This is a genomic window from Cohnella boryungensis, assembly GCF_042651945.1.
Lineage (GTDB): Bacteria > Bacillota > Bacilli > Paenibacillales > Paenibacillaceae > Cohnella > Cohnella boryungensis.
In genome coordinates this window covers 1-57,671 of the sequence record NZ_JBHSED010000068.1, presented here as the reverse complement: position 1 = coordinate 57,671, position 57,671 = coordinate 1, and the positions used below count along the sequence as shown (strand labels likewise).

45 protein-coding genes, 1 other RNA gene and 1 riboswitch (1 of these 47 running past the window's edge) are annotated in these 57,671 nt (G+C 56.3%); of the genes, 38 read left to right on the top strand and 8 right to left on the bottom strand.

What is annotated here, in order from left to right; all coding sequences use genetic code 11:
- The 3 genes from ACFO1S_RS26030 to ACFO1S_RS26020 form a co-directional block, all read left to right on the top strand.
- A protein-coding gene (locus ACFO1S_RS26030; protein WP_204605925.1) for a glycoside hydrolase family 35 protein crosses the window boundary here: on the top strand, positions 1–1,058 show its 3' portion. 706 nt of this gene lie to the left of the window's left edge; 1,058 of the gene's 1,764 nt are visible here — the last part of the coding sequence; the start codon falls outside the window, past its left edge; it ends in the stop codon at positions 1,056–1,058.
- Positions 1,059–1,131: 73 nt separating this feature from the next.
- Positions 1,132–2,562: an alpha-L-fucosidase gene (locus ACFO1S_RS26025; RefSeq protein ID WP_204605924.1), complete on the top strand. Its 1,431-nt coding sequence runs from the start codon at positions 1,132–1,134 to the stop codon at positions 2,560–2,562.
- Between the two features lie 332 nt (positions 2,563–2,894).
- On the top strand, positions 2,895–10,367 hold the full coding sequence (locus ACFO1S_RS26020) for a SpvB/TcaC N-terminal domain-containing protein (RefSeq protein WP_204605923.1): 7,473 nt from the start codon (positions 2,895–2,897) through the stop codon (positions 10,365–10,367).
- Between the two features lie 108 nt (positions 10,368–10,475).
- On the opposite strand, the gene ACFO1S_RS26015 is transcribed toward ACFO1S_RS26020, so the two are convergent.
- The 3 genes from ACFO1S_RS26015 to ACFO1S_RS26005 form a co-directional block, all read right to left on the bottom strand.
- Complete coding sequence (locus ACFO1S_RS26015; RefSeq protein ID WP_204605922.1) at positions 10,476–10,955, bottom strand: C40 family peptidase; 480 nt, start codon at positions 10,953–10,955, stop codon at positions 10,476–10,478.
- 4 nt (positions 10,956–10,959) lie between these two features.
- Positions 10,960–11,099: riboswitch (cyclic di-AMP (ydaO/yuaA leader) on the bottom strand.
- Between the two features lie 216 nt (positions 11,100–11,315).
- Positions 11,316–12,131, bottom strand: a complete 816-nt coding sequence (locus tag ACFO1S_RS26010; protein ID WP_204605921.1) for a hypothetical protein — start codon at positions 12,129–12,131, stop codon at positions 11,316–11,318.
- A gap of 9 nt (positions 12,132–12,140) precedes the next feature.
- Positions 12,141–14,138 carry a M1 family metallopeptidase gene (locus ACFO1S_RS26005; RefSeq protein WP_204605920.1) on the bottom strand — a complete coding sequence of 666 codons (1,998 nt, stop codon included), beginning with the start codon at positions 14,136–14,138 and terminating at the stop codon, positions 12,141–12,143.
- A gap of 234 nt (positions 14,139–14,372) precedes the next feature.
- Here ACFO1S_RS26005 and ACFO1S_RS26000 point away from each other — a divergent pair, with 234 nt between their 5' ends.
- The gene (locus tag ACFO1S_RS26000; RefSeq protein WP_204605919.1) at positions 14,373–15,746 is read left to right on the top strand and encodes a sugar phosphate nucleotidyltransferase; all 1,374 of its coding nucleotides are present in this window, start codon (positions 14,373–14,375) and stop codon (positions 15,744–15,746) included.
- Between the two features lie 100 nt (positions 15,747–15,846).
- On the opposite strand, the gene ACFO1S_RS25995 is transcribed toward ACFO1S_RS26000, so the two are convergent.
- Complete coding sequence (locus tag ACFO1S_RS25995; RefSeq protein ID WP_204605918.1) at positions 15,847–17,934, bottom strand: HelD family protein; 2,088 nt, start codon at positions 17,932–17,934, stop codon at positions 15,847–15,849.
- Between the two features lie 235 nt (positions 17,935–18,169).
- On the opposite strand from ACFO1S_RS25995, the gene ACFO1S_RS25990 reads away from it, so the two are divergent.
- From ACFO1S_RS25990 to ACFO1S_RS25935, 12 genes are all read left to right on the top strand, one after another.
- Complete coding sequence (locus ACFO1S_RS25990) at positions 18,170–18,673, top strand: YwhD family protein (protein WP_204605917.1); 504 nt, start codon at positions 18,170–18,172, stop codon at positions 18,671–18,673.
- A 381-nt stretch (positions 18,674–19,054) separates the two neighbouring features.
- Positions 19,055–19,834 (top strand): ABC transporter ATP-binding protein, encoded by a 780-nt coding sequence (locus ACFO1S_RS25985; protein ID WP_204605916.1) that lies wholly within the window; start codon positions 19,055–19,057, stop codon positions 19,832–19,834.
- 1 nt (position 19,835) lies between these two features.
- The gene (locus ACFO1S_RS25980) at positions 19,836–20,699 is read left to right on the top strand and encodes an ABC transporter permease (protein ID WP_204605915.1); all 864 of its coding nucleotides are present in this window, start codon (positions 19,836–19,838) and stop codon (positions 20,697–20,699) included.
- Positions 20,700–20,806: 107 nt separating this feature from the next.
- On the top strand, positions 20,807–21,958 hold the full coding sequence (locus tag ACFO1S_RS25975; RefSeq protein WP_204605914.1) for an ABC transporter substrate-binding protein: 1,152 nt from the start codon (positions 20,807–20,809) through the stop codon (positions 21,956–21,958).
- A 41-nt stretch (positions 21,959–21,999) separates the two neighbouring features.
- Entirely contained in the window at positions 22,000–23,061 is a 1,062-nt protein-coding gene (locus tag ACFO1S_RS25970; RefSeq protein ID WP_204605913.1) for an LLM class flavin-dependent oxidoreductase, read from the top strand.
- A gap of 20 nt (positions 23,062–23,081) precedes the next feature.
- Positions 23,082–23,717, top strand: a complete 636-nt coding sequence (locus tag ACFO1S_RS25965; protein WP_204605912.1) for a cysteine hydrolase family protein — start codon at positions 23,082–23,084, stop codon at positions 23,715–23,717.
- Between the two features lie 2 nt (positions 23,718–23,719).
- Positions 23,720–25,051, top strand: a complete 1,332-nt coding sequence (locus ACFO1S_RS25960) for a zinc-binding metallopeptidase family protein (RefSeq protein ID WP_204605911.1) — start codon at positions 23,720–23,722, stop codon at positions 25,049–25,051.
- A 36-nt stretch (positions 25,052–25,087) separates the two neighbouring features.
- Complete coding sequence (locus ACFO1S_RS25955) at positions 25,088–25,594, top strand: flavin reductase family protein (RefSeq protein ID WP_204605910.1); 507 nt, start codon at positions 25,088–25,090, stop codon at positions 25,592–25,594.
- Entirely contained in the window at positions 25,591–25,857 is a 267-nt protein-coding gene (locus tag ACFO1S_RS25950) for an NADPH-dependent FMN reductase (protein WP_204605909.1), read from the top strand. The genes ACFO1S_RS25955 and ACFO1S_RS25950 overlap by 4 nt, the downstream gene beginning before the upstream one ends.
- The gene (locus tag ACFO1S_RS25945; RefSeq protein ID WP_204605908.1) at positions 25,851–26,117 is read left to right on the top strand and encodes an NADPH-dependent FMN reductase; all 267 of its coding nucleotides are present in this window, start codon (positions 25,851–25,853) and stop codon (positions 26,115–26,117) included. The genes ACFO1S_RS25950 and ACFO1S_RS25945 overlap by 7 nt, the downstream gene beginning before the upstream one ends.
- 16 nt (positions 26,118–26,133) lie before the next feature.
- A complete protein-coding gene (locus ACFO1S_RS25940) occupies positions 26,134–27,234 on the top strand; it encodes a TetR/AcrR family transcriptional regulator (protein WP_204605907.1) in 1,101 nt (366 codons plus the stop codon).
- Positions 27,235–27,243: 9 nt separating this feature from the next.
- Entirely contained in the window at positions 27,244–28,791 is a 1,548-nt protein-coding gene (locus ACFO1S_RS25935; protein WP_204605906.1) for an MDR family MFS transporter, read from the top strand.
- A gap of 73 nt (positions 28,792–28,864) precedes the next feature.
- Here ACFO1S_RS25935 and ACFO1S_RS25930 read toward each other — a convergent pair whose 3' ends face one another.
- The 3 genes from ACFO1S_RS25930 to ACFO1S_RS25920 form a co-directional block, all read right to left on the bottom strand.
- On the bottom strand, positions 28,865–30,067 hold the full coding sequence (locus ACFO1S_RS25930) for an enolase C-terminal domain-like protein (protein WP_204605905.1): 1,203 nt from the start codon (positions 30,065–30,067) through the stop codon (positions 28,865–28,867).
- A gap of 134 nt (positions 30,068–30,201) precedes the next feature.
- A complete protein-coding gene (locus tag ACFO1S_RS25925) occupies positions 30,202–30,921 on the bottom strand; it encodes a FadR/GntR family transcriptional regulator (RefSeq protein WP_378127844.1) in 720 nt (239 codons plus the stop codon).
- Between the two features lie 864 nt (positions 30,922–31,785).
- On the bottom strand, positions 31,786–33,840 hold the full coding sequence (locus ACFO1S_RS25920) for a transglycosylase domain-containing protein (protein ID WP_204605903.1): 2,055 nt from the start codon (positions 33,838–33,840) through the stop codon (positions 31,786–31,788).
- Positions 33,841–34,056: 216 nt separating this feature from the next.
- Between ACFO1S_RS25920 and speE the strand changes: the two genes are divergently transcribed.
- The 5 genes from speE to argS all read left to right on the top strand — a co-directional run bounded on the left by speE (position 34,057) and on the right by argS (position 40,612).
- On the top strand, positions 34,057–34,884 hold the full coding sequence (speE, locus tag ACFO1S_RS25915; protein ID WP_204605902.1) for a polyamine aminopropyltransferase: 828 nt from the start codon (positions 34,057–34,059) through the stop codon (positions 34,882–34,884).
- Between the two features lie 86 nt (positions 34,885–34,970).
- Complete coding sequence (speB, locus tag ACFO1S_RS25910; RefSeq protein WP_204605901.1) at positions 34,971–35,843, top strand: agmatinase; 873 nt, start codon at positions 34,971–34,973, stop codon at positions 35,841–35,843.
- A 301-nt stretch (positions 35,844–36,144) separates the two neighbouring features.
- The gene (locus tag ACFO1S_RS25905) at positions 36,145–38,379 is read left to right on the top strand and encodes a methyl-accepting chemotaxis protein (RefSeq protein ID WP_204605900.1); all 2,235 of its coding nucleotides are present in this window, start codon (positions 36,145–36,147) and stop codon (positions 38,377–38,379) included.
- Between the two features lie 134 nt (positions 38,380–38,513).
- Positions 38,514–38,930 carry a YwiB family protein gene (locus ACFO1S_RS25900; protein ID WP_204605899.1) on the top strand — a complete coding sequence of 139 codons (417 nt, stop codon included), beginning with the start codon at positions 38,514–38,516 and terminating at the stop codon, positions 38,928–38,930.
- A gap of 5 nt (positions 38,931–38,935) precedes the next feature.
- Positions 38,936–40,612 (top strand): arginine--tRNA ligase, encoded by a 1,677-nt coding sequence (gene argS, locus ACFO1S_RS25895; protein WP_204605898.1) that lies wholly within the window; start codon positions 38,936–38,938, stop codon positions 40,610–40,612.
- A gap of 3 nt (positions 40,613–40,615) precedes the next feature.
- Here argS and ACFO1S_RS25890 read toward each other — a convergent pair whose 3' ends face one another.
- Positions 40,616–41,752, bottom strand: a complete 1,137-nt coding sequence (locus ACFO1S_RS25890; protein ID WP_378127842.1) for a S8 family peptidase — start codon at positions 41,750–41,752, stop codon at positions 40,616–40,618.
- A gap of 423 nt (positions 41,753–42,175) precedes the next feature.
- On the opposite strand from ACFO1S_RS25890, the gene rpoE reads away from it, so the two are divergent.
- The 17 genes from rpoE (at position 42,176) to ACFO1S_RS25805 (ending at position 57,370) form a co-directional block, all read left to right on the top strand.
- Entirely contained in the window at positions 42,176–42,763 is a 588-nt protein-coding gene (rpoE, locus tag ACFO1S_RS25885; RefSeq protein ID WP_204605896.1) for a DNA-directed RNA polymerase subunit delta, read from the top strand.
- 267 nt (positions 42,764–43,030) lie between these two features.
- Positions 43,031–44,635: a CTP synthase gene (locus ACFO1S_RS25880; RefSeq protein ID WP_204605895.1), complete on the top strand. Its 1,605-nt coding sequence runs from the start codon at positions 43,031–43,033 to the stop codon at positions 44,633–44,635.
- Positions 44,636–44,781: 146 nt separating this feature from the next.
- Positions 44,782–45,177 carry a response regulator gene (locus tag ACFO1S_RS25875; RefSeq protein WP_204605894.1) on the top strand — a complete coding sequence of 132 codons (396 nt, stop codon included), beginning with the start codon at positions 44,782–44,784 and terminating at the stop codon, positions 45,175–45,177.
- Positions 45,178–45,313: 136 nt separating this feature from the next.
- The gene (gene fba, locus ACFO1S_RS25870; RefSeq protein WP_204605893.1) at positions 45,314–46,168 is read left to right on the top strand and encodes a class II fructose-1,6-bisphosphate aldolase; all 855 of its coding nucleotides are present in this window, start codon (positions 45,314–45,316) and stop codon (positions 46,166–46,168) included.
- Between the two features lie 116 nt (positions 46,169–46,284).
- Positions 46,285–47,535: a UDP-N-acetylglucosamine 1-carboxyvinyltransferase gene (locus ACFO1S_RS25865; protein WP_204605892.1), complete on the top strand. Its 1,251-nt coding sequence runs from the start codon at positions 46,285–46,287 to the stop codon at positions 47,533–47,535.
- Positions 47,536–47,586: 51 nt separating this feature from the next.
- On the top strand, positions 47,587–48,891 hold the full coding sequence (gene rho, locus ACFO1S_RS25860) for a transcription termination factor Rho (RefSeq protein ID WP_204605938.1): 1,305 nt from the start codon (positions 47,587–47,589) through the stop codon (positions 48,889–48,891).
- 21 nt (positions 48,892–48,912) lie between these two features.
- Positions 48,913–50,163: a radical SAM family protein gene (locus tag ACFO1S_RS25855; RefSeq protein ID WP_204605891.1), complete on the top strand. Its 1,251-nt coding sequence runs from the start codon at positions 48,913–48,915 to the stop codon at positions 50,161–50,163.
- 197 nt (positions 50,164–50,360) lie between these two features.
- Entirely contained in the window at positions 50,361–51,371 is a 1,011-nt protein-coding gene (locus ACFO1S_RS25850) for a zinc-dependent alcohol dehydrogenase (protein WP_378127839.1), read from the top strand.
- A 105-nt stretch (positions 51,372–51,476) separates the two neighbouring features.
- A complete protein-coding gene (rpmE, locus tag ACFO1S_RS25845) occupies positions 51,477–51,674 on the top strand; it encodes a 50S ribosomal protein L31 (protein WP_204605889.1) in 198 nt (65 codons plus the stop codon).
- An 81-nt stretch (positions 51,675–51,755) separates the two neighbouring features.
- A complete protein-coding gene (locus tag ACFO1S_RS25840) occupies positions 51,756–52,163 on the top strand; it encodes a hypothetical protein (protein ID WP_204605888.1) in 408 nt (135 codons plus the stop codon).
- A gap of 71 nt (positions 52,164–52,234) precedes the next feature.
- Positions 52,235–52,500: signal recognition particle sRNA large type (ffs, locus tag ACFO1S_RS25835), an RNA gene on the top strand.
- 175 nt (positions 52,501–52,675) lie between these two features.
- Positions 52,676–53,803 (top strand): two-component system sensor histidine kinase NtrB, encoded by a 1,128-nt coding sequence (locus ACFO1S_RS25830; RefSeq protein ID WP_204605887.1) that lies wholly within the window; start codon positions 52,676–52,678, stop codon positions 53,801–53,803.
- Between the two features lie 77 nt (positions 53,804–53,880).
- Complete coding sequence (gene dnaX / locus ACFO1S_RS25825) at positions 53,881–55,671, top strand: DNA polymerase III subunit gamma/tau (protein WP_204605886.1); 1,791 nt, start codon at positions 53,881–53,883, stop codon at positions 55,669–55,671.
- A gap of 25 nt (positions 55,672–55,696) precedes the next feature.
- The gene (locus ACFO1S_RS25820; protein ID WP_204605885.1) at positions 55,697–56,008 is read left to right on the top strand and encodes a YbaB/EbfC family nucleoid-associated protein; all 312 of its coding nucleotides are present in this window, start codon (positions 55,697–55,699) and stop codon (positions 56,006–56,008) included.
- Positions 56,009–56,073: 65 nt separating this feature from the next.
- Complete coding sequence (gene recR, locus ACFO1S_RS25815; protein WP_204605884.1) at positions 56,074–56,673, top strand: recombination mediator RecR; 600 nt, start codon at positions 56,074–56,076, stop codon at positions 56,671–56,673.
- 170 nt (positions 56,674–56,843) lie between these two features.
- A complete protein-coding gene (locus ACFO1S_RS25810; protein WP_204605883.1) occupies positions 56,844–57,104 on the top strand; it encodes a DUF2508 family protein in 261 nt (86 codons plus the stop codon).
- Entirely contained in the window at positions 57,104–57,370 is a 267-nt protein-coding gene (locus ACFO1S_RS25805; protein WP_204605882.1) for a pro-sigmaK processing inhibitor BofA family protein, read from the top strand. Before ACFO1S_RS25810 ends, ACFO1S_RS25805 begins: the two co-directional genes overlap by 1 nt.
- Positions 57,371–57,671 lie beyond the last annotated feature (301 nt).

Below are 57,671 nucleotides of genomic sequence, written 5' to 3'. Positions count from 1 at the left end.
GGAACGGCTGGTTCGACCACTGGATGGAGGAGCACCAGACCCGTCCGGCCCTGGAGGTGGCGGAAGCGTTCGAGGAGATGCTGGCCGAGGGAGCGTCGGTCAATTTCTATATGTTCCATGGCGGCACCAACTTCGGCTTTCTCAACGGGGCCAATCATATCAAGCGATACGAGCCGACGGTGAACAGCTACGATTACGACACGCTGCTCAGCGAATGGGGAGAGCCGACGGAGAAATATTGGGCGGTGCGCAAGGTGCTGGAGCGGCACGCGAAGCTGCCCGAGCCGCAGCTGCCGGAACCGATCGCGAAGCGTGCTTACGGGGAAGTCCTGCTGACGGAAGCAGCCGAGCTGTTCGGACAGCTGGACGGGCTGACGGCGCCCGTTCAGAGGACATGCCCCGAGCCGATGGAGAAGGTCGGCCAAGCCTACGGCTTCATTGTATACTCAACGCGTATCAGCGGACCGCGGAGCGGCATGAGTCTAACGCTGCAGGACGTACGCGACCGGGCTCTCGTATTCGCCGACGGCAAATATATCGGAGCGGTGGAGCGGTGGAATCCGGTCGAGCTGCCGCTGGAGGTTCCTCCGGAGGGATTAAAGCTGGATATTCTGGTGGAAAACATGGGGCGCATCAATTACGGTCCGCTCATGCGGGATTCCAAAGGCATCACCGAGGGCGTGCGGCTCGGCAACCAGTTTCTGTACGGCTGGACGATCTACCCGCTGCCTCTCGAATCGCTGGAGCCGCTGAAGTTCAGCCCGCTGACCGGACGGGAGTCCGGCAGGGGAGCGGAGACGGCGCAGCCGGCGTTCTACCGGGGAACCTTAACCGTAACGGAGAAGGCCGATACCTTCCTCCGTCTGGACGGCTGGACGAAAGGCGCGGCATTCCTGAACGGCTTTAACCTTGGACGTTATTGGGAGGCCGGGCCGACCCGAACGCTGTACATCCCCGCTCCGCTGCTGCGCGAGGGGGATAATGAGCTGGTCGTGTTCGAGCTGCATGGAACGGAGAAGGCCGTCGTTCGCTTTACGGATCAGGCCCATTTGGGTTGAACATAAATGACAAAGCATCACAGGCGGCCGAGAGTCAGGGAGATTGGCTTGCTATTGAGAAGGGGGCATTCGCATGGCAGTATCGGTGCGGGAGGCGGCGGGAGTGTCCCCGTCTCCCAGACAGCTTGCATGGCAGGAGCTGGAGTTCTACGGTTTTATCCATTTTACGGTGAATACGTTCACTGACCGGGAATGGGGACTCGGCGACGAAAGCCCGGCGATATTCGATCCGTCGGAGCTGGATGCGGCGCAGTGGGTACAAGCCTGCGTCTCCTCGGGGATGAAAGGGCTGATCCTGACATGCAAGCATCATGACGGGTTCTGCCTATGGCCGAGCGCCTACACGGAGCATTCGGTGCGCAGCAGCCCTTGGCGGGACGGCCAGGGAGATCTGGTAAGAGAGGTAGCCGACGCTTGCCGCGAAGCGGGATTGAAGTTCGGCATATACGTCTCTCCCTGGGATCGACACGAGCCGAGCTACGGGGATTCCCCGGCGTATAACGCTTTCTTCCTCAACCAGTTGAGAGAGCTGCTTACCGGTTACGGAGAGCTGTTCTGCGTCTGGTTCGACGGAGCCTGCGGAGAAGGGCCGAACGGCAAGCGTCAGGTGTACGACTGGGACGCTTATTACGGACTCATTCGGGAATTGCAGCCAAATGCGGTGATCTCCGTCTGCGGTCCCGATGTGCGCTGGTGCGGCAATGAAGCGGGGCAGACGAGAACGTCGGAATGGAGCGTCGTTCCCGCGACAATGCGCGACAATGAGAAAATCCAGGAGAGCTCGCAGAAGGTCGACGACGGCGCATTCGCCAAACGCGTAGGTTCCCAGGATGAGGATCTGGGAAGTCGTGCGGTGCTGGCCGAGGCGGAGGAAGCGGTCTGGTACCCGGCCGAGGTGAATACCTCCATTCGTCCGGGCTGGTTCTATCATGCCTCCGAGGACGATGCCGTGAAGAGCTCTGAGGAATTGATGGATCTGTACGAGCGGATCGTAGGAGGGAATTCGACGTTCCTGCTCAACCTGCCGCCGGACAAGCGAGGCCTCCTTCATGAGAACGATGTCGCTGGCATGAAGGCGCTTGGCGACCGAATCCGGTCGACATACGGGAAGGATCTGGCGATCGGGGCCGAAGTTCTCGCCTCTTGCGCGAGGGATGCGGCTCACGGCGGCGACCGGCTGACGGACGGCGACCGCTTGACCTTCTGGCAGGCGCCGGAAGGCGTGGAGCAGGCCGAGCTCGTGATCGAGCTAGGGGCCGAGCGGAGGTTCGATCGCGTCGTTCTTGCGGAGCATATCCGCGAAGGGCAGCGCATCGAACGGTTCCGGCTGGAGGCGCAAGACGCCGGAGGCGGCTGGATTTCTCTATACGAGGGCACCGTGATTGGATACAAGAAAATCTGCAGATTTGAAGAGACGACCGCCAAGCGGCTGCGCCTGATTCTCTCCGAATCCCGCTGGAGTCCGACGCTGAGCGGCTTCGAGGTGTACCGAAGCCGGCAGTAGCAAGCATGTCATCTAACCCTTCTCAAGCATCGGGCTTGAGGAGGGTTTTTTGAATTATCTGAAAGTATAAGATGCAGACCTCCTTTATACCCATCCGATCGGGCGATAAAATGTGTGCCGTCTTACTAAAGGACGGCGAAGTCGTTTTTACTTGGCGCGGAGGGGATGCTTGTAGGAAGTCCTGCGGGAGCAGGCATAGCGGTCATGGGTTACAGGCACGTGACGGCAGTCACTAGTTCCCGGCGATCTTTCCCCCTATACTTCTGGTGTGAGGTTCCAATTATCAATCATTTTACTAATTAATGAGATTTCGTTCGAGAGGAGAGATGGGCATGGCAGCCGGAGAGAACGACTCCGCAAGCGTCAAGCTCCCGCAATTCGGCGCGGGCAAGGAGGCAATACCCGGAATTACGCTTCCCAAGGGAGGAGGGGCCGTAAGCGGTCTCGGAGAGCAGTTCGCCGTTCGCTCCTGGACCGGCACCTCGTCGACGTCGGTTCCGCTTGGCGTAACGCCGGGAAGATCGGGCCTTACGCCACCCCTGACGTTAAGCTACGACTCGGGTGCGGGCAACGGCCCCTTCGGATTAGGCTGGCGGCTTGACCTGCCTTCGGTGACCCGAAAGACGCAGAGATCGATTCCCCGCTATCGGGAGGAGCCGTCCGACGTCTTCCAATTGTCAGGCGCGGAGGATTTGGTCCCCTGCCCGGAGCAGGAAAGCCGGACGGAAGGCGATTACGTCGTCAGAAGATATCGGCCGAGAGTCGAGAAAGCGTGGTCGCGAATCGAGAAGTGGGAGCACAGGAGCAACGGCCAGTGCCATTGGCGGGTCGTTTCGCGGGACAACGTCGTCAGCGTATTTGGGGCGACGGCGGAGGGAAGGGTCTGCGACCCGGCGAATCCGGCTCATGTGTTTCAATGGTTGCTGGAGGAGACGGCGGATAACAAAGGCAATTTGATCCGATACGCCTACAAGAGGGAAGACGGAAGCAATATCGACCGGAGCCAGTCGCAGGAGAGCCATCGCAATACTTATGCAAGCCGTTACCTGAAGAGCATCGATTACGGGAACCGGAGGCCGTTCGAGAAGGAGGAATGGCATTTTACGGTTGTGCTGGATTACGGGGAGCATGCGGAGGATCAGCCGACTCCCGAGGAAATCCGGCCTTGGGCGTGCAGGAGAGACCCGTTCTCCAATTGCCGCGCCGGCTTTGAGATCCGCAGCTACCGGCTATGCCGCAGAGTGTTGATGTTCCATCGCTTTGAAGAGCTGGGAGAGGCTCCTTGTCTGATCCGATCCGATGATTTCAGCTATGAGGAGGGGGAAGCGCTCACCCTTCTGACGGGGATTGCAAGGAAGGGGTATATCCGGCTTTCCGACGGCTATGAGAAGCAAGCGATGCCTGCGTTATCCTTCGCGTACACGAAGCCCGGCAGCGATCTCTCCGTCCGAACGCTGGAAGACGAGGCGATACGCAATCTGCCTATCGGCCTGTTGGGAGACCGGGTCCGCTGGATGGACCTGTTCGGCGAGGGCGTATCCGGCATTGTGACGGAACAGGAGGACGCCTGGTACTACAAAAGGAATCTGGGAGGCGGTCGCTTAGGCGGCTTGCAGACTGTCCCAAGCAAGCCGGCTCAGGTTCGAATGGCCGGGGGCGAATGGCGAATGGCTGATCCCGATGGCAAGGGAGAGACTTGCGCCGTTCGTTACGATGGGGAGCTTCCGGGATATTACGTGCTTGAAGACGGCGGGCAATGGTCGTCGCACAAGCCTTTTCAAAGCCTACCGAACGTGGATTGGAACGATCCCCGCCTGCGCTTCATCGACGTAACCGGCGATGGAAGGCCTGATCTGCTGATGACGGAGCAGGACGCCTTTACGCTCTATTACTCTCTTGGAACCGAGGGCTTTGAAGCCGGAGAACGGTTGCCGGCCTGGGACGACGAAGAGGGGCCGATTCAGTTGCTCTCGGATTCCGAGCAAAGCGTGCATCTGGCCGACATGAGCGGCGACGGGCTTGCCGATCTCGTGCGAATCCGCAATGGAGAGGTCTGTTACTGGCCCAATCTCGGGTACGGGAGGTTCGGCGCCAAGATTACGATGGCTCGGCCGCCTTTGTTCGATCATCCGGAGCTGCTGGACAGTCGCCGGCTTAGATTGTTCGATCTGGACGGCTCGGGCCCGGCCGATCTCGTCTATATGGGGAGAAACGAAGTGACGTATTGGCGGAATCAGTCCGGGAACGGGTGGAGCGAGCCCTGCGTTCTGGCTTCATTGCGTTATTCGGCCATCGGCAAATCGATCGATGTCGTGGATCTGCTTGGCAACGGCACCGCCTGCCTCGTCTGGTCTTCGTCCTTGCCTGAGGACGAGGGAAGGCCGCTGCAGTATGTGGATTTAATGGGCGGCGTTAAGCCGCACTTGTTGAGCTCGATGATCAACAATAGAGGCGGAGAGGTGTACATCCGCTATGAGCCCTCTACCCGCTATTATTTGAAGCATATGGCCGAAGGAGAGCCGTGGGCGACAAAGCTGCCCTTCCCCGTGCACGTCGTCGATCGCGTCGAAACCGTTGATCGAATCAGCCGCAGCCGTATGGTGACCCGTTATGAGTACCGACATGGCTATTACGACCGGGAAGAGCGGGAGTTCCGCGGCTTCGGCCGGGTAGACCAGAGGGACGCGGAGAGCGGCATGGCCCTTGCGGCTGGGGAGGAGACGATCCTCTTGCCGCCGGCGCTAACGAAGACCTGGTATCGCACAGGAGCTTCATTCGAACAACCGGAGCTTGTTCGCGAATACTTGAAGGAGTATTGGCATGCGGCGGGGACGGATGGAGCGGGGTTCAGCGAGCCGCTGACGGAGGGGGCAAAGCTTGCCCTTGACGGAACGGCCGCGGCTGCGGAGAGAAGGGAAGCTTGCCGCGCATTGCAGGGCTCGATCCTGCGGCAAGAGGTCTATGCGGAAGACGGATCGGAGAAAAGCGGTCTGCCTTACGCGGTTACGGAATCCAATTCCCGGGCGCGCGTCCTGCAGCCTTCCGGCAATGGCCGTTCCGCAGTATTTCAGGTGTTGGACATGGAGTCCGCTACGTATCATTACGAGAGGAATACGGCCGATCCAAGGGTGACGCACCGGATGGTTCTGGAAACGGATGAATGGGGCCATGTCGTGCAAAGCGCGGAAATCGGGTATGGCCGCCGATGGGCAGACCCGATGCTGTCGCCGGAGGATGTCCGAAAGCAGACGAAGACGTATGTCGTTCTGACCGAGAACAGGTATACGAATGCAATAGATGATCCGGCCTGTTGGCGGATGCCGCTGCTGTTCGAAACGTCAAGCCGCGAGCTCATCGGTGCCGTTCCTGCAAGAGGGGGTCGATTCGAGCTGGAGGAATTGCGCGGTATGGCGCAAGCCGCCGAGGAGATTCCTTATGTGCGAGACCCGGATAACGGGCTCCAGAAACGGCTGCTGTCAGCGTCGCGAGTGCTGTTCCGTCGCGACGATCTGACGGGCCCGCTGGATGCGGGAGTCATCGAGGCGTTGGCATTGCCCTTCGAAAGCTACGAGCTTGCGTATACACCGGGGCTGCTGGAGGAGGTGGGTGGGACCCTGCCGGATGTAGGGAATTTTCCTGAGGAAGGGGGCTACGTCCAGCTTCGGAACGACTCCCGGTGGTGGATTCCCGGAGGGAAGACGCTTATCTCCGAAGCGGCAAGGAGCAAATTTTACCTTCCGGACGGCTACGAGGATTCGGCAGGCAACAAGTACGTTGTGGAGTATGACGATTACGGCTTGTTGGTTGTGAGAACCGTCGACCCGCTAGGCAATACGATGGACTGCAGCAACGATTACCGTTGCATGCAGCCCAGTCAGCTGAGAGAACCGAACGGCAACCGTGCCTCTGTATGCTTTAACGCGCTTGGACTTGTTACGGGCACCGCAACGCTGGGCAAGAGAGGAGAGTCCGTCGGCGATTCGCTGGAGGGCTTCATGCCCGACTTGAACGAGGAGGAGCGAACGAAGCTGCAGGAGCTGTCGCTTGACGACGCCCGGCGGTGGCTTGGAGCGGCCACCTCCCGGACGATCTATGATCTGGAGGCTTATGCCCGAACAAGCGAGTCCGACCGGCCGCAGCCTGTGGCCGTCTATTCGATCAGCCGGAGCACGCATGAGGCGGAGCTGCCGGCGGGACAGCTTGCGAAGGTCGCGATGCAAGTCGCGTATCTGGACGGCTTAGGGAGGCAGGCACAGACGAGGAGCCTGGCGAGAGCTGCCGGCTCTGATGGGGAGGCCGGAGTCCTGCGATGGAATGTATCCGGCTGGACGGTCTATAACAACAAAGGCAAGCCCTTCAAGACTTATGAGCCGTTCTTCAGCGAGACGCACCGATTCGAGGAGCGTCATGAAGGTGTCTGCACTCTTATGCTGTATGATCCAATCGGAAGAGCGGTAATTACGCTCCGTCCGAACCGCACCTACGAGAAGGTCGTCATCGATCCGTGGCGTAATATGATGTGGGATGTCAACGATACCCTTCATCCGACCTTTCGCTACGACCCTCGCCATCCTCAGCAATTGCCCGATCCTTCGTTTAATCCGATTGACGATCCGGACGCGGGGGAATATTTTCGGGGACTGCCCGTGAGCGCTTATTGGCCGACGTGGTATAACGAACGCATGGACGAGGAATCGGCCTTGTTGCGATGGCCGGATCTCGACCCGATAACGGGACGCCGGATCGAGCGCCATCGGCGCGTCAGAGCCGAGCAACAATCATGCGCCCGGAAGGCGGCGAAGCACGCAGCAACGCCGACGGCAGCTTACCTGGATGCGCGGGGCTCCGTATTCCTGACCGTAGCCGACAATGGCAGAGATGCCGAAGGGAACGACCGGCCTCATGCGGCGTGGAACGATGTCGACGCGCTAGGGCGTTCGGTTCGCGTGAAGGATGCAGCCGGCCGGATCGTACGGACAGTCAAATACGATCTGGCCGGAAGAATCGTGAGCGATGAAGGAATGGACGACGGCTTGCGCATCGCGTTGCCGTACGCGGACGGCAAGGTGCTGTATGCGTACAATGGGCGGGGGTTTCGCTATCGCCATGCGTACGATTCGCTAAGGCGGCTTCTGGCGCGGTACGTTCGGCAGCACGGGGGAGAGGAAAAGCTGGTTGAGCGTACGGTCTACGGCGAGGCTCACCCGGATTCGCGATCCTCGTATCCGGATGAGCCGGGCAAGGGACGCTTGAACCTGAGAGGGAAAGTGTGGCTTCAGTTCGACAGTGCGGGAATGATCGAGCACATTGCCCCGGGTCCGGCCGGAGAAGACGTCGCTTACGATTTCAAGGGAAATGAGCTGGCACTTGCCCGCAGATTGGCGAGGAATTACAAATCCGATCCCGATTGGCGAACGGTGGAGCCGATTCTGCTAGAGCTCGAAGACGGGAACGACAGGCGGGAACGGTTGCTGGATGCGCTGAGTCCGTTGCTAGAGGAAGAAAAGCATACCACATGGATTCAGTTCGATGCCCGGAATCGCCCCATCCGGATCAAGAAGCCCGATGGCAGCGTAGCAAGTCCCGCGTATGACGATCTGGGACAGCTGAAGCGGCTTTCGCTGCGGCTGCGCGGAGAGAACAGTCCGGAGACGATATTCGTCGACCGATTGGAGTACGATGCCAAAGGACAGAGAATGCAGATCGTTTACGGCAACGGAACGCGGACATTCTACGCTTACGAATCTGAAACTTTCCGATTGTCCCGTGTCGTGACGAAGCGAGCATCGGAGGCGCTGCAGCGGTTGGAATACGGGTATGACCCGGTCGGCAATGTGGCGGTTGTTCATGACGGGGCCAATCAGGCTTTATTTTACAACAATCAGGTCGTCTCCGCGGACAACGAATATGAGTACGATGCGCTCTACCGGTTGTCCGAAGCGCGGGGGCGGGAGCACATTGGATCGGGACAGCGAGGATGGACGGATGAGGACGATAGTCCGCGTATGAATCAGCCGCAGCCATCGGATGGAGCGGCGATGCGGAGCTATCAGCAGCTATACGCCTACGACAAGGCGGGCAATCTTACGCTGCTGCAGCATCGGGCAGGTACCGGCGGCACCTGGCATCGAGCGTTCCGTTACGAGGAACAGAGTCTAATCGAGGAGGAACGCTACAGCAATCGGCTGTCGGGCACGACTGTCGGCGGTCTGGAGGAAGTCTACGGGTACGACCCGCACGGGAACATGACCGTACTCCCTCATTTGGCGTCGCTCGCCTGGAATCATGGGGACAAATTGCGCGAGGCGGATCTGGGCGGCGGAGGAACGGTCTACTACGTATATGACTTCTCCGGCCGGCGTGTTCGCAAGGTCATCGAGCGGCTGAACGGGACCAGACAGAAGGAGCGGCTCTACCTTTCGGGCTATGAAATCTACCGCGAATACGGAGGGGACGGCCGAAGCCTCGCGCTGGAGAGAGAAACGCTGCACGTCATGGACAACGAGCGCAGGATCGCTTCGGTCGACATTCGAACGACGGGCGAGGACGGCTCCCCGGAACGTCTGATTCGTTATGAGGCGGGAAGCAGGCTGGAGTCGTCCGCTCTGGAGCTGGACGAACAGGGGAATGTCATGGTGTACGAGGAGTATTATCCGTTCGGCGGCACCTCTTATCAAGCGACGAGCTCCCGGGTCGAGGCTCCCCGCCGAAGGTTCAGATATTCCCTGAAGGAGAGGGACGAGGAGACGGGCCTGTATGATTACGGAGCGAGGTGCTACGCCCCCTGGCTGGCGCGGTGGCTAAGCTGCGATCCCGCAGGCTATGCCGACGGACCGAACAAATACGCCTACGTTCGCAACAATCCGATCACCTTCAAGGATAAAACCGGGATGTGGGGGGAAGCGGGTCATTACTATACGGTTTATTATGTGTCGCTTGCCGCCGGCTTCGACGAGAAAACGGCCTATCGCAACGCCTTCTACGCGCAAATGCCGGACGAGGTGGAGGAGCTGGATGCGAAGCATCTGCTGATTCAGAGCGAGCTAACCAAAATCGTCACTCTTTCCAATCTGCCGGCTGCTTCTTTCCATCTGTACGAGAGCGTCAAGCAAGGGGTATCGCAGGCTTTTATCGACACGTTTAACGGCATACAATCCGCCTATGGACAGTCGGCCGTTACGGCCGCTCCCCCGCTTACCTCTTACCAGCGAATGGAGAAGCAGCTTAATGACGTCCATAACGGCATCCATGTCTTGACGGCCGGAAGGGCGCTGGCAGAGCGCACTTACCGGGCGGACAACTTGCAGAAGTTGGAGCCCGGGACGCCGGAATTCGGCATAAATCTTCATGCGTTCGGGGACAGCTACGCCCATACCCAGATGGACAATGCAAACCGCTTGTATCATCCCGGGTGGGGGCACGCCAGGCACACGACAACGCCGGACGAGATCGAGCATAGACAGGGCACTTATTTGCAGTACGTCGCTCAGCTTTACCGCAATCTGGCCGATATTGCCAAGCGGCAGGGCCTTCCATCGCTGCTTCCGGAAAATGAAGTTTTGCTTATCGCCCGCGAGGTAAGCCTTCAGAAGGATAGCAATGCTCAAATCGCGCTCATCCGGAAGATGACGGCAGGGATGATGGGGGTTACAATGAGCGCCCGCCAGCCGGAAAAAGAGGGGCTGTTCAGTATGGAGCAGTACGGCGAGCGTTATCCGCATGAAATCGAGGATCCGGACAAACTGCTGCAGGAGTCGCGTAATCAAGCCAATCTGTACTATTGGCAGGGAAGCCACGGGAAATAGCAGCCGCTTAGCACGAAGAGGTATTTACTACGTTCCGACTATCCGGTATAACAACAGCAAAAGGCCCGCAGATGCGGGCCTTTTGCTGTTGTTATACGCTTGATCGGATTAATCAGCTTCATTCTCCGTAGCGATCTTCTTGTACGTCTCGTCGCCGAGAAAGCGGCGAGCGCCCAGATAACGCTTGGCATAGTAGCTTTCGTCGAGCGAGGTAATGGTCACGCCCTTGGAAGCGGCATGGGCAAACTTGTTATCGCCGATGTAGATGCCGACATGAGACACGCCGCTGCCGCTCGTATTGAAAAATACGAGATCGCCGGCGCGAAGCTCTTCATCGTCGATTTTCTTGCTTTTCTCCCAGCTGTACAAGTCTCTTGAGGAACGGGGAAGATCGATGCCAAGCTCATTGAACACGTATCCGGTAAATCCGGAGCAGTCAAATCCCTTGGGAGTCGTACCGCCGTACTTGTACTCCGATCCGATGAGCGGGGAGATTGCCTTGTCAAGCTTGGAGTCTGCGAACGCGCTGCCGACTTGAAAAACTAAAAGAAGGGCAAGGCCAAACAATAAGACTGAAACTTTGCGCAAAACGACTGACTCCTTCCAACGCCTACGAGGTTAGCTGAAGGGTTCGGTAGAAGGTCCCCTATGGCTCCTGAGAATCGAAGCCAATTCACCCGTAAAGATGGTTCCCCCGTTTTCCGATCGACGGAAATTCGGCATTTTATGAATTCTTTAGGTTTATATATTCGGACATTTTGACGAATTTCCTGCATCTTCTAAATGAGAATTCCTTAATCTAGGGAAAAGAAACTAGGATGAAAGCCCCCCCTTTCGCACCGAATGATTCTCGCCGATAAGAACGCCAAACCCCGGTTGCAGCCGGATAAGGGCGCAACCGGGGAATGTCCCGGGTCAAATATTGTCGAAGGTTGGGACGTGATAAGCTTACGCTTCCGAATCGCGCCACACCTGATATTGGGCCGCGGAGGTCCATATTTTCAGGAGACTGCGAACGAAATGAAAAGCTTGATGCAGCGTCACGGCGAGAAAGCCCGACCAGAGCAAGGAGATAGCCCAGGCTGCGGCGGACACGGCCAAACCGATGCCGAGCAGTGCGAAGGTGACTCCCAGCAAGGGGAAAGCTCGGCGAAGCGCCAATCCCAGGCTTTTTGGAATTCCCTCCCGCGATACCGCCCCGAATTGCATGAACTGGAAGGCCAGATGGACGATCAGTCCGTATAGCAGCCAAGCGGCGGCATAAGGAAGAAGGCCTTGAAGCCAATTTGTCAGGGAAGGCTCGGTGAAGAAGCGCTCTTTGGCCATCGGCAGCAGCCATGCGGCGGGAAGCAGAAGAAATCCGCTTTCCAGCCAGTAGAGCAGCACGACGGGCTTCCATGCTCCCCTGATTCCGTTCAATACCTGAGTTCCCTCTCCCTCCGAGCTATGATGGAAGGAGTAGAAGACTCCGGCATTGAGCAAAGGGGTCAGCACCATCCGCAAGAGCAGCATTCCGCCCAGCATCCATAGAAACTCGTGGAGAAGATCGGTCTTGAGCAGACGGAACTGCGCTTCGATGAGGAACAGATGGGCTGCGTCGGAGTTCGGGTGTTCGTTCGGATAACGCGCGAGTACGGGCGTTACGACCGAATCGATGAACCGGTAGATGAAAAATCCCCACAGCAAGCGATACAGAAACAGGATAACCACTACATGTTTATGTCGGGCGGTTATGTCCCATCCCTCTTTTAATCGTTGACGCATACGGTCACCTCACCATACCCATGATCCAATCAGGCCTTCCAGCAGCTGCGCGATGCCGATCGAGAAGCGGGAGCGCTGCTCGGAGGGCACTTCCGCCTTGAGATAGTTGTTGTATTTGCGGTTGTCGAGCACGATGTTGTAGCTGGGATCGAGTACGGCGTATTGAAGCGGCGATGCCGATTCGACCTTCAACTGGACGTTGGACTGCATGCCGTCCCAGCGCTTGCGGATGGACTGGCCGTTCTGGAATTGCAGCCATAACGTCACAGGCTCTGGACTTCCGCCATTACGGCGAAGGAGGACGCGGCTCTCATAGCCGGAGTCCGTGCGCCGCGATTGGATGCTTTCCACGGAGAAATCGGCCATCTCGCCCTGCCGGACATAGGCATGGAAGAAGGAATCCCATTTCTCCTTCGTTACCGTCTCTACCACCCTCTGAAAGTCGGAGAAGGAAGGGTGCTTGAAGCGATATTTCTGAAAGTAGGCGCGCATAATCTTGCTCATGGTTTTATCGCCGACTTGAAGTTCCAGCGCCGAGAGAACCAGCTTGCCGCGCATGTAGACATTCTCGGCGTACTGGTCGGAGGAGCTGAATTTCCAGGAAGCCTGATTAAGCGGCTCGGGATGGGTCAGATAGCTGGATTCGACCGCCAGGTTGGGAAGAACGCCGTAAATGCTGGCCATGAGCTTATCTTCCGTATACGAGGTGAAGCCTTCGTCGAGCCAAGCTTCTTCGAATTCGTTGGAGGCTACCAGTCCGTACCAGTATTGATGAGCGATCTCGTGAACGAGGGTACGCTCCAGCTCGTAGCCGGGATTATCGTTCCGGGCTGCCGCAGCGGTGACGAGCGTAGGGTATTCCATTCCGCCTGCGCCGTTGGCGTCGGCCGGAGGCACGATGATGGATAAGGTGGAATAGGGATATTCCCCATACCATTGCCCGAGCTTGGCCAAAGCGGACTTGGCCGCATGCATGTAGCGGTCCTGCAAATTTTTGTGCAGGGGATCCAGGTACAGCTTGATTCGCACGCCGGGGATTCCGGGGGAGGAGAAGGAATCTTCGACATATGCGAATTTCGGAGATGCGGACCAGGCGAAGTCGTGCACGTCGTCCGCGTAGAACTGAAAGCTTTTCCTCCCGGCGTTAACGGTCGGCGATCGAGTCAGGAATCCTGTCGCCGCGACTTTATAAGCTTCCGGCACTTCGATCTTTACGCTGTAAATGCCGAAGTCGGCGTAAAATTCGGAGTCTCCGTGATATTGGTGCAGGTTCCAGCCTTCCGTCGAACGTCCGCGCATGCCGATCGTCTCGTATACCGGAACCTTCGGAAACCATTGGCCGGCCATAATGAACTCCCCGGCTTGACCCATGCGAGCGAAGACTTCAGGCAGCTTAACCGTAAACTTCATATGCAGGGTTACGGAGGTCCCCGGCTTGACCGGCTCGGGAAGACGGAAGGTGACCAGCGTGCGGTCGTTCTTATTGCCGTCGTCGGGCTGAACGTAGTGCACGCGCGGCAGAAGCGTCTCTCCCTCCTCCGTCGTCAGGGAGGTAAGGCTCATGCTCCCGTATCCGCCGTTTTTCATTTTGTCGCCGCGCAATTGGCCGCCGGACTCCTCCATGAACGTGCTGCCCGGAGCGAAGGCGTTCGGATACAGATGCAAATACAACTCGGAGACCGATTTGCGTCCCGGGTTTTTCCACGTGACGGTTTGCTCTCCCGCTAAAGTTCCCGCGCGTTCGTCGAGGGCGACGGAAATGTGATATTCCGTGATGCGATTGCTTAGAATGGCGGCTTGCGGCTTCTGATGAGGAATATCGGCGTCGGGCTCGGACTTGGCCTCCATCGCGGAAGGCGAGACGGACGCGGGAAGCTCGCGCAGAGAGGCGGCAGGCATAGCATATTGGTTCACCCAAGCGTCGGCAAACCCGAATCGGACAGACAGAACCAGCACAGTGGCGGCGGCGACGAATAGCAATATTCGCAGCGAGCGGCGCTCAGGCATACGGACAACCTCCCGTTGACAAGCATCTACGAGATATATATGTAGGTTGTCCGTGGATTATATCTAGGGATTGCCGCGAAAAGACGGGGCGTCGGGAGGGAGACGGATTACAAGAAGCCGGCAACGGGTAAAGGCTATGCATAGGCAATTGTCGGTGGCTGTCGTGCAGGGAAAGCTTCGCGTAGACGTAAACGGTATGCAAATAAAGCGCAGGCGCGCAGAGGAGAGAGCAGGATGAAACTCGTATTGTTGTCCGGCGGTTCCGGCAAGCGGCTGTGGCCTTTATCCAACGATTCCCGATCCAAGCAGTTTCTAAGGGTGCTGGAAGGGCCTGATCTTAAGCCGGAATCTATGGTCGAAAGGGTATGGAGGCAGCTTGCGGAATCGGGCTTCGCCGAGTCCGCCTACGTCGCGACGAACAGAGGCCAGGCGGAGATGATCCGGAGCCAGCTTGGGGACGATGTTCCGATGATTATCGAGCCGGAGCGGCGAGATACGTTTCCCGCGATTGCGCTGGCAGCATCGTATTTGTATTCCGTCGAAAAGGTTCCGCTGGATACGGTTATCGGGGTTATGCCGGTAGACCCGTATGTGGAGCAGCCTTTCTTCGACCATATCGGCAAAATGGAGCAAGTGCTGGAAGCGACAGGAGCGAGCCTGGCATTGATCGGCGTTGTGCCGACCGTTCCTTCCGAGAAATACGGCTATATCGTTCCCATTGAAGGGAGAGGCGCCCTGGCCGAGGGAATCCGCGAAGTATCCTGCTTCCGCGAGAAGCCCGGCCGCGAAGCGGCGGCGGAGCTGATTGCCCGCGGAGCGCTCTGGAATTGCGGCGTGTTCGCCTTTAAGCTCGGATATTTGATCTCCTGGCTGGAGGCGCGAGATCTGCCCATTCGATACGAAAGGATGCTGGAGCGTTACCGGGAGCTTAACAAAACGAGCTTCGATTATGAGATCGTGGAAAAAGAGGAGAAGGTCGTCGTGCTTCCCTACGACGGCTTCTGGAAGGATCTCGGGACGTGGAATACGTTGACGGAGGAGACGGGCAATCGGCAGCTTGGCGAAGGAATTGTGACCGCCGATTCGGGAAATACCCATCTGATCAATGAGCTGGATATTCCGGTGACGATAATCGGAATTGAAGACGCCGTTGTGGCCGCAAGCCCGGACGGCATTCTCGTCACGCTTAAGAAGGAAAGCCCTCGCATCAAGGAGGTCATGGAAGAGGTGCGGAACAGGCCGATGTACGAGGAGCGAAGATGGGGGAGCTATCGCGTCGTCGATTTTGTCAAATATCCCGAGGGCTACGAGGTGTTGACCAAGCGGCTCCGGATCAAATCCGGCAGCAACATCAGCTATCATCATCACCAGAATCGGAGCGAGGTGTGGACGATCGTGAGCGGAATCGCGGACGTGGTCATCAACGAAAGGCCGTACCATGTGAAGCCCGGCGATGTCGTGCGGATTCCGGAAGGGACGAAGCATAGCATCAAGGGAATCACGGATGTCGAGCTGATCGAGGTTCAGACAGGCTCCGAATTGACGGAAGGAGACGTTAAGCGAATGTGTATGGAGTGGGAGGAGATTCCGTTCCATCAATTTATATGAGCCAAAACCTCGAATAAGCGTTGCCACAAGGGCGGGGGGCCCTTGCGGCAACGCTTTGTCGTTTGTCAGGCTCGTGCTGCGGGATTTCCGAAGCTGCGACTCACTCTGCGAGGAGCGGAGTGACGCTGCCGTAGCAGCAAAGGGTCAGCCGATGCAAGGCGCGCGTACAGGCGACATAGAGCAGCTTCGCATCCTGCGGGGAGCCGGAGTAGCCTTGGCCGTCGGCGTCTGTAACGAGCACGGAGTCGAACTCCAATCCCTTGGCGAGGTAGACGGGAACGACCGTAATCCCCCCGTGATAGCGGGTGTGGCTCTCGGAGATCAGGTTGGCCGGAAACCCGGACTCAGCCAGCTGTGCGGCAAGCCGCGCGCACGCCTCGTCCGTACGGCCGATAATGGCGATGGTCTGCATGCCGTGCTCTTGATTGGCGCGTATGAAGCTTTCGATATACGGGAGCGTTTCCTCCGGGCTCTCCAGCACCGCAAGCTCCACGGGGTCGCCGCTGCGGAAGACAGGTGACGCCGGGGGCAGTCCGGTTTGCGTATGCGGAAGAATGCGGTTGGCGAATTCGATGATTTCCAGCGTGGAGCGATAGCTCATCTGCAAAGCGTGATAGGAGCGATAATCCGCCGCGAAAACGTCCGAAAGCTCTTCCCAGCGCTGGATACCCCGATACGCATGAATTCCTTGCGCCAGATCCCCAAGGATCGTGAAGGAGGGCTCGCTCATGAAGGAATTCAGAAGCGCGATCTGCAGCGGGGAGACATCCTGCGCCTCGTCCACGACAACATGATCGAAGGCTACCTTATCGGCGCCGTTGAACGCGATATGAATCCAGACCAGCGCAGGCAAATCCTCGGGCTTAACCTCGCCTTTCTTGAGATAGGCGCGCGTGCTCGCGGCGATCGGGCCAGGTATATCGCTCTGCTTATCCCAGGCGTAAAGGGTCTGATAGAAGCTCAGGGCGTCCGCCTTCGGAAGCCTGTTCGCATAGGCGCGCAGCCGCTGCTTGCCTGTCTTGCTTCGTTCCTTACGAAGCTTCGGGTCGCCGATCTCGTTTAATTGCATTTCCAGCCAGCGGTTTATGCGGGCGTGCAGCCGTTCCAGCCGCTGGGCCAGGGGGTAAGGCTTGTACTCCACCTCGAACCACTCCCGGATGACGACGCCGGATAGCGTTCGTCCCTCCCAGGCCTCGAAGGGCTGCATCTCCAGAAAACGCTGCTCAAAGTCCGCCAACTGTTGATCCAGATAGGTCTTGAAGGCCAGAGAGCCCTTGTAACGGCCGGGAGTGTCGTTATCGATCGCCGGGCGCTGCCCTTCGAGGGAAAACCACTCCCTCTCCGTGGCATGCTGCGCCAGTCTTACGTTGCCGTTCAAGCGCTCAAGCGCCCACTCCGAGAAGGTGGATTGCGTGACATTGCCGACGCCAAGCTCAGGCAGCACGCCTGAAATATAGTCCAGAAACATCGTGTTCGGCGCGAATATAATCATCCGCTCCGCCCGGATCTGCTGCTGGTACTGGTACAGCAGGAAAGCGAGGCGATGCAGGGCGACCGTCGTTTTGCCCGACCCGGCGGCTCCTTGAATGATAAGCGCTTTGTGTCTGGGCGCCCGAATGATGCGGTCCTGCTCCGCTTGAATCGTAGAAACGATATCCCGCAGGCGGTTGTCCTTCTTGTCTCCCAACTTGTAAAGCAGAAATTCGTCGTTCAGGCCGATATTGTCTCCGCCACGTTCATAGCTGTCCACAATACGGCCAAGCTGTTTGTTTCTTATGGAAATGTTGCGCTTGAGGGCGATTTCCCCGTGAATCGTGCCATCCGGCGCTTCATAGGATACAGGGTCGTCTCCGCCGGTGAAGGAATAGAACAGACTGGCAATTGGCGCTCGCCAATCCGTGATGTACGGCTCCGAGGTCTCGGCGAGCTCCATGCCTCTTTTGCCGATGTACAGCGGCAGCGGGGCGGGCTTGCCTTCCTCCTGGAAGTCAAGCCGTCCGAAGTAAGGCTCGTTAGCGAGCAGGTCCAAGCGCTGGCGGTTCTCCTCTCGTTTGGCCTCGATCAATTGCTCCACATAATCCTTGCCCCGGTAGACCGGTCCGATCTCGGCGCGCTGTCGATCGATTTCGCGGAACGTGGCTTGAAGTCGGTCTTGCTCTTCGTCGAAGGCGGGGTTGCGGCTTTCCATTGTTCATTGTTCCTCCTTGCTGTGCGATAGTGGCTTAACCTATTGTGGCGCATCTTCGCGAAAAACAATAGACTTATGTTATCGAATTTGTTATGATGTTGAGTACAGAATTGCCTAAAAAAGATGGAACATACGTTCCCGTCAAATAAGCGTGCCAACAGGAAGCGGGCAAGGTCTCGGAAGTCGAGATCCGGCACCCGGCTTTTTCATATCCAGCGAGATTTCGGAGGCGAACATGGAAAATCAGGACAAACCGGTTGAGAAGAAGAAGCTGTCGCTTAACGTCGTCAGCAATAAGGAGCATAGAGGGTTTGGCGCGGGCTCCATCGACCTGAGTCAAGTGGCTTGCGTCATTATCGATTCCGGAGAAGCTTATATCGATGTAGGAGCTATGCATGCCAAGAGCAAGATCGAGAAGGGCATTAAATTTTCGCCCGACAAGACGCTTGTGCCGAGCGGTCGTCCGGCCTGGGTCGTCTGGGTCGCCGTCGATCGCAACGAAGGCGGCTCATATTATGCAGGGGCGACTTCCTGCGAGATGCTGATCGATACGGAAGCGAGGAGAGGGTGGAAGCTGCTGCCCGATCATGTGAATCGGCTGGATGCCGCGCTTAAACGCAAATACATGCTGGACAATATTGGCCCGGTAGAGAAGGAAGCGCTTCGCAAGCTGCTGGTTGAACACAACGAGGAGTGGTGGAACAACTCCCCGCAAGCGATTAAGGATTTATTGGAGTAGTCGGCGCGACCAATCGGAATAGACCTTTGCTTGATCTTCGGATCTCGCAGAGGTCTTTTTTTGTTGCCGCGAGATGGAGCCGTGGCCGGCTTCCTTCAAACATACAATCAACTTTAATGTTATAAAATATTACACAAATTAGCTTGCGGAATATGATATAGACTCATTTTATGTAAGTGTATGGTGGGTTTCTATAACTGGATGGGGAGATAAATGTAGTGAAAACACAATCATATTTTCATTAATGTCATTTATATTGACACTTAAATAACGCCATGATAACTTATTAATCAAGAACTTTAACTAAATAGTAAAAGTGTTAATTGGTTAATCAATCGTGAGGCCGGTGCTCGAAAAAACAATTAGAGTGGTGATCTTGATATGACCTACATTAGCGTGAATCGGGTGTCCAAGAGGTTTCAACGACGAGGTCAATCCACGGAGGCGCTCCGGGACATTGCCATCCAGCTGGAGGAGGGAACCTTCGTTAGTCTGATCGGACCAAGCGGCTGCGGCAAATCGACTTTATTGCGAATTATCGGCGGGCTGGAAACGGCAGACGACGGCGAGGTGCTGGTTGAAGGCGTCGCTCCGCTGGTGGCGCAATCGAACAAGCGGTTCGGCTTTGTTCCGCAGTCTCCGGCGCTTTTCCCTTGGCGGACGATTCTGGAGAACATGCGGCTGCCCTTCGAGGTCAATCGCAAAGGAGGCAGGCAGACTCCGGAGCAAAGCGAAGAGGCCAAGGAACTGCTTGCATCGGTAGGGCTGGGCGATTTTCTTCATGCGTATCCGAAGGAGCTGTCCGGGGGCATGCAGCAGCGCGTAGGCATCGTCCGGGCTTTCGCCTCCGGCGCTCCGATCCTTTTGATGGACGAGCCGTTCTCCGCTCTGGATGAAATTACGAGAGAGAGAATTCGTTATCAATTAATGGAGATATGGGAGTCGCACAAAAAGACGGTTATTTTCGTTACGCACAGCATTCGGGAAGCGGTGTTTCTTTCGGATAAGGTCGTGGTCATGTCGAGCCGGCCGGGCAGGGTGTCCGAGGTTGTGGACATTCGGCTGCCGAGGCCGCGGTCACAGGAGATGGAGGAGACGGGCGAGTACTTGCAGTACGTAAATCACATTAAAGGATTGCTGCGCGAAAGGTGGGAACAGTGAAATGGCAACACAACCTAATGCACTCGACAATCGACTAGTCACGTCCGCTCCCGAGAAATCGGCGACGGGGAAGCGAAAAGCCTCTTCGATCCCAGGAGCAAGCTACTTGAGCTTCTATGCTTACCCGCTGCTGGCTTTCGCGGCGCTGTTCGGCGGATGGGAATGGGTTGTTCGCCTGTTCGAGATCAATCCGTTGACGCTGCCCGCGCCGTTGGATATTCTGGGCGCCCTGTTCGGAAATTTCAGCTTCTATCTGGAGCATGCGGGAGTCACGCTGTATGAGGCAATCGTCGGCTTCGGCATGGGGATGGCATTCGCCTTGATCGGCGGAGTGCTGATGGCCCACTTCCCGACGCTCGAAAGAACGCTGCTGCCGATCGCCGTGTTGGCGAACGTTACGCCGATTGTAGCCATCGCGCCCCTGCTCATCATCTGGTTCGGCTTCGGCGCGTTGCCGAAGATGATCATCGCTGCCATCATTACGTTCTTCCCTATGCTGGTCAACTCGATTACGGGATTTCGCTCCATCGACCAGAATCATTACGATTATTTACGCTCGCTGCATGCGAGCAAATTGGAAATTTTCATTAAGCTGCGGCTTCCGAACAGTCTGCCCTACCTGTTCTCCGCCTCCAAAACTTGCATTAGCCTTAGCGTAATCGGAGCGGTTGTCGCGGAGTGGAGCGGCGCGGACAAGGGGCTCGGCAACCTGGTTATGGTATTCAGCAACTATATGCAAATCGAGAAAATGTTCGCGGCCATTGCCATGCTGGCTGCTATGGGCATCGTGCTGACGACGATCCTGCGGGTGATCGAGCGGCGCGTCCTCTACTGGCATAGTTCGGTGCAGACAAGCAAAGGGTAAGCTCTTCTTAAAGCCGCGAGTTAGGTTCAGGAGCTTTATTTCGAAGGTTGACCTTCATCCTCGAAGGTTTTCCCCATACGTCCAAGACGAGATAGGAGAATGTAACCATGCTGACAAAGAGAACAATCAAGCATTCACTCGCGGTTGCGGCGGCAATGTCTGCCTTCGTGGCGGTTCTTGCGGGCTGCGGAGGGAACGGCTCGAACACGGCCGCAAGCTCTGCGGCGGCATCTTCGCCCCCTGCGGCATCTGCACCCGCATCGAGCTCTCCGGGCGGTCAAGAGGGGATTGATTGGGTTGCCCGCAAGGCCGCGAATCAGGCGGCGGGGGAGATTCGCTACTCCACCGGGTACTATTACGCGGCGTCCTCCCCGGACGTGCAGACGATTATGGCGGACGAGCTCGGTTATTTCGAAGAGCTTGGACTTAAGGTGAACATTCAGCCGGGTCTGGATTCGCAAGGGATGAAGTTTCTGGCAGCGGGACAAGCTCAAATCTCCAGCGCCGGCAATCCGAGCCTGGTCATTACGTCCGTCGACAGCGGGGCCGACATTAAGGGCGTTGCAACGTTCGGGGCGGTTGGCGTAAACGCCCTGATGGTGATGGACGACTCGGACATTCACACGCCCAAGGATCTTGTCGGCAAGACGCTGGGATATAAAGGAGCGGTTCCGGCCTATGTCCTCTCGATGCTGAAGTCGGACGGCGTGGCCCGGGAGCAGATCAAAGCGGTATCGGTCGGCTATGATCCGCGCGTATTGGACGGCAAGAAGCTCGATGCGCTGACGGTCTATAAAACGAACGAGCCCTATATTATGGAGAAGCTCGGCATCAAGGTGCGTCTGATTGATCCGGGCCAGTTCGGAGGGGAAACCTCGTTCGGTGTCGTGGCGGTTAACGGGAAGTTCGCCGAAGAGCATCCGACGGCTGTGGAGGATTTCTTGCGGGCGCTGTCCAGGGCGCATGAATATGCCCTCCAACATCCGGAAGAGGCTTTAAAGGTTCTGGAATCCCGCTCGGAATCGGGCTACGATCTGGACGCCGAGACGAACCGATGGGCCGTAGAGAGCAAGCTGGTGCAGGACAATTTGCACGAAGGGCACGGAGTAGCATGGCAGGCCGAGGAGCAATGGCAACGGGAGATGGACATGCTGGTGCAAGCCGAGGTGATCAAGTCGCCGCTGCCGCTGGCGGAGGTGATGGACAATTCATACATTAATGCGATATATAACGGTGCTTCATTGATTTGGCCGGAATGACAAGCAAGCTATACTAACTAACCAAATGGAGTGAATAACCGATGAGCAGCGTGGACTATAACAAAATCGACTTTGGCGTGTTTCTTCCGATTACCAACGGGGGATGGATCATCTCGGACACCGCTCCGAAGGTCTACGGCAGTTATGAGCAGAACCGCAATGCCGCGATACTGGCGGAAGAAATCGGCATGGACTTCATCATGTCGATGGCTAAATGGCGGGGCTACGGCGGACGGACGAATCATTGGGGCACCTCCCTGGAATCGATGACGATGATGGCGGGGCTGGCGGAGGCTACTAAGCGGGTGAAGGTATACGCGACCGTGCACACGCTGCTGTATCATCCTGCGGTTGCGGCCAAAATGTTCGCGACGCTCGATCAGATTAGCAACGGCCGTGTCGGCATGAATGTGGTCTCTGGCTCCTACTCGAAGGAGTTTTCCCAGATGGGCATGTGGCCCGATCATCTGGACCATGGCGACCGCTACGATCTGGCTAAGGAGTGGATGCAGGTCGTCAAGAAGCTGTGGAGCGAAGAGCGAGTGAACCATCAGGGGGAATACTTCCAGCTGACGGATTGCATGTCCGACCCTAAACCGGTTCAAAATCCGCGTCCTTCGATTATATGCGCAGGAACGTCCGACAAAGGCATGGGCTTTACGATCGATGAAGGCGATGCGTGTTTCGTAGGGGGCAAGGACGTTGCGGAGATCGCGAAGGTAAGCGCGCGGGCGAAGGAAATGGCCAAGGAGCGGAACAAGACGGTCAAAACCTATGCGATGTTCGGCGTCTACTGGGGCGAGACGGAGGAGGCTGCGAACGACAAGATCAAGCTGTATTCGGAAGGGGCTGATCGCGATGCGATCAGGGGCTTGATGGAGAGCTACGGCTTGGCGGTCGACGGCACGGAAACTTCAATCTCGGCCAGGGCGAGAACCGCGCTGATGTCGCAGCCATTGACAGGAACGGAGGATCAGATTGTCGCCCAGATCAAGGACACGATCGAGACCGCTAATCTGGACGGGATGATGCTGACCTTCCCGGATTACGATGCCGATATGAGATTTTTCGGGGAACGCATCCTGCCTAAGCTGCGGGGCTGATTCGTGCGGAGGTGGCGAGAATGAAGGATACGGGACAAACGTTGCCAAGGGAGGGCGCCGCCCTGGTGCTCGTGGACGTGCAGAACGATTTTTGCGCAAGCGATGGAAAGTCGGCGCAGTGGGGCGCGGATCTCTCCGCTGTCGATCCGGCGGTCGATCGGATCGAGAGGCTGTGTGTTGCGGCCAGAGAAGCGGGAATCCCGGTGGTGTTCATCTCGCTTGTCACGGCTCCGGAGACGGATTCGCCTGCAATGATCGATTTCTACGCGCGGCAGGGGATGGAGCCTTCAAGCGTTGCGGTATGCCGCAAAGCAACGGTCGGGGCGGATTATTACCGGGTCGCCCCTCTCCCCGGAGATATCGAGATCCTCAAGCAACGCTACAGCGGCTTCGTGGGGACGAATCTGGAGCTTGCGCTCAAGAGCAACGGCATCCGCAAGCTGATGGTCGCCGGATTTACGACGGAATGCTGCGTGGAATCGACGGTGCGCGACGGCTTCATGAGAGATTATGAATGCTTCGTCGTCTCCGACGCTTGCGCCGCTTACTCGACGGACATTCATGAGGCCTCCTTGAAGGGGATGGCTCTTAACTTCGCAACCCTTATAACGACTGATCAGGTTGTCCGCAGCTGGGCGCCGCTAATGGGAGGTTAGCTATGATTACGATTCATACGGGCGGAAAAATTGCCGATTCGGAAATTCAAGCCGCATCCGAGTCGATCCGTCAGGCGATCGACAAGCAGGAATTGATCGATCTCATTCTCGGGTTGGGCAACATTCGGTCTCAGGCGGGTTATGAGAAAGAAGCCGGGGACTTCGTCTTCGACTGGATGAAGAGAGAGGGGTTTGCGCCGAAGCGGGTGGGGATGGTTCCCGACCGCTTTAACGTGATCGGCGAATACGGCGGACAGAACCCGACGCGGGGCAAAAATCTGCTGCTGACAAGTCACTTGGATACCGAATCCCCTCAGTACAACGAGCTCGACAAGTGGAAATACCGTCCCGGCTCGGTTGAACGGCCGGAATGGCTGGAAGCCCGCCTTCGGGACGGGGTGTTCTCGGGCAGACCTGTCGAGAACGATCGGGGGCCAATGGCTTGCTTCCTGATCGGGGCCAAAGCTCTGAAGAAGACGGGGCTGCCTATGGCGGGCTCGCTCTATCTCACCGCTTGCCCGGCGGAGATCGGACCCGAGCATGTGGAGGAATTCCAAGGCCCTCAGTTTCTGGGGAAGGAAATCGGAGCGCAATTCATGATGACTCACGGGGGAGTGGCTCCGGATTTCGCGATTGCCGCCGAAGGCACCGACTTCGGGATTTCCTGGGTTTCCTGCGGACATGCGAACTTCCGTATCAACATTTATGGCGAAGATGTGTTTACGCCCCTGTTAGAGCATCCTCCAGAGCTGCGCGAGCATCCCAGCGCGCTGGTGAAGGTCGCTCCTCTTATAGAAGCTTTGCAGCAATGGTGCGTTGCCTTCGAGAAGGAGAATACCTATCATTCTCCCGGAGGCACGGCCGTTCCGAAGACGCAGATCGGCGCTATTCGCGGAGGGGACCCGCACATGATGGGCGGCGGCAGCGAGGTGTGTTCGGTGTATCTTGGGACTACGCTGACGCCGATTCAGAGCATCGCCGATGTGCAGCGTTCGCTGGAGGCCTTGATGGAGCGGGAAGGCTTTGTCGGCAAGATTGAGCCTATTGTATATCGGCAGGGCTTCGAGGCCGATGCCGAGCGGGTGGGCGAGCTGCATCGGGCCATCAGCCGCTCCAGCGATTCGGTCGGGAAAGGGGCGACGCCGCAGGGGCATTATATCTACTCCAGCATGTGGCGAGATCACAATGTCTTCAATATGTATCATATTCCCGCAGTAACCTACGGACCGAGAAGGTTCGCGCCTACGGTCGAGGATATGATGGATGCCGCAGTCATCTACGCAACGACCGCATGGCTGATCTGCAACGGCTTTGAGCGCCAATCGCAATCGTAGTCATCAACTTTCTTTTTCAGCGGGGAGGAACTAAAATTGGATTCATTAGCGTGGAGAAACGCAATGGGCAAATTTGCGACGGGAGTTACGGTGATCACGACAACGGATGCCGAGGGCAATCCCCAGGGCATGACCGTTAACGCCTTTACCTCGCTGTCGCTGGAACCGCCGATGCTGCTTGTCTGTCTGGACAACAACAGCGCGACGCTGGCTCATATTCTGGAAAGTCGAAAATTTTGCGTCCATTTTTTGTCCGAGCAGCAGGAGGAGGTGTCCCGAGCCTTCGCTCGCAAAGGCGGCGCGGATAAGTTCGAAGGCGTTTCATACAGCTTGGGAGAGACGGGAGTGCCTGTGCTGGAGGGCTGCCTGGCGTACATCGAATGCGGTCTGCGCAAAGCGGTGGAGGGCGGGGATCATCAAATCCTGCTCAGTGACGGCTTAAAGCTGGCTGTGCCGACCCCGGAGCAGGGGCCGCTAATCTTCTTCGGAGGGAAATACGGACAACTGGCGGACGGTCTTCCGCGAGAGGCTGGCGTGCGATGAGAATCACCGCGGTTGTGGGCAATCCGAAGAGCCGCTCCAAATCTTACGGAATTGCCGCGGAGATGCTCCGTTTTGTTCGCGAAAACCTCGGTTCGGACCGGGAGGAGACAGATGACGAGGTTATCGACTTGGCGGATGTGGCGCCCGCATTGCTGGAATGGGGCCATGCGGACGTTCGGCGGTTGGTGGACCGCGTGTGCGGCTCGGACATCGTCATCGTCGTCAGTCCTACCTTCAAGGCGACCCCTATACCGGTTTGCTGAAGCTGTTTGTCGACCAACTGCCGATGCAGGCGCTTGCAGGGGTTGCGGCCATTCCCGTGATGGTTGGCGCGGCGCCCCATCACGCCTTGGCGGTGGAAGCGCATTTGCGGCCGTTGTTGGTAGAAGCGGGGGCGATATGCCCGACGCGCGGATTGTATCTATTGGACTCCCAAATCGACCATCTGTCCGAGGTGCTGGGCAAATGGCGCGAGACGTCGTTGCTGCCGCTTCGCGGCGTCGTTCTCGGGAAGGGGGCGTGAGAGGGGACGGGGGATCGTGGTTACGCAAGTCGCAGAGGAGACTAAAGCATCCGTGCAGATGCGGATTTTGAACGCGGCGGAGGATATTTTCGCCCGAATCGGGTTTACGGGCTGCCGGATGAGCGACATCGCCGTGAAGGCGGGCGTGAATCAGGCTTTAATTCACTATTACTTCGAATCGAAGGAAAAGCTCTACAGGGAAGTGGTGACAAGGCTTTTCGAGCAGTGGGAGCAGCACGTAAACGAGATCCTGCTTGAGAATGAATCCCCCCAGGCGCTGCTTCGCAAATATATCAAGGAGCATTTCGAGTTGAAATGCAAGCTTCCCAATCTTCATATGCTGTATCACCGGGAGTCGCTCGAAGGCGGGGACTTGTTCCAGAAGTACGCCTCGGCCAGATGGACCGGCGATACCGAGGAGAAGTCGCGGATGCTTGCCGATTGGATCGGCTCGGGCGCCATTCAGGAGCAGATGAACGAACGCGTGCTGCTGCAATTAATCTGGGGAATGATGAATCAGTTCTACTACCGCAGCGAGGATAACTTGCGGGATGAGCTCAAGATGATAGGCTCTTATGAAGAATTAAAGGATTTGCTCGCCGATCAGATGATTCGGATGACGCTGTACGGCATTCTGCCGAGAGATGAAGCTGCTGGAAAGGAAAATCGGGATGTCTCCCGAGGGGAGGCGGCTAAGCGGGTCTGCGTCTACCTTCCGCCGGAAATCCGTTCGGAAGGCAAGGTGGAGATGGAGGAGTTGCTCGACAGCCTTGGTCTCTTGCACGGCATGGAGCTGAAGGTGCATGAACGGGAGGACGACCTCCTGCAGGCGCTGGACAACGAGGAGCCTCGACTCGTGCTCGTCTTCGCTGCGACCCGGTTCGGAGAGATGCCCGAAGCGATCCGCAGGCTTCTCGTTGAGTTGGAGGATAACCCGCGGCGGATCGCCGATCGGTTCGTAGCGGTGTGGACGGCAAGGGGGCAGCCGTCGGGGGAGACGCTGCAGCGGACGCTGGAGGAGGCGTTTAATCGGCTTGGCGCATTCGCGGTAGCTCGCGTATCCGGTCAGAACGGCCGGGAGTACGCCGGGCGCTGCGCTAAATTCGTAGAAATCTAGGTGGTTGATTTGAATCCGGATAAGGCTACAGACTCGAAGGCGCAACTCAACTGGATGATGTCGGCTCTCTTAATCAGTATTTTTTTGACCCAGGTGGATCAGACGATCGTCTCTACCGCATTGCCGACAATCGTGGCGGAATTGGACGGCCTGGAGCAGATGTCCTGGGTATTCACGATTTACATGCTGTGCTCGACCGTTATGATGCCGATTGCGGGCAAGCTTTCGGATTTGTTCGGAAGAAAAAGCTTTTATATGCTCGGCCTGGGAGTGTTTCTGGGCGGCTCGATTCTATGCGGGCTGGCCGGCAGTATGACGGAGCTGATCGTCTACCGGGGCATTCAGGGGCTTGGAGCGGGCTTTATCATCCCGATCACGTTTACGCTTGTTTTTACGATTATGCCGAAAGAAAAGGCGGGGAAATACCAAGCCTTCTATATGAGCGTGTTTGCGCTTTCCTCGATCGTCGGCCCCTCGCTGGGCGCACTGATTACGCAAAATCTCGATTGGCGCTGGAACTTCTATATCAATCTGCCAATAGGACTGTACGTCTTCATTGTGCTGAATCGCGTGCTGCGGGAGCAGAAATCGAATGGCAAGCTTGCGTCGGTGGATGTCAAAGGCGCCTTGCTGCTTGCGGGGACGACGCTGTCGATCTTGCTAGCCTTGAAGATGGGCGGAGAGCAATTCCCGTGGACGTCATGGCCGATTATCGGGCTGTTTCTACTAGGGGCGGCGGGGCTTGCCTGGTTCTTGCGGGTGGAGCTGCGAGTCAAGGAGCCTATCTTGCCGTTACAGCTATTTCGCAGCAAGGTGATCTCCGGCACGCTGGCGGCGACCTTCCTGCAAGGGGCTATCCTGTACGGGGCGTTGCTGTTTATCCCTTTGTTTGTGCAGGGCAGCTTGGGGGGCGATGTCGGCGATGCGGGCAATACGTTGACACCGATGATGTTCTCGATGATGCTCGGCGCGACGCTCAGCAATTTTCTGCTGAAGAGGTGGACGTATCGGGCGGGAATGGTCGCTTCGATGACGCTGGCTGGCGCCGGAATGCTTGGGATGGCCTACATGCCTCTTGAGGTGGAGCTCTGGGTCATGGCTCTGGTGATGCTGGTTATGGGAATCGGAATCGGCATTCTCATGCCGCTGTCCCAGATGGCGGTGACTTACGGCGCGGAGGAGCGGTTCAAGGGAGTGGCGACTTCGACGGTCGGCTTCAGCCGCTCGGTCGGCGGAGTGTTCGGCTCGGCGGTGCTGGCGGCGATCGTGAACGGAAAGCTGGCTTCGACGGTTAGGCAGCATGCGTCGGAGCTGAGCGCGGGAGGCTCGGACCCGTCGGCATTGACGAATCCGCAGCAGCTGCTCGGCTCGGGGGCCGGGTTGTCGGATTCTGCGGCGGCTTTGCTTCGGCAAGCCTTGGGGGAATCGGTGCAGCTGGGATTCTGGTTTCTTGCCGTGGCGGCTGCGCTGGGGATTGCGGCCGCGCTTTGCTCCGGGAACGCTCGCTTCGAGGTCGCTGCGACCAAGACCAAGGGGCTTGGGGATGTGCCGACATAAAGCAGGCAACAAAGTGCCGCTCTTCGAATCGCAGGATTCGGGAGCGGCACTTTGTTGTTGTCTGCCTTATCGGCTATGGGGTTACCGGAGTTCCGTCGGGCAGTCTTGCGTTCGTCCAGGTCGGCAGAGCGTTGTCGCACGGGAACTTGGCGGCAAGCTGTTCATCGACGTCGATGCCCAGTCCCGGCTTGTTGCTTGGATAGACGTACCCGTTACGTACTTCGGGACAGCCGGGGAACACCTCTTGGATGGCGCTGTTAAAGCCGCTCCATTCCTGGATGCCGAAGTTGATGCTGCTTACGTCCAGGTGCACGTGTGCGGCATGGCCGACAGGCGAAGTATCGCCCGGTCCGTGCCAGGCGGTTCTGACGCCGAAGGCTTCGCAGAGCGCCGTCAGCTTCCTGGCCGGCGTAATGCCGCCGATCTGGCTGATATGCACGCGGATATAATCGATCAGCCGGTTGGTAATAAGCGGCATCCATTCGTTCGGGTTATTGAATAGCTCGCCCATCGCAAGCGGGATAGTCGAGTGCTGGCGAATCATCCGGAACCACTCCAGCTGCTCTGGGGGAAGCGCGTCTTCCAGGAAGAATAAGCGGTAGGGCTCAAGCTGCTTGGCGAAGTTGACGGCATCGATCGGCGTCAGGCGCTCGTGAATGTCGTGAAGCAGCTCGATGTCCTCGCCGACTTGCGCTCTTAGATGCTCGAATAGACCGACGATGCTTTTCATGTAAGCCTTCGGATCATAATAAGCGCCGGCAGGAGCGCCCTCGGGCGAAACGAAGGACTGGCCGGTTCCGCCGTAAGTGCCCATCTGACAGCGGATATACCGGTAGCCTTCGTTCATGCAGGCGCGAACGTTTTCCTCGACTTCTCGAACGGATCGGCCGTCCGCGTGGCGGTATACCGCGGCGCCTTCTCTAACCTTGCCCCCGAATAGCTCGTATAGAGGCATGTTGGCCATCTTTCCTTTGATATCCCATAAGGCCATATCGACGCCGGAGATGGCATTGTTCAGGACAGGGCCGTTGCGCCAGTAGCCGCTGACGATCGAGGAATGCCAAATGTCGTTGATATTGTTCACGTCTTTGCCGATCAATAAAGGCTTGATGTACTGCTCGATGGCGGATTGCACCGTTAAGTAGCGCTGCGTAAACGTGGCGCAGCCGACGCCGTATATTTCCGGTTCCGTCGTTTCGACTTTGACGACTACGAGATTAATGCCTTCGGGGGCGGTAAGGATCGTTTTGATGTTGCGAATCTTTAAGTTCGGCATAGCGATTCGTCCTTTTCTGTAGTTTAATGTCGGGCTTTGCTTGCTGACTTTCGTGATAAATAGAGGAGAGAGGGAGAGGGTGATTACGGCAACAAATATGATGTCATACAAGTAAGTGCAAAAAAAGAGAAGGATTATCTCTTTTTGGTTTGTTCCTGAAGTTTTTGAAGGGTCTGGGCGGTAACGATGTTCGCGCCTTCTCGAACTAAGCGTTTGACGGCGTCGGAATTTTTGGACTTAATGGCGTCCAATTGTTTCGCATGTCCGGCAAGGCTGGATTCCATATCCGCGAGCACCCGGTTCAATTCTTGCAAGTGGTAATAATAGACGTTTTTAAGACGATCGATGATGTGGATGAATAATTGATTTTTGGACGCCTTCACAATCGCGAAATGAAAACGGAAATCGGCCATCGAGTACTTGGCATAATCGTGTCGGCTCGCTCTCATCTCGTTCAGGGCCGCTTCAATCTCGGCGACATCCTGGTCGTCTGCGCGCAGGGCGGCAAGCTCAATGCATTTCGTTTCCAGCAGCTCCCGGAACTCCATCATATCCAGAAATTCCTTCTCGCCGAAATTCATGATCGGGGCCGTTACTTTAATGTCGAAGCTTGCGGCCCGATCGGATACGAATGAGCCCGTGCCATGACGCGTAGTGACAAGCCCTAGATCCCGAAGCCTCTGAACGGCGCTGCGTATGCTGACCCTGCTCACGTTAAACGTGCTGCATAGTTCGTTCTCCGAAGGCAGCTTTTGTCCGGGCTGCCAGATGCCGACTGCGATCTTTTCTTTGATCTGCTCGAATACGTCGTCTACGATGTTTTTTTTCTCGATGGCTTTGAAATCTTTTGTCAAATCGGCTCTCTCCCTCAACTTATAACATGTCATACAAGTTGGCGAGTTCAGTGTAACAGCTTCCCTCCGTGCCGTCAATCTCGGTTCGCCAACCGTGTAAACGTTTGTGAAAATGTCACCTTAACTCGTCCGAGAAAATGTCATGTTCAAGTGGTGCCGAAGTGACTCACCAGAGCGCATCGACAAAGCGATTATGTTGAGAATACAGGACGCCATGGGAATTGCCCTTGCTTGTGGTATGCTGGATACCTGCTCCGAGCTGGCCGTTAGTTCCACTTTGCAGCACTACTCTTCTCCTCACCTGCTCCGAGCTGGCCATTAGTTCGACTTTGCAGCACTATTATGCTCCTCACCTGCTCCGTGCTGGTCGTTAGTTCGACTTTGCAGCATTATTCCTCTCCTCACCTGCTCCGTGCTGGCTGTTAGTTCGACTTTGCAGCATTATTCCTCTCCTCACCTGCTCCGTACTGGTCGTTAGTTCGACTTTGCAGCATTATTCCTCTCCTCACCTGCTCCGTGCTGGCCGTCAGTTCGACTTTGCAGCACTATTCTGCTCCTCACCTGCTCGGTGCTGGCCGTTAGTTCCACTTTGCAGAACTACTCTGCTCCTCACTGCTCCGTGCAAACTCTGACTCTGAGGAATTAATGTTTTCCCGACACATACTCGCTCGGGCCGAGTCGGCTGCTCCTTCCGCATTCGGCCTATGTCCACTCATGATCTTCTCCACCACGACAACCTTCTTCAATTCCGCTCTTCTCAATGTCTTCTGGCTCATGGTGACCTGATCTCAGCACAAGGACATCTCGGTTCGCCAACCGCTCCATTGTCCTTCTCGTTCGTGCCTGTACATGTGCCGAGGCTGGCTATCGCCACCAGCCTCCAAGCTTCCGCCACCACGGCAGATGAGGGGATTGTTCGGCGGGCTTTTCCCCGGCAAGGGGTCCCAATGGCTCGCATGATCGCATCGGCTCCGTCCCTTGCAGGAATACCTCCAATTTTCCTTCGCCGGGGCAAACCGGGGAAGCGAGCAGTCCGGTGATCGGGTCGATATAGGCACTGGCAATGCCGTCCGGAACCGGAAAGGGGCTCGGGGGGCGATCCGCCAGCGCGGCTTCCGTAAACCGGGCGAAGATCGGCGCGGCGCGATGGGCTTCGCTGGAGGTAATAGATCGACCGCGATCATAGCCGACCCATACGGTCGTTGCCAGCTCTGGCGTATACCCGACGAACCAGGCGTCGGAATCTGTCGTGCCGGTTTTGCCGGCTACGGGGCGCTTGAGCATTTTCGATACGCGTCTGGCCGTGCCGCCTCTGTCGAACACGCTTTCCAGCAGATTGGTCGTCAAATAAGCCAGCGCGGGGGTGACGACTTGCGCTTGGCGCGGATGGCTGGCGTATAAGACTTCTCCTCTGCGATTCTCGATTCGCATAATGGCGGTAGGCGCTGGCCGTTTGCCCTCGTTCGCGAACGCCGAAAAGGCGTATGTCATCTGATAAGGGCTCACGGGGAACGTTCCGAGCGCAAGCGAGGGGACGGCTTTGAACGACGATGTGATGCCGAGGCGCCGGGCCATCGAGATGACGGCTTCGGGGCCGACCTCCATCAGGGTGTGAACGGCATAGATGTTGTCGGAGGAGGCGATCGCCTGCCTCAAGCCGATCTCGTCGCGGAAATAATGACCGTTATAATTGTTGGGACGATAGATTTGACGATCATGGTCGAAATAAAACAGGGTCGGCTCGCTGCGGAACCGGGTCGCAGAGGTGATGGTTCGCTTCTCCAGCGCTGACGCATACACGATCGGCTTGAAGGACGAGCCGGGCTGCCGGGTGCTTGCGAACACCCGGTTGAATTGGTTGCGGCGATAATTCCGTCCGCCGACCATGGCCTTAATGTAGCCGTTTCGGGGATCGACGGCGATAAGTGCCGTCTGCAGCTCTGCGTTGCCGCCTTGAAGTCCTTGCTTGACGGCCGCTTCGGCCAATTGCTGAACGCGCAGGTCGAGCGTCGTCCGGATCGTCAGTCCGCCTTCGTTCATCAGCCTCTCCTCGATGCCGAGCTCCTCGATGGCGACTTTTTTGACATAGTCGGCGAAATAGGGGGCGGCGCGCTCCTCCTCTTCGGGAAGGGGGCGCACGTGAACTTCCGTTCGCGCGGCGCTGGCCGCCTGCGCTGCCGTCAATTGCCCCGTCTCCAGCATAGCCTGCAATACTTTCCGCTGTCTGGATCGGGAGCCTTCGGGATTCAGGTGCGGGGAATAGTAGCGGGGGCCCTTGGGAATGCCGGCCAGCAGGGCGCTTTCTGCGATTGTCAGCTCCTTGGCAGGCTTGTTGAAATACAGCTTGGCGGCCGCTTCCGCGCCGTAAGCTCCATGGCCGTAGTAGATTTGATTCAGATAGAGCTCCAGTATCTCGTCTTTGGAATATTTCTGCTCCAGTCTGGCGGCGTACCAGGCTTCCTTGAGCTTGCGTGTCCATGTTCGTTCATGGGAAAGGTAGAGGTTGCGGGCGAGCTGCTGGGTCAACGTGCTTGCCCCTTGCTCCTTGGACATGTGCCGAAGATCCACCCACGCGGCTCGGGCAAGACCGCGCCAGTCGACGCCGGCATGGTCGTAGAAGCGCCGATCCTCCACGGCCAGCGTGGCTTTGATCAACCACGGGGAGAGATCCTTGAGCTTGGCGACAGAGCGGTTGACGCCTCGCTGCAGACTGGCTATCGTTTGGCCGTTGGCATCGAGAATCTGCGTCGCTTGCAGGGACGCTCCTGCGGGAAGCGGGGCGTAACGAAGCAGCAGCAATCCGCTTAAGGCGAGCAAGAGAAGGGAGGCCAGCGTCAGCCAGCCGATTCTGCGGCGCAGCTTGCCCCATCTGGAGCCTGTTTCCGAAACGGCTTTGCGTTCGTTCTGTTGACGATTCATGATAAGGCCTCCGATGCGTCGCGGAAATAGTTGACTCAATTAGTATGGAGTAGGAGAGAGGAGGCTATTCCGTTTGGGCGAGCGCATTTGTAAACCTGCAATTAAATTCCTCTTCGAGTCATTGCTTTTTGGCGCTGATTTTATATAATACATCTAGTTTGGTACAATAAGAGGCAACATTCTGTCTAGAGGAAAGCGGGGATTCAGATGTCGTCCATGGAGCTGTGGTACACGGAAAAACAAACCGACAATTTCGGCATAACGATGAAAATCAAACAAACGATGGTGCACGAGCAGACGGACTTTCAAGAGCTTGCCATGATCGAAACCGAGGAATACGGCAACATGCTGGTGCTGGACGGCATGGTCATGACCACCGAGAAGGACGAATTCGTCTATCACGAGATGGTCGCCCATCCTGCGCTGTTTACCCACCCGAATCCGGAAAATGTCCTCGTCGTCGGCGGAGGAGACGGTGGGGTCATTCGCGAGGTGCTGAAGCACTCGAAGGTTAAGAAGGCCGTGCTCGTCGACATCGACGGCAAAGTCATCGAGTACTCGAAGAAGTACCTTCCTACCATTGCCGGTAAGCTGGACGATCCGCGAGTAGAAGTCATTGTGAACGATGGCTATATGCACATCCATGACCACAAGAATACATACGACGTCATCATGGTGGATTCCACGGAGCCGGTCGGCCCGGCGGTAAACCTGTTCACCAAAGGCTTCTATCAAGGAATCCATGACGCGTTGAAGGAGGACGGCATTTTCGTCGCCCAGACGGACAATCCCTGGTTCAAGGCCGATCTCATTCAAAGCGTCAACCGCGACGTGAAGGAAGTGTTCAGCATCGTCCGCGTCTATGTTGCGAATATCCCGACCTACCCGAGCGGTCTATGGACGTTCACGATGGGCAGCAAAAAGCATGATCCGCTGGCTGTCGACGAGAGCGGCATTCCGGAGCTCGATACCAAATACTATACGCCGCGCCTCCATAAGGCTGCCTTTGCGCTGCCTAAATTCGTCGAGGATCTGACGAAGTAAGCCCTCTTCGGCCTTGCGCCGAGCCCGCGTCCCGGGCATTGGGGAATGACCGCCCGTGCGATTATGACTTTCTAAGGAGATTGACCATGCGATTAAACCAAGCCTACTCTGGTAATGTTTTTATTTGCAGTTCGGACGATTACGAGGCTTCCCGGGCCGTCATCTACGGCATGCCGATGGATTATACGGTATCCTTCCGTCCCGGCTCCCGTTTCGGTCCGGGCAGAATTCGCGAAGCTTCTGTCGGATTGGAAGAATACAGCCCTTATCTGGATCGCAGCATTGTAGATCTGGCGTATTTCGACGCAGGAGATTTGCTTCTGCCTTTCGGGAATGCCGCCAAGAGCTTGGACATCATTGCCGAGTTCGTGCGCGGAGTGCTGGCCGACGGTAAAATTCCGGTCGGACTCGGCGGCGAGCATCTTGTCAGCTGGCCGGTGATTCAGGAGGTTTACAAGAAATATCCCGATCTGGCTATCCTGCATTTCGATGCGCATACCGATCTGCGCGAGGAATACGAGGGAGAGCCTTTGTCGCACTCCACGCCGCTTCGCAAAGCGGCGGAGCTGATGGGGCCGTCTAACATCTATCAATTCGGAATTCGCTCCGGCTCCAAGGAGGATTGGACCTATGCCCAGCAATCGGGCATCCATTTCCATCCGTTCGAAGTTGCCGAGCCGCTGAAGCAAGAGCTTCCCTCATTGGCCGGCAGGCCGGTCTATGTCACTATTGACATTGACGTGCTCGATCCTTCCGCTGCGCCGGGCACCGGAACGACGGAGGCGGGAGGGATTACGACGAAGGAATTGCTTGAAGCGATTCACGCCATTGCGCGTTCCGGCGTAAACGTCGTCGGATTCGATCTGGTCGAGGTGGCTCCTATCTACGATCCGACGGAAATGACGCCGATCGTCGCTTCCAAGATGATTCGCGAGATGCTGCTGGGCTTCGTCAAATAAGCCTTTCCTTCTTTAAAATAGGCAAGCCCCCGAACTGCTGCGGCGTTCGGGGGCTTTTTGAGCTGGGCGGCCGATCAATGTTTTAAACATACTATTCCGCTGGAGTAAGTTAATTTATGAATTCACGCAAAATATCTTCAGGGAATCGCACCTTCTTCCCGGTTTTGTGTTCAATATGTAAAAAAACATATCCAAAACAGTCGAAAATTCAGGAGAATTTGCAAATTCCGGCTTTCATATTGCAAAACCTGTGTTACAATAGCTGCCATAGAAAGAAGACTTAAGACATGGGGTGGAGCTTATGTTCGGATGGCTCGGCTGGAAGCAAGGGTTGCCTTTGTGGTGGTCTTATCGGTTAAACGCGCAATTGAAGCAAGATGTGGAGGACATCTTTGAAGGAATTGCAGAAACTCGCGTGCAGGTGCTGAAGGATTGGACAAGCGACTGCTGGCGTCATCTCGACCGGCTGCAAGAGCAATTGGCGTCTGTGGAGGAGACGGCGACCCATGCCGGAAAGGCGGGGGGCGAGCAGATTGCGGATTCGTGGAATCGGCTCCTTGCCGCGACATACGCGAGGGCTTCCGATTTGACCGAAATCTTCATTCTGGATGCTTCGGGCACCGTCAGCCATTCGACGCATTCGCCGCACCTGGGCCGCGAGTACGGAGACGGCTCGCTGCTGTCGGCCGGATTGGGCTATTCTCGCGGGGAGAACGGCGAATGCCGCAGATGTCTGTTCGGACCCTACGGCGATCCGATGACGCTGGATGCCGGCCCCCGCTCTTCCCCGTTTCATGACAAAATGACGCTGTTGTTTATCCAGCCGCTCCTGAAGAACGGCATTTGGGCGGGGGCGGTGTGCGCGAGGGTTCCCAACGACGTTATCGGAGACTTGATTCAACGGGAGTCGGGGCATGTATACCCGGACTCCGGCGACAACTACATTTTTATGGCCAAGCCTATTCTTAATCGCCACGTTGAGCTAGGGACGGCTCTCTCTCGCAGCCGCTTCGAGGATCGGACGTTTACCCACGGAGAGAACCTGAAGGATGGCGTCATGACCGATTGGGGCACGGTTACGGTCAAGGAGCATACGGAGCTTGAGCTAAGATTCACGGATCCGGCTACGGGGCAGCTACATCCAGGGGTCGCGAATACGATTAAGAACGGAAGCAATCTGTTCGTCGAGTTTCCCGGCTACTCCGATTATCGCCATATCCCGGTCATTGGCAAAGGAGTCACCTTCCAGCTGCCGCATTGCCCGGATGTGTGGGGGATGATGTGCGAAGGCGATCTGGAGGAGGTTTACCGGATTCGGGGAATCGCCTATCGACAGCTGAAGCCGCACAGTCTGCTTGTCGGAGGCTTCGCCATTGCGACGGCGGTATTGCTGTATCTTGTCGCTCGGCAGCTGTCGCCGCTGCTGATCGCCCTGAGCGCGTTGGCGTTTAATCTTCTATTCGGCTTGTTCGTCGTAGGCTCCGTTCATCGGCGCACGACAGGCAGGATCGTCGATCCGGTTCGCAAGATCAACCGCTTCATCCGCATCAACGCAGAGGGCAAGGGGGACTTGACGCAGCGGCTGGATACGAAGGAGTTCGATAACGACGAATCGCGCGAGCTGGCCAAATGGATCAATAACATGATCGATTCGCTTGAGGGCGTGATGCTGAAGGTCAGGCTGGCGGCGGGAGACGTGTCGGCCAGCCAGCAACTGATGAAGGATTCGACCTCGACGACGGCTTCATCGACGGAACGGGTCAGCGGCAAGGTCCATGATATGCTTCGCAGTCTCCGGCGTCAGCTCAAGGACATCGACGAGGCCAAAGTCGTGACGGACGAAATGCGCAAGACGCTCCACGAGCTGGAGGAGAAGGCCTCCAGACAGATTACGGTCGCTCAGGGAGAGGTTGGCCGAATCGGCGACAAGATGTCGGAAATTTCTCTTCGCGTTGCGGACACGAACAAGACGATTCGGATTTTTCTGGATACGGCCAACGAAATTCGCGGCGTGCTGAACGTGATCGAGGAAATTTCGGCCCAGACGAATCTGCTTGCGCTGAATGCTTCAATAGAAGCCGCGCGCGTCGGCGAGCATGGCAGGGGGTTTGCGGTCGTAGCCAACGAAATTCGCAAGCTGGCCGATCTGACTCGTCAATCGACGCAAGAGGTGCACGGCTTCGTCGAGAAAATCTCTCTTCAGGCCCAGGGAGCATACGATTCCATCGATGAAGGCACGAAGGTCGTGCATGAGGGGACGGAGCTGGTTGCGGCGGCAACGGAGACGCTCGGAGATGCGAAGGCGGACGATACGCGCAAGACTCAAGTCGTAGACGAGGTTGTTGCCCTTATGGAGAAGGTGGCGGAAGTCAGCATCGAGAACCGCGCGATCTCCAAGGAAGTAGAGGGCCAGGTTCAGGAGCTGTTGGCCGACATCGTGAAGGTGCGGCATACCTCCGGCAACGTAGAGGCGATTACGGGCTTTATGCAGCAACTCGTCGGTCAATTCCGGCTTCGAGAAGCGAAGAGAAGATAGGGTCTGTCCATATTGTCGAACGCCGACCGCCGCAACTAGGCCGGTCGGCTTATTCCTTTTCAGAAATCCCATTTGAATTGACGTGGCTATCTGTATATAGTAATAACAAGAGTAAAGGGAAAGAGGGAAGCGTCATGCCGAAAAAGCGGAACGTGAAGATCCAGTTCCAAGGCGGACAGCAGGACGGCGACCCGCAGCGGGCAACGCTGAAGGGCGCGTTGTTTCGTCAGACGACGGGTTGGGCGCTTACTTACCTGGATCAGCCCGATGAGAATGGCGTGGAAACGCTCAATACGTTGTTTGTCCGCGACGGCGAGCTGCAAGTGAGACGACGAGGCTCGCTCTTCTTCGAACAGATTTTCAGACGGGATGTATGGGTGACTGGCCACATGGAGACTCCTTTTGGAGCTCATGCCATACAAGCCTTCACAACCCGCTTGGACAGCGAGCTGTCGGAGAGCGGCGGCCATATTGAATGGGCTTACGACTTGCGTGTGCAAGATCAGGAGTCCGGAAGCTTTCGCATCCGGCTCGATATTCAGGGGGAATAAGCAAGATGGGTGTATTGGAGCAGTTACAGGAATCCGTTAAACAAGCGCTTGCCGAGGCGGCGCTGGAGGCTGGGTTAGTCACGTCGAAGGAGCAATTGCCGTCGATCGTATTAGAGGTGCCGAAGGACAAGTCCCACGGGGACTTGGCGACCAATCTGGCGATGCAGCTGACGAAGCTGGCGAAGAAGAACCCGAGGCAGATTGCGGAAGCGATCATCGCCAAGCTGGAGCCGGGCCGCGCGTCCATTCAGAGTGCGGAGATTGCCGGGCCGGGCTTTATCAACTTCCGCCTGGACAGAAGCTATCTTTATCCCGTCATTGGCGAGGTTCTGAGCCAAGGGGATAAATACGGACAAGCGACTGTGGGACAAGGGAAAAGAATTCAGGTCGAGTTCGTCAGCGCGAATCCGACCGGCAGCCTGCATCTGGGCCACGCCCGCGGCGCGGCGGTAGGAGACGCGCTGTGCAACGTGCTGTCGGCTGCGGGATATGAGGTCGAACGGGAATACTATATTAACGATGCCGGCAATCAAGTGAACAACCTCGCGAGGTCGCTCGAGGCGCGTTATCGCCAGGCTTTGGGGCAGGCGGCGGAGATGCCTGAGGACGGATATTACGGAGAAGATATCGTCGGCTTCGCCAAAACGCTGGCGGAGGAAGAGGGAGATCGGCTGCTGGCTTTGCCGGACGACGAGCGGTTCGCTTTCTTTCGCCGCTACGGACTCGACAAGGAGCTGGCCAAGATCAAGCGGGATCTGGCTCGCTTCGGGGTGAGCTTCGACAACTGGTACAGCGAGACTTCCTTATATGAGACCGGCAAGGTCGTTGAGGCGCTGGAGGCGCTGCGGGCCCAGGGTCAAGTATACGACCAAGAGGGCGCGGTGTGGCTGTCTTCGATGAATTTCGGAGACGACAAGGATCGCGTTCTCGTCAAGAATGACGGCAGCTATACCTATTTGACGCCGGATGCAGCCTATCACATGGACAAGTACAAGCGGGGCTTCGATCAGCTTATCAATATTTGGGGAGCGGATCACCATGGCTACATTCCCCGGATGAAGGCTGCGATGGCGGCCTTGGGCAACGATCCCGAGAAGCTTACGGTCCTGATCGCCCAGATGGTCAGCCTCTTCCAGAACGGGGAGAAGGTGAAGATGTCCAAGCGTACCGGCAAGGCCATCACGATGGAGGACCTGATGGATGAGGTTGGCGTTGATGCAATCCGCTACTTCTTCACGATGAGGGGCATGGATTCCCATCTCGATTTCGACATGGATCTGGCCGTTTCGAAATCGAACGAAAACCCGGTTTTCTACGTGCAGTACGCACATGCGCGAATTTGCAGCATTTTCCGTCAAGCGGAAGAGCAAGGCATCGTCATTCAGCCTTGGCAGAACAGCGATATCGGCAAGCTGACAACCGAGCAAGAGCTGGATCTCTTGCGGAAAATCGGAGAGCTGCCCGAGACGATCGTCGAATCGGCGAGAATCTATGCGCCGCATACGATTATTCGTTACGTGTATGAATTGGCTTCCCAATTCCACAGCTACTACAAAGCGGAACGCGTCATTACGGAAGACGCGGAGCAGAGTCAGGCGCGCTTGCAGCTGTTGGCCGCGATTCGGATCACGATTGCCAACGCGCTCTCGCTCGTGGGCGTCTCTGCGCCGGACAGAATGTAACGTTCATAGCTGTTCAGCCAATTTTATCATCCGAACTACGTTAAGCTCCCCGGCCGACCGGGGGGCTTTGCTTGTTCTTAACGGGCTGGTGGACGACTTGAGCACGCTCTTGAGCTGCGCCGGCGAGAGGTGGGGCTTCAGCGCCAGAAGCAAAGCGGTCGCTCCGGTTACGTGCGAAGTGGCCATAGAGGTTCCGCTCATCTCGCGATGTTTGCCTCTAAGCCAGGAAGACATGATGCGGTCGCCGGGGGCGTAAATATCGATTAATCCGCTGCGGTTGGTGAACTTGGCGATGCGACCGGCACGGGTCGAAGCGCCGACGGCAACCGTGTTGCTAAAGCCCGCGGGGTAATCGATTTCTCCGGTTCTCCCGTCATTGCCGGAGGAGGCGACGATTAATACGCCCGAACGGAAAGCGCTATTGACGGCGGACAGCAGCGCCCGGCTTTTCGTCTTCATTCCGAAGCTCATGTTGACGATGTGAATCTGATTGCGCACGCACCATTCAATTCCGAGAATAATGTCCGAGACGTAAGCGGTGCCGTTGTGGTCGAATGCTTTAACCGGATAGATCGTCGAACGGGGGGCAACCCCGATCATGCCTTGAAGCTCGTTGGCTGCGGCGATCGTCCCGGCGATATGGGTGCCATGTCCGTTGTCGTCTTGAGGCGGCGCCATTCTGTTCAGCAGATTAATGCCGCGCTCCAGGGAATGCCGCAGATCGGGATGCATGTAATCTACGCCGGTGTCGATGACTCCGATTCGGACTCCGAAGCCGGTCGTTTTGCTCCACGCCCGGGAGGCCTGGATGTGGCGAACGCCCCAGGGGATGCCCTTCTCCTTAACGATGGCGCCTTTGGGCAGCGCGTGGATCGCGACGGGGACATCCTCTTCCCAGACGACTCTGCCCTGCAACGCGGGGGGCAGGCATATCCGATCGGCAGGACAGGAGATCGATTGAATCAGTCCCAAGCTTCGAACATCCAGAGCCTCCGCGCCGCGAAGACGTCTGGACTGCAGGTCCTTCAGGAATCGGCTGTAATCGCGACGGTCGAGGAAACGGAGAATGCTCCTGCGCTTCTGTGCGGTCGGCAAGCCGTTGAATCCGTGGACATCCTCCACGACTTCATGTTCGTCCAATGCGCCTTCCCTCCCGGGCGATCGTGCAGGAGCAGACGATGCGCTTCGCCGTGCTTTCCCGCCGTGTCCTCTACTGTATGAGACCTGAACGACAAAAGCTTGGGAATGTGGCATTTTTGCGTGGAAATAGGCGTCGTTCCGTGTCAATTTCCGGTCGGCGACATAGGATGAATGGAGAGTTTCCCGGTGAGGCTCTTGGTCATGCCGGTTCCTCCGCCCGCGGAGCGGCCGGGAAGGATACAGTCGAAAAGCGAAGGCGCCGTCCGCCGGGGACACGCCTTCGCTTTTTCGTGTGTGCAGGCAAATTCAAAAATAGAGGTCTTCCAGAGACTTGCAATTTGATACGAAATGCTGTTTACTATAGGTTGATAAATACAAGGTGAAGGTTAATGACCGGTTCACATACAGAGAGGTGGAAGCCACGTGGGTGCCAGTTACGTGCTGAAAATCGACTCCGAGAAAATTCGCGAGATGCCGATGGTTGATCTGGCTTACGAATTGTTGAAGACTGCGAATACGCCGTTCTATTACCGCGATCTCATGATGGAGATTGCCAAGATGCGCGGATTGTCGCAGGAGCAAGTCACGGATGTCATAGCGCAATTGTACACCGAGATTAACATCGACGGCCGCTTCGCGTGTGTCGGCGGCAACGTGTGGGGGCTGAAACGGTGGTACCCGGTTGAACGTTCCGACGATCAGATGAACGGCGGGGCCAAACGTCCTCGCATCATCAACGACGACGACGATGAGGACGATGACGATCTGTACGGCGAGGAAGACGAGGCGGTAGCGACGGACGACGAGAGCTACGATCTCTTCGACGAGGACAGCGAGGAAGTCTTCGAAGAGGGCGAGGAAGCTGCCGAGGCGGATGAAGAAGTCATGCTTGAAGACGACGAGGACTCCGAGATAGATGAGGAGCTCGAAACGGACGATGAGGACGGTTTCGACGAGGACGGCGAAGACAGTTCGGACGACGACTTCGACGACGAGGACGAAGAGAAGTGATTTTGGGCGCGTCCGACGCGCTTTGCAGACGGCTTTGCCCCCTTCGGGACGGCAAGGCCGTTTGTGCTTGACACCGCCCATTCGAGACGGTAAACTTATGCTTGGGCTTTAGAAGTACGGTTTTCCATAGAGCAGGAAATAGCAAAGTGCCCCCAATTTATTGGGTGTCACTTTTTTGTTTTTTTCCCGTTGTTGCAAGGGGAAACGTAAGTCTGGCAAAGATAATGAGGATGCCGCAAAGGCATGCAGCGGGAGGTTTCGTACAGGGTGACCAAATATATTTTCGTAACGGGAGGCGTCGTATCCTCGCTCGGGAAAGGCATCACCGCCGCTTCGCTCGGCAGGTTGCTGAAAAATCGCGGGCTGAAGGTGACCATTCAAAAGTTCGATCCGTATATCAACGTCGATCCGGGCACAATGAGCCCCTATCAGCACGGCGAGGTATTCGTAACGGATGACGGAGCGGAGACGGACCTGGACCTGGGACACTACGAACGGTTTATCGATATTAATCTATCGAAGAACAGCAATGTGACGACAGGCAAGATTTATTCGACGGTTATCAGCAAGGAGCGCCGGGGAGAGTATCTTGGCGGCACGGTACAGGTAATTCCGCATATTACGAACGAGATTAAGGATCGCGTCTTCCGCGCCGGCAAGGAAGCGGGATCGGACGTTGTCATCACGGAGATCGGCGGCACGGTCGGAGATATCGAAAGCTTGCCGTTCCTCGAAGCGATTCGCCAGATCAAGAGCGACATCGGTCGGGATAACGTCATGTATATCCATGTTACCCTTATCCCCTATATCAAAGCGGCAGGCGAGGTCAAAACCAAGCCGACCCAGCACAGCGTGAAGGAATTGCGCAGCATCGGCATTCAACCGAATGTCATCGTCTGCCGTACGGAGCATCCGTTGGCCGAGGATTTGAAGCGCAAGATCGCTTCCTTGTGCGATATCGACGGAAGCGCGGTGATCGAATGCCGCGATGCTTCCACCCTGTACGAGGTTCCGCTTAACCTCCGCGAGCAAGGGCTTGACGACTATGTGGTCAAGCATTTGAACCTGACTGCGGGAGAGCCGGACATGACGGAGTGGGAGGCGCTTGTTTCCCGCGTGAAATCTCTGAAGAAAACGACGGAGATCGCCATCGTCGGCAAATACGTCGCTCTTCACGATGCATATCTGAGCATTGTCGAATCGCTTAGTCACGCTGGCTTCGACGCCGATGCGGAAGTGAAGATTCGCTGGGTCAATGCGGAAGAAATTACGCCTGACAATGTGGACGAGCAGTTGGGCGGCGTTCACGGCATTCTGGTTCCGGGCGGCTTCGGCGACCGGGGGATCGAAGGCAAAATTACGGCGATCCGGTATGCCCGCGAGAGCGGTACGCCATTCTTCGGGATCTGTCTGGGAATGCAGGTCGCAGTCGTGGAGTATGCCCGCAACATGGCCGGCATGCACGGGGCGAACAGCTCAGAGATTCACCCGGCAACTTCTTATCCGGTTATCGATCTGCTGCCCGAGCAGAAGGACATCGAGGATCTGGGCGGAACGATGCGTCTTGGTTTGTATCCCTGCAAGCTGATTCCGGGAAGCCTGGCGAATCAGTGCTACGGAGACGAGCTGGTCTACGAGCGCCATCGCCATCGCTACGAATTCAACAACGAGTATCGGGAGCGTATCGAGTCCGCGGGCTTGCGCATTTCCGGCACTTCGCCGGACGGACGCTTGGTCGAGATGATCGAGCTGCCGAGCCACCCTTGGTTTTTGGCGGTGCAATTCCATCCCGAATTCACCTCCCGTCCGAACCGCCCGCAGCCTTTGTTCCGCGAGTTTGTGAAAGCGGCGCTTCAACGCGCCGAAGCGTAACGGGTCCGACCGTCTCGGCTTCTGCCGGGGCGGTCGTTTTATTTTATGGGAATTCGGGCAAACAACATATTTTTACATGGAAACAGGAGGAATTTACGCTTCGCTTCACGAATAAGGCTAGAATAGTGATTCGGGGGGATGAGCTCTTGACCAAGAAGAAATTGCTGATCGTGGATGATCAAGTCGGAATCCGTATATTGTTGCTGGAGGTTTTCGCGACAGAGGGCTACGAAACTTTCCAGGCTCCGAACGGAAGGATTGCTTTGGATATCGTACGCACGAATCGCCCTGATCTCGTCTTGTTGGATATGAAGATTCCGGGAATGGACGGGTTGGAAATTCTGAAGCAGATCAAAGAGTACGACAAGGAAATCAAGGTCATTATGATGACTGCGTACGGCGAGTTGGATATGATCAAGGAAGCGACCGATCTGGGCGCTCTGATGCACTTTACGAAGCCCTTCGACATCGATGAGATGAGGCTGGCGGTCAATATGCAGCTAGGGCAAAGCTCGTCCTCCCAATTCGCCACGGGATCTTAAGGGAGAGTAAGCGCTTTAGCGAGGGAATTCGCTGGAAACGCGAGTTTGATTTACTTCGTAAAGTTATTTTGTGTTATAATAGCGCAGTATGTACGATACGTGAGAATACGAATGAATCGCAGGAGGAATTGTACACATGCCATTAGTATCGATGTCCGAGTTTTTGCCTCAAGCCAAAGCAGGGAAGTACGCTGTCGGTCAGTTCAACATGAACAATCTTGAATTTGCCCAAGCGATTACCGAAGCGGCCATGGAAGAAAATTCCCCGTTCATTTTCGGTGTCAGCGAAGGCGCGCTGAAGTACATGGGAATGGAATACACGGTAGCGATTGCGAAAGCGGCTGCCGAGAAGTCCGGCTTGCCGATCGCGTTGCACCTCGACCACGGCAGCAACTTCGATATTGCCATGAAATGTATTCGCGCAGGCTTCTCCTCCGTTATGTTCGACGGCTCGCACCACTCTTTCGAGGATAACATCCGCTTGACTAAAGAAGTCGTTAAAGCCGCACATGCGATGGGCGTATCCGTAGAAGGCGAGCTTGGAACCATCGGCGGAGTCGAAGACGATCTGAGCGTGGACGAAGAAGACGCGTCTCTGGCTAAGCCGGAAGAAGCTATCCGTTTCTACGAGGAAACGGGCGTGGATTGCTTGGCTATCGCAGTAGGTACAGCTCACGGCATGTACAAGGGCGAAGTGAAAATCCACTACGATATCATCAAAGAAGTCGTGGCCAAGATTCCGGTTCCGATCGTTCTTCACGGCGGTTCCGGCGTTCCGGACGAAATGATCCGCGAAGCCATCCTGTCCGGCGCTGGCAAGATCAACGTCAACACGGAGAACCAAGTCGCTTGTACGGCTGCCATTCGCGAGGTTCTGGGCAAGGACGCGAACGTAATCGACCCTCGCAAATACTTGACGCCTGCCCGCAATGCAATGAAAGCGGTCGTTCAAGAGAAAATCCGCCTGTTCGGAAGCAGCAACAAAGCTTAATTTCTATAGCCAACTCATTAGGGTATTTACGCGGGAAAACGTCATCAGGCGTTTTCCCGTTCCTTCATGTGCCGAGGATTTCGGTCGGCGACAACTTGGGGAGGAAGACGGCATTCATGGATAAATTGATGGTCCGGGGAGGCCGGCCGCTAAGAGGCACGGTCGGAATCAGCGGCGCGAAGAACAGCGCGGTCGCCCTCATTCCCGCAGCAATATTGGCAGAGTCGGAAGTGAGGCTGGACAACCTTCCTCAGCTTAGCGACGTGGCGGTATACGCCGAATTACTGGAAGAGCTAGGAGGCAAGGTCTCCTGGCAGGACGACACCATGACCATAGATCCGTCCGCGATGGCATCGGTTCCGATGCCGAATGGACGAGTCAAATTATTAAGGGCATCTTATTACTTGATGGGCGCCTTGTTGGGAAGATTCGGAGAAGCGACGATCGGTCTGCCGGGAGGCTGTAATTTCGAGCCTCGTCCAATCGATCAGCATATTAAGGGCTTCGAAGCGCTCGGAGCGGAAGTGACCAACGATCACGGCTCCATTCGAATCCGGGCCAAGGAATTAAGAGGAGCCAAGATTTATCTGGATGTCGCAAGCGTTGGGGCGACGATTAACATTATGCTGGCGGCCTCCAGGGCCAAAGGCCTGACCTTGATCGAGAATGCGGCGAAGGAGCCGGAGATCATAGATGTGGCAACCTTGCTTAATGCCATGGGCGCCAAGATCAAAGGGGCCGGAACCGAAACGATTAGAATCGAAGGCGTCCAAGAAATGCACGGCTGCCGACATTCGATTATTCCCGATCGCATCCAAGCTGGAACATACATGATAGCCGCCGCGGCAACACGCGGCGACGTCCTTATCGATAATATAATTCCAAAACATCTTGAAGCCATGACCGCAAAGCTGCAGGAGATGGGCGTGCATGTATACGAGATGGACGAGTCGATCCGCGTAGTCGGACAGTCTCTCTACGAGGCGGTTGACGTCAAGGCTTTGGTATATCCGGGCTTTGCAACCGATCTGCAGTCTCCGATGACTAGCTTGCTCACTCAAGCGAGGGGCGTCAGCGTCTTGTCCGATTATGTGTACAACAACCGATTCAAGCATGTTCCCGAGCTGGCGCGCATGGGGGCGCAAATCCGGGTCGAAGGCCGCTCCGCGATTATCGAGGGCGGACCCCTGAATGCGGCCAAGGTGAGGGCGGCCGATCTTCGCGCCGGAGCCGCGCTTGTCGTGGCGGCGCTGACCGTGGAGGAAGGCACTACGGAGATCAGCGGGGTCGAATACATCGATCGCGGATATGAGCGTTTGGTTACGCAGCTCAGCAACCTGGGAGCGGAAGTGTGGCGGCAGGGTTAACTTGTTATCTGTTGATATTTGAATAAAGTGGGGATTCCATTGACCGATTTGATGATGAGCGATTTGGAGGGCTTGAAGCTGACTGAGCTGTATAAGCTTGCGAAGCAGCACCAAATCAACAATTACGCTCAAATGAAGAAAAAGGAATTAATTATTGCGATTCTGCGCGCGCAAGCGGAGAGAAGCGGCCTGATGTTCATGGAAGGCGTGCTGGAGGTTCTGCCCGAAGGCTTCGGCTTCTTGCGGCCGATCAACTACTTGCCGAGCGCGGAGGATATCTACATCTCGGCGTCGCAGATTCGCAAGTTCGACTTGCGTACGGGCGATCTGGTGTCCGGCAAGTGCAGGGCGCCCAAGGAGAGCGAGCGTTATTTCGGGCTTCTGCAAGTCAACGCCGTCAACGGCGTAACGCCTGAAGCCGCCGCTGAACGTCTCCATTTTCCCGCTCTTACCCCGCTGTACCCGCAGAAGAAAATCAAGCTCGAAACGTCTCCCACCCACTTGTCCACTCGCATTATGGATCTCGTAGCTCCCGTCGGTTTGGGTCAACGCGGCTTGATCGTCGCGCAGCCTAAGGCGGGAAAGACGCTCTTGCTCAAGGAAATCGCCAACAGCATCGCGGCCAATCACCCGGACATCGATCTGTTCGTGCTGCTGATCGACGAGCGTCCGGAAGAGGTTACCGATATGCAGCGATCGGTCAAGGGCGAGGTAATCGCCTCGACGTTCGACGAGGTGCCGGAGAATCATATTAAAGTCGCGGAGCTGGTGCTGGAACGGGCGTTGCGTCTGGTGGAGCACAAGCGGGACGTGGTCATTCTGTTAGATAGCATCACGCGGCTCGCGAGGGCATACAATCTTGTCGTTCCCCCTTCGGGACGCACGTTGTCCGGCGGTATCGATCCTGCCTCGTTCCATCGACCGAAGCGTTTCTTCGGATCGGCCCGGAACATTGAAGAGGGCGGCAGTCTGACGATTCTGGCCACTGCCCTTGTAGAGACGGGCTCGCGCATGGACGACATTATTTACGAAGAGTTCAAGGGTACGGGGAACATGGAGCTTCATCTGGATCGCAAGCTTTCGGAGCGCAGAATCTTCCCGGCACTCGATATCCGGCGTTCGGGCACGCGGCGGGAAGAGCTGCTGCTGGACAAGGAAGCTCTCGACAAACTGTGGGCGATCCGCAAGAGCATGAACGACTCCATGGAGTATGTTGAGGGCTTCTTGAAGAAGCTGGCCAACACGAAAACCAATCAAGAGTTTCTGGATATGCTGGACATCAATGCAGGGCCTAGCACGCCTAGCCCGTCTTCAAGCTCCGGCGGCAATCGCCGTCCTCCTCGAAGCAGCAACTGATGTCTCGAAGGAGGGCATGACATGCATCTGGTATACGCAGACGAACAAGGCAACGTATTCGATCATTCCGAGCTGTTCGCCGTCGCCCGCAGCGGCAATGACCTTGTGGAGCTTCTGGAAGAAGAGCTCATTCCGTTGCCGGCCGGCGCCACCTTGGTGGGCCTGCCGCACACTCGGCCGATCGGCATGAATCCCGACAGCGGCGAAATGAAGCTGCTTCCCGGTAACTACCAGGCTGTCGGCGCCTTGTTGCCTCAGGGCTTCACTCGCTTCTACGTTCCGGGATACTACAAGACGGACAAGGAGCAGAAATTTCCTTTGTTCGGCTACACGGCAGTCGTCTGGAAGGACGGCGGCTTCTATGTCGCAGCAGCTCAAAGCGACGATCCCGAGCCGTGGAATCCGGAGAATTGCGACCGCGGCGAGCTGAAGCTGGAAGTGGATCGGCTGCTCACGGCTTATCCGGAGAACAGGCTGTACAAGCATTTGTCCCATTGCGCGCTGGAGTATGAATGTCTGACGGCCTCGAACACGTTTCTGCAACGCTTGGAAGGCGCGGTTCCCGTATCTTTCTCATGCAATGCGGGTTGTTACGGATGCATTTCGGAGCAGCCGGACGACAGCGGCTTTGTCGCGCCGCAGACCCGGCTGAAGTTCAGGCCGGAAGTGGACGAGGTAGTCGACATTATGCTGGAGCATCTGAAAACGCCAAGCTCGATCATCAGCTTCGGCCAAGGCTGCGAAGGAGAACCTTCGACCCAAGCCAAGACGATTATTGAGGCGATCAAGCGGGTGCGCTCTCAGACCTCCCTCGGATATATCAATATTAATACGAACGCGGGGCTGTCCGATCATCTGCGGGCAATTACCGATGCCGGATTAAACCTGATGAGGGTCAGTACGATCAGCGCGCTCGACGAGCACTACAACGCCTACTACAAGCCGCGCGGCTATACGCTCAAGAACGTGGAAAAATCGTTGAAATACGCCGCGGACAAGGGTGTATACACTTCGATCAACTATTTGATTTTTCCGGGAGTAACGGATCGCGAGGAAGAGATCGAAGCGATGATCGGATTTGTTCGCCGAACCGGTCTGAAGCTTATCCAGATGCGTAATCTCAATATTGATCCGGATGCGTATCTGTCCCTGATCCCGCCTGCCCAAGGCGAAATTTACGGCATGAAAACCTTGCTGGACATTTACAGGGATGAGCTTCCCGACGTCGTTATCGGCTCGTATACGCATGTTCCTCCAGTTCCGGCGAACTAACCGGGCACGCATGAAGCAAGAACAACGATATCCCTCTGTCGATCTGCGGCAGAGACGATATCGTTGTTTTTTTGACCCTATCAGAAAGTATAAAATTTAGACATCCTTATCCCCATATTGATCGAAGTCGAGACAATATAGCGCTTTCATTTTATAATAGCTATAGGTATTGGGAGATCCGAGGGGAGAGGATGGCTTTGGATAATCGCAAGATCACTTTCACAGCGCCTTGGCAGGTTGAGCTGTCCGAAGAAAAGCTGGCCGACGACGGCCCGCTCGGCCGAAATGAAGTGCTGCTGAAGAAGCATTATACGCTGATTAGCCCGGGTACGGAGCTTGCTTGCTTGTCCGGCAATGAGAGCTGGTTTGCGATGCCTGGAACGCCAGGCTATTCGGCTGTGAGCGAGATTGTGCGCAAGGGTCCCGATGTAGAAGGATTCGAGCTCGGAGATTTTGTATTTCATTACGGCAATCATTCTGCGCTGGAACGGACAAGCGTGGAAGGCGTGTTCTTGAAGGTTCCCGAAGGCATTTCGTTGCCATGGGTGCCTTTTGCCCGTATGGCGACGGTGGCCTTCACCGCGATTCGGGTGTCGAACATCGAGCTGGGAGATTCCGTAGCGGTTACGGGCCTGGGGCTGATCGGGAACATGGCATCCCAATTGGCCGGCCTGCAGGGGGCCAAGGTTATTGGCGTGGATTTGTCCGGGAAACGCCGGGAGATAGCCATGCTGTGCGGGGTTAACCATGTGCTGGACGGGACCGGGGACCATCTTGCAAACGAGGTGATGGGGCTAACCTCCGGGGACGGGGTGTCTGCTCTGATTGAAGCAACCGGCGTCCCTCAAGTGGCAATAAACGGACTTCCTTGGATCGGGAAGTTCGGCGAGCTGATTCTGCTAGGCAGTCCGAGAGGGGCGCTGGATGCGAATGTCACGGAGGTTCTTAACTACAGCCATCTCTTTGACCGGGGCTGCATCACTTTCAAGGGAGCGCACGAGTGGCGATATCCCGTGATGCCGACTCCCTTCAACAAGCATTCGCTAACGAGAAATTCCCAGGTGGTCTTCGAGTTGATGGGACAAAGGCGCTTGAATATCGAACCGCTGATCAGCCATGTCCTCTCTCCTGAGGATGCGCCGAGTGCGTATGAAGGATTGAGGTTTAACAAAGACAATTATCAAGGCATTCTGTTCAAGTGGTGCTGACCGAAGTTGATTCTTGTCACGGGGGAGTCAACATGCTATAATCCCGTTATGTGTCTATTTACTCTGGGTCCGCATGTTGATTCAGGGCAGAAAGAGGTGAACCCTTTGAAACCATCCATTCATCCGAAGTACAATGTGGTGACGGCGACTTGCGCATGTGGAAACACTTTCGAGACAGGTTCGATCAAATCGACTCTGAAAGTCGAAGTTTGCTCGGCTTGCCACCCGTTCTACACAGGTAAACAGAAGTTTATCGACGCGGGCGGACGTGTTGACAAGTTTAAGAAAAAATACGGAATCTAAGGCTGGATTTTCCCAGCGGATTCGCCGTATAGAGATAAGCCTCCTTCCTAATCCTATTGGACAAAGAGGGAGGTTTTTTTCATGCAAATGCAACGGAAAACGACAATTCTGGCGCTTGCGGCTCTCGTCATGCTGCTGCTTCTGGGGGGCTGCGGGGTTAACCGCGGGGGAAGCCAGGCTGACGGTTTGAAGGCGCGCAGTTACAAGCCGGACGGTTATCTCGGGATGACCAACACGCACCCTAAGCTGCCAGGGCATCACATCGTAACGAATTATGCGAGTCATAACGGGGAAATGAAGCGGGCGATCAAGAATGTGCCGGGTGTTGCGGATTCCAATATCACGTTCAACGGCGCCGACGCTTATGTTACGATCAAGCTGGCTCCCGGACTGGCGGCAAGGGAAATCCCGACGGTGGAGCAGCAGGCGGCCACTGTACTCCGTTTCAACTTTCCCAGATATACGATCCATGTCAAATCCATGAAATAAGTTTGCGAAAGGGAAGAAAACCAATTTTCGCAGGTTGCACTTCCCTTCCCAATTCGCTATACTTAGTTTTGCCGTGCTAGACGGGGAGGTAGCGGTGCCCTGTAACTCGCAATCCGCTCCAGCGAGGTTGAATTCCTGCTTGAGGTATTGTGATGCAGGTTCCGGTAGATTTGGTGCCGTATTGACGGCGGAGTCCTCGGCGAGGGACGGCCATGAACCCGGTCAGGTCCGGAAGGAAGCAGCCGTAAGTGGTTTAGTTCTTGTGCTTGAGGGTAGCTCTGCTTGAGCGACTCATCTCTATTCGGCTGGATCATAATTATCGAGGTCAGGTGCACGGTCCTGATATCATCCATTATCGCGAGATGCGAACGAAGCACCATGGCGTTTACGCCATGGTGTTTTTGCATTCTGTTGGCATAAATCCTTCCGTTGTTATAGGTCCAAAGGAGGGAATTTGGAAGGACATACCGAATATTTACAATTGCTCGATCGTTGACCGGAGGTGAAGAAAAATGATGGACGAACCTGCGAGGCTTGCCGAGAGCTTCTCAAGCTATCCAAACGGCCCGGAACGGGAGCGATATCTCCGACAGTTCGTAACCCGATTTCTGACTATGGAGGGAATTGGGCTGCTTCTGCTGGATTCGGATTTCCGCATCGTGGAAGTCAGCGAAATGATCTGCTCTCTTGCCGGGCTTCAGCGGACGGAAGTAGTCAACCGCTTTGCCGAGGAATGGTTTGGCGCAATCGGTCTGCAGCCTCAGCCGTTCGACCGAAGTTTACTCGAAGGTCAGACATTCCGTAATCGCTCTTTGATCTGGAGACAAGGCAAGCACAGCCACAAGCTCATGCTCGATGGCGAAATTTTGCGGGAAAAAGGAGTTGGGACAGGGGCGTTCGTGCTTTTTCGGGATGTCTCCCACCGCATGGCTCTGGAGGAAGAGGTCCGACGCTCAGATCGGCTGAAGACAATCGGACAGATTGCGGCGGGCACGGCCCATGAGATTCGTAATCCGTTAACGGCGATCAAAGGGTTCATGCAGCTGCTCAGCAAATCGCTTATTGACCGTGACATGGACAAGGAGCAGGAGTTTGTGGGAATTGTGCTTTCCGAGCTGGACAGGGTAAATGATCTTGTAAGCGATTTTTTGCTGCTCAGCAAACCGAAGGAGATCAAGCAAGTTTCTATGAAGATAGGGGAGGTGCTGCAGGAAATTCTTCCAATGATCCGCAATGAGGCCCTGCTGTATAACGTGACAGTTCTCTATTATCCGAAGCCGGGGCTGTCCCCGATCTTGGCCGATAAGGAGCTGCTCAAGCAGGTGTTCTTGAATCTGGGTAAAAACGCCATTGAGGCGATGGACGGGGGAGGGAATTTAATTATTCGGGAGTTCAGCAGTCCCTGCGAGCCGGATAAGATCGCATTGGAATTCAGGGATACGGGGCCGGGAATTCCGGCGGACGTGCTGGACAAGGTATTCGACCCTTTTTTTACGACTAAGCCGCAGGGCACGGGGCTAGGCCTTTCCGTCTGTCAGAGGATTGTCCATGATTTAAGGGGCAATATCGAAGTGGCCTCGGATCGGAACGGTACGCAGTTTATCGTATGGCTGCCTTGCTTCGAGGGCCCCACGGACTAAGAAATCTTCGCGGCGGTGGAGCGACTGCATGCGATGATGTATAATGAGTGAAACGGCATCGACGGGAGCGACTAGCAATGGCACATCTTGCTTTGTACCGGGCCTGGCGTCCCCAGACGTTCAAGGACATGGTCGGGCAGCAACATATCGTACAGACGTTGCAGAACGCAATTCGCGAAGATCGATTATCCCACGCGTATTTGTTCAGCGGTCCCAGAGGAACGGGGAAGACCAGCGCGGCGAAAATATTGGCGAAAGCCGTAAACTGCGAGCATGGGCCTTCGACAGAGCCTTGCAATGCCTGTTCGCAATGCGAACGGATTACGGCCGGCTCCGTCATGGACGTGATCGAGATCGACGCGGCCTCCAATCGCGGCGTCGAGGAAATACGGGATATCAGGGATAAGGTCAAATATACGCCGACAGAAGTGCGGCGCAAAGTGTATATTATCGATGAAGTACACATGCTGACTACGGAGGCCTTCAATGCGCTGCTGAAGACGCTGGAGGAGCCGCCCGGCCATGTGATGTTCATTCTGGCGACGACCGAGCCGCATAAGCTGCCGCCGACAATCATTTCGCGCTGCCAGCGATTCGACTTCCGTCGGGTTTCTCTGGCAGAGCAAGCGGGTCGTCTGCGGGAAATCTGCACCGAGGAGAAGATCGCCGCAGAAGAAGAGGCGCTCTTGTATATTGCCCGACTGTCGGACGGCGGGATGAGAGACGCGTTAAGCCTGCTTGATCAGATTTCCTCGTTCACCGGCGGTCAGGTGACGCTGCAGCAGGCGGTGGAAGCGACCGGGGGGTTGCCTTCCGAGCAGTTCGCAAGGCTTGCCGCCGCGATTCGCGATAACGATGCTTCGAAGGTTCTGCTTGAGATTGACGAGATGATGAAGTCCGGCAAGAGCGCGGACAAGTGCCTGGAGCAGCTGATGCATTACTTCCGGGATCTGCTGCTGTCGCAGCTGGCGCCGGAAGCGGAAGACTCGTCGGGGCGGGTAGCGAATCCGGCTGAGCTCAAGGAAATGGCGGGCGGATTTTCTCGGGAACGGTTATTTGCTATCATTGATATGTTAAACCGATACCAAGGCGAGATGAAATACGCCGCGCATCCTCAGACCATGTTCGAGATTGCGCTGCTGAAGCTATGCTCCGGCGGGGCTTCGCCGGGGGCCGAAGCTCCGGAGCGGAATGGCGCCGCTGGCTCGGAAAGCTCCGGAGCGAACCGGGCCGAGCTGAATCAATTGCGACAGCAGTTGGCTGCGCTGGAAAGCAAGCTGACTAGTGCGCTTGGCTCGGGCACAGCCTTATCTGCGGGTGGAGGCAAGGCGGCCGCTTCGGGCTCCGGGGGAGGAAGCTCCCGTGGGAGCTCGGGCGGGGGCATGGCTTCTCCGACGACGCGCCCTTCGTCGCTCTCTCGCCAACGGCTGAATGTTTTCCAGGAGGCGCGGAGCTCTTCGGGGCCTATGCTTGGGAAGTGGCCTCAGATTATGCAGCGAGTCAAGGAGGAGCGTGTGACCGTTCATGCTTGGCTGGTGGACGGAGAGCCGGTCTCCTTCGCGGAGGATTCGATCGTCGTTGCCTTTAAGAACACGATTCACCGCGAGACGACGGAAAGACCGGCCAACAAGGGTGTCATCGAAGGGGTGCTGAGCGCCGTTTACGGAAGCCCGACGCAGTTGGTCACCGTTATGCAGAAGGAATGGCAGGAGGCTTTGGCCGAAAGCGAAGGCAAGCCCAAGGGCTCCGCCCCGGCGGAGGAGCTGCTGCTGATCCCGGAGGAGGAAGCCGAGAGCGGCAGGGAGCCGTTGGTGGATGAGGCATTGCGACTGTTCGGAGAGCAGTTGATTCAGATTAAAGAAGACTGAACGATAATCCAGGGAGGTTCTCGCAATGAACAACATGAATCAAATGATGAAACAGGTTAAGAAAATGCAGGAGCAAATGCTGAAGGCTCAGGAAGAGCTTGGAAGCAAGACGCTTGAAGGTACGGCGGGCGGCGGTGTTGTCACCGTAACCGTGAACGGCCATAAGAAATTGCTGGACATCAAGATCAAGCCGGAAGCGGTAGATCCGGAAGACGTCGAGATGCTTCAGGATCTTGTCCTGACGGCGGTGAACGATGCCCTCGCGAAAGCCGACGATCTGGCGAACCAGGATATGAGCAAATATACCGGGGGCATGAAAATTCCCGGCCTGTTCTAGGCCGCAACCGGATGCGCCCCAGAACGGGAGCTCCGCGAAAAGACATATAGAGGAGACTGGAGCCTTTGTTCTATCCGGAACCGATTGCCAAGCTGATCGACTCCTTCTCCCGCCTTCCGGGTATAGGGCCGAAGACGGCCGCGAGGCTGGCATTCCATGTCCTGCGCATGAAAGAAGAAGACGTCATAGAATTTGCCAAGTCGCTGGTGAGCGTCAAGCGCAATCTAACCTACTGTACCGTTTGTTGCAATATCACGGACACAGACCCGTGCCGGATCTGTGCGGATAAATCGCGGGATATGTCCGTCATCTGCGTCGTTCAGGAGCCGAAGGATCTGGTGGCCATGGAGCGGACGCGTGAATATAACGGCCATTATCATGTATTGAACGGCGCGATTTCGCCGATGGACGGTCTGGGGCCGGATGATATCAAGATTGCCGAGCTGGTCCGAAGGCTGGGCGACGAAAGGGTTCAGGAGCTTATCTTGGCGACGAACCCGAACATCGAAGGCGAAGCTACTGCGATGTACCTGTCTCGTCTGGTCAAGCCATTCGGCATTAAAGTCACCCGAATCGCGCACGGTCTGCCTGTTGGGGGAGACCTGGAGTACGCGGACGAGGTGACGATATCGAAGGCATTGGAAGGCCGCAGAGAATTGTTTTGAATTTGTTTTGAATTAGTGACGCCTACGGGCGTCTTTTTTGTTTTTGGGGATCTCTTCGCTTACTTTCCCGTTCTTTGCGTTAATTAAGTTCTAAGAAGAGTTCGGGAGGAATAAGAGTAGTCATGGGTTGTCCTTGTGGCGGTCCGTTGAAGAAGACGGGAGGGATTGTCATGATACGGGCAAAGAAAAGCATCTCGGACCAAACGGCGGAAGACGGCTCGGAACGCAACAGATTAAAGCTGGAAATACGGAGAGCCGAGCAGGAGTGGAGACTGGCGGAGTGGCGGTTTCATCATGCGGTCGAGCGCGATCATGTGGATTATTCTATCTATTGCCTGGAGGCGGCCGAGAAAAGGCTGGACATGCTTCTTAAGCAAGCCAAGCTGCAATGGGGAGGCTCGACTGCGACGAGTCGGGGGGGAGGAACTTGATGAAAACATTTTGGCTTGTCCTTCTTGTGGCTTCAGCCGCAGCGCTGGCTTTCGTGCTGCTGAGGCGAAACGTTCCTAAAGGATGGCTCATGCGCTTCGGCATTCACCTTGTTCTTGCGGCGTTTGCTTTGTATGCCTTGAACTTCTCCGGCTGGATGACCGGCGCGTATGTTCCTCTTAATCCATTTACGATCGGGACTGTCGCCTTGCTCGGACTGCCAGGGATCGGTTTGGTACTCGGCTTGCAGTGGACGCTTCTTGCTTGAGAACGCCTGCGGCAGTGGGCATTTTTGTCGGAAAGAGACTGCGCTGCGAAAAATGTAGAATAACGGTTGACGATGAGGGGGAACGTATGATACATTATATCTCGCGCCTCTTGGGCGGGTCGAAATGGCCGGCAAAAAAGAATTGAATCAGGAACAAAAAACTTGTTGCAATTCATCTGGGCGCTGTGGTATATTATAAAGGTCGCTTCGAGCGGCACTGAAAAAAGAAACACCGAATGGTTCTTTGAAAACTGAACATTGAGCGTAAGAAACAAAAACGTCGGAAGACGGCTTCGGTCGT

Bases quoted from the DNA above. Each gene is read 5' to 3' on its own strand.
- fba (WP_204605893.1), top strand. From the start codon at position 45,314: ATGCCATTAGTATCGATGTCCGAGTTTTTGCCTCAAGCCAAAGCAGGG.
- ACFO1S_RS25820 (WP_204605885.1), top strand. From the start codon at position 55,697: ATGAACAACATGAATCAAATGATGAAACAGGTTAAGAAAATGCAGGAG.
- rho (WP_204605938.1), top strand. From the start codon at position 47,587: ATGATGAGCGATTTGGAGGGCTTGAAGCTGACTGAGCTGTATAAGCTT.
- ACFO1S_RS25805 (WP_204605882.1), top strand. From the start codon at position 57,104: ATGAAAACATTTTGGCTTGTCCTTCTTGTGGCTTCAGCCGCAGCGCTG.
- ACFO1S_RS25865 (WP_204605892.1), top strand. From the start codon at position 46,285: ATGGATAAATTGATGGTCCGGGGAGGCCGGCCGCTAAGAGGCACGGTC.
- ACFO1S_RS25960 (WP_204605911.1), top strand. From the start codon at position 23,720: ATGATTACGATTCATACGGGCGGAAAAATTGCCGATTCGGAAATTCAA.
- ACFO1S_RS25965 (WP_204605912.1), top strand. From the start codon at position 23,082: ATGAAGGATACGGGACAAACGTTGCCAAGGGAGGGCGCCGCCCTGGTG.
- ACFO1S_RS25900 (WP_204605899.1), top strand. From the start codon at position 38,514: ATGCCGAAAAAGCGGAACGTGAAGATCCAGTTCCAAGGCGGACAGCAG.
- ACFO1S_RS26005 (WP_204605920.1), bottom strand. From the start codon at position 14,138: ATGCCTGAGCGCCGCTCGCTGCGAATATTGCTATTCGTCGCCGCCGCC.
- ACFO1S_RS26010 (WP_204605921.1), bottom strand. From the start codon at position 12,131: ATGCGTCAACGATTAAAAGAGGGATGGGACATAACCGCCCGACATAAA.
- ACFO1S_RS25975 (WP_204605914.1), top strand. From the start codon at position 20,807: ATGCTGACAAAGAGAACAATCAAGCATTCACTCGCGGTTGCGGCGGCA.
- ACFO1S_RS25810 (WP_204605883.1), top strand. From the start codon at position 56,844: ATGATACGGGCAAAGAAAAGCATCTCGGACCAAACGGCGGAAGACGGC.
- ACFO1S_RS25980 (WP_204605915.1), top strand. From the start codon at position 19,836: ATGGCAACACAACCTAATGCACTCGACAATCGACTAGTCACGTCCGCT.
- ACFO1S_RS25920 (WP_204605903.1), bottom strand. From the start codon at position 33,840: ATGAATCGTCAACAGAACGAACGCAAAGCCGTTTCGGAAACAGGCTCC.
- ACFO1S_RS25840 (WP_204605888.1), top strand. From the start codon at position 51,756: ATGCAAATGCAACGGAAAACGACAATTCTGGCGCTTGCGGCTCTCGTC.
- ACFO1S_RS26025 (WP_204605924.1), top strand. From the start codon at position 1,132: ATGGCAGTATCGGTGCGGGAGGCGGCGGGAGTGTCCCCGTCTCCCAGA.
- speE (WP_204605902.1), top strand. From the start codon at position 34,057: ATGGAGCTGTGGTACACGGAAAAACAAACCGACAATTTCGGCATAACG.
- ACFO1S_RS25905 (WP_204605900.1), top strand. From the start codon at position 36,145: ATGTTCGGATGGCTCGGCTGGAAGCAAGGGTTGCCTTTGTGGTGGTCT.
- ACFO1S_RS25830 (WP_204605887.1), top strand. From the start codon at position 52,676: ATGATGGACGAACCTGCGAGGCTTGCCGAGAGCTTCTCAAGCTATCCA.
- ACFO1S_RS26020 (WP_204605923.1), top strand. From the start codon at position 2,895: ATGGCAGCCGGAGAGAACGACTCCGCAAGCGTCAAGCTCCCGCAATTC.
- dnaX (WP_204605886.1), top strand. From the start codon at position 53,881: ATGGCACATCTTGCTTTGTACCGGGCCTGGCGTCCCCAGACGTTCAAG.
- ACFO1S_RS26000 (WP_204605919.1), top strand. From the start codon at position 14,373: ATGAAACTCGTATTGTTGTCCGGCGGTTCCGGCAAGCGGCTGTGGCCT.
- ACFO1S_RS25985 (WP_204605916.1), top strand. From the start codon at position 19,055: ATGACCTACATTAGCGTGAATCGGGTGTCCAAGAGGTTTCAACGACGA.
- ACFO1S_RS25855 (WP_204605891.1), top strand. From the start codon at position 48,913: ATGCATCTGGTATACGCAGACGAACAAGGCAACGTATTCGATCATTCC.
- ACFO1S_RS25950 (WP_204605909.1), top strand. From the start codon at position 25,591: ATGAGAATCACCGCGGTTGTGGGCAATCCGAAGAGCCGCTCCAAATCT.
- speB (WP_204605901.1), top strand. From the start codon at position 34,971: ATGCGATTAAACCAAGCCTACTCTGGTAATGTTTTTATTTGCAGTTCG.
- ACFO1S_RS25990 (WP_204605917.1), top strand. From the start codon at position 18,170: ATGGAAAATCAGGACAAACCGGTTGAGAAGAAGAAGCTGTCGCTTAAC.
- argS (WP_204605898.1), top strand. From the start codon at position 38,936: ATGGGTGTATTGGAGCAGTTACAGGAATCCGTTAAACAAGCGCTTGCC.
- ACFO1S_RS25995 (WP_204605918.1), bottom strand. From the start codon at position 17,934: ATGGAAAGCCGCAACCCCGCCTTCGACGAAGAGCAAGACCGACTTCAA.
- ACFO1S_RS25930 (WP_204605905.1), bottom strand. From the start codon at position 30,067: ATGCCGAACTTAAAGATTCGCAACATCAAAACGATCCTTACCGCCCCC.
- ACFO1S_RS25970 (WP_204605913.1), top strand. From the start codon at position 22,000: ATGAGCAGCGTGGACTATAACAAAATCGACTTTGGCGTGTTTCTTCCG.